Source organism: Pseudoduganella sp. UC29_106 (assembly GCF_044055365.1).
Taxonomy (GTDB): domain Bacteria; phylum Pseudomonadota; class Gammaproteobacteria; order Burkholderiales; family Burkholderiaceae_D; genus Rugamonas.
Map to the genome: position 1 here is coordinate 904442 of NZ_CP171977.1, position 56974 is coordinate 961415.

At 64.4% G+C, this 56974-nt stretch carries 45 protein-coding genes and 8 pseudogenes (2 of these 53 cut by a window edge); 27 read left to right on the plus strand and 26 right to left on the minus strand.

The features are described from left to right. The 6 genes from ACHMW6_RS04855 to ACHMW6_RS04880 form a co-directional block, all read left to right on the plus strand. Positions 1–1105, plus strand: partial view of a CoA-acylating methylmalonate-semialdehyde dehydrogenase gene (locus ACHMW6_RS04855; protein WP_395406028.1) — the 3' portion only. The gene continues 398 nt to the left of window position 1, outside the view; the window shows 1105 of its 1503 coding nt (coding positions 399–1503); the start codon falls outside the window, past its left edge; the stop codon is at positions 1103–1105. A gap of 75 nt (positions 1106–1180) precedes the next feature. Further along, a complete protein-coding gene (locus tag ACHMW6_RS04860; RefSeq protein WP_395406030.1) occupies positions 1181–2545 on the plus strand; it encodes an NAD(P)-dependent oxidoreductase in 1365 nt (454 codons plus the stop codon). Beyond that, entirely contained in the window at positions 2545–3843 is a 1299-nt protein-coding gene (preA, locus tag ACHMW6_RS04865) for an NAD-dependent dihydropyrimidine dehydrogenase subunit PreA (protein WP_395408532.1), read from the plus strand. The genes ACHMW6_RS04860 and preA overlap by 1 nt, the downstream gene beginning before the upstream one ends. Positions 3844–3864: 21 nt before the next feature. Beyond that, positions 3865–5355 carry an NCS1 family nucleobase:cation symporter-1 gene (locus ACHMW6_RS04870; RefSeq protein WP_395406032.1) on the plus strand — a complete coding sequence of 497 codons (1491 nt, stop codon included), beginning with the start codon at positions 3865–3867 and terminating at the stop codon, positions 5353–5355. After that, positions 5352–6746, plus strand: coding sequence for a dihydropyrimidinase (hydA, locus tag ACHMW6_RS04875; RefSeq protein ID WP_395406033.1), 1395 nt, complete (start codon positions 5352–5354; stop codon positions 6744–6746). The genes ACHMW6_RS04870 and hydA overlap by 4 nt, the downstream gene beginning before the upstream one ends. Before the next feature lie 10 nt (positions 6747–6756). Further along, positions 6757–7989: a Zn-dependent hydrolase gene (locus ACHMW6_RS04880; RefSeq protein WP_395406035.1), complete on the plus strand. Its 1233-nt coding sequence runs from the start codon at positions 6757–6759 to the stop codon at positions 7987–7989. Positions 7990–8048: 59 nt separating this feature from the next. Here ACHMW6_RS04880 and ACHMW6_RS04885 read toward each other — a convergent pair whose 3' ends face one another. Beyond that, positions 8049–8951, minus strand: coding sequence for a LysR family transcriptional regulator (locus tag ACHMW6_RS04885; protein WP_395406037.1), 903 nt, complete (start codon positions 8949–8951; stop codon positions 8049–8051). 87 nt (positions 8952–9038) lie between these two features. Here ACHMW6_RS04885 and ACHMW6_RS04890 point away from each other — a divergent pair, with 87 nt between their 5' ends. Continuing rightward, entirely contained in the window at positions 9039–9782 is a 744-nt protein-coding gene (locus ACHMW6_RS04890) for a sulfite exporter TauE/SafE family protein (RefSeq protein ID WP_395406039.1), read from the plus strand. Positions 9783–9850: 68 nt separating this feature from the next. Here the strand turns inward: ACHMW6_RS04890 and ACHMW6_RS04895 are convergent, their stop codons facing one another. Continuing rightward, positions 9851–11605, minus strand: coding sequence for an allantoate amidohydrolase (locus tag ACHMW6_RS04895; protein WP_395406041.1), 1755 nt, complete (start codon positions 11603–11605; stop codon positions 9851–9853). 54 nt (positions 11606–11659) lie between these two features. Then, the gene (locus tag ACHMW6_RS04900; RefSeq protein WP_395406043.1) at positions 11660–12598 is read right to left on the minus strand and encodes a LysR family transcriptional regulator; all 939 of its coding nucleotides are present in this window, start codon (positions 12596–12598) and stop codon (positions 11660–11662) included. 210 nt (positions 12599–12808) lie between these two features. On the opposite strand from ACHMW6_RS04900, the gene ACHMW6_RS04905 reads away from it, so the two are divergent. From ACHMW6_RS04905 to ACHMW6_RS04930, 6 genes and pseudogenes are all read left to right on the plus strand, one after another. Further along, complete coding sequence (locus ACHMW6_RS04905) at positions 12809–14017, plus strand: urate hydroxylase PuuD (protein ID WP_395406045.1); 1209 nt, start codon at positions 12809–12811, stop codon at positions 14015–14017. Beyond that, a pseudogene (locus tag ACHMW6_RS04910) lies at positions 14018–15245 on the plus strand (M20/M25/M40 family metallo-hydrolase). Between the two features lie 19 nt (positions 15246–15264). Further along, positions 15265–15711 carry an acyl-CoA thioesterase gene (locus ACHMW6_RS04915; RefSeq protein WP_395406047.1) on the plus strand — a complete coding sequence of 149 codons (447 nt, stop codon included), beginning with the start codon at positions 15265–15267 and terminating at the stop codon, positions 15709–15711. 153 nt (positions 15712–15864) lie between these two features. Further along, positions 15865–16575, plus strand: coding sequence for a PEP-CTERM sorting domain-containing protein (locus ACHMW6_RS04920; RefSeq protein WP_395406049.1), 711 nt, complete (start codon positions 15865–15867; stop codon positions 16573–16575). 108 nt (positions 16576–16683) lie between these two features. Further along, the gene (locus ACHMW6_RS04925) at positions 16684–17445 is read left to right on the plus strand and encodes an NF038120 family PEP-CTERM protein (protein ID WP_395406051.1); all 762 of its coding nucleotides are present in this window, start codon (positions 16684–16686) and stop codon (positions 17443–17445) included. A gap of 162 nt (positions 17446–17607) precedes the next feature. After that, positions 17608–20612: pseudogene (locus tag ACHMW6_RS04930) on the plus strand (S8 family peptidase). Between the two features lie 443 nt (positions 20613–21055). Here ACHMW6_RS04930 and ACHMW6_RS04935 read toward each other — a convergent pair. The 5 genes from ACHMW6_RS04935 to ACHMW6_RS04955 form a co-directional block, all read right to left on the minus strand. Next, positions 21056–23329: a prolyl oligopeptidase family serine peptidase gene (locus ACHMW6_RS04935; RefSeq protein WP_395406053.1), complete on the minus strand. Its 2274-nt coding sequence runs from the start codon at positions 23327–23329 to the stop codon at positions 21056–21058. Positions 23330–23492: 163 nt separating this feature from the next. After that, entirely contained in the window at positions 23493–25016 is a 1524-nt protein-coding gene (locus tag ACHMW6_RS04940) for a response regulator (protein ID WP_395406055.1), read from the minus strand. Positions 25017–25024: 8 nt separating this feature from the next. Next, entirely contained in the window at positions 25025–26116 is a 1092-nt protein-coding gene (locus ACHMW6_RS04945) for an ATP-binding protein (protein ID WP_395406058.1), read from the minus strand. Positions 26117–26147: 31 nt separating this feature from the next. Beyond that, positions 26148–26771, minus strand: a complete 624-nt coding sequence (locus ACHMW6_RS04950) for an anti-sigma regulatory factor (protein WP_395406059.1) — start codon at positions 26769–26771, stop codon at positions 26148–26150. After that, positions 26768–27181, minus strand: a complete 414-nt coding sequence (locus ACHMW6_RS04955) for a SpoIIE family protein phosphatase (RefSeq protein WP_395408533.1) — start codon at positions 27179–27181, stop codon at positions 26768–26770. The genes ACHMW6_RS04950 and ACHMW6_RS04955 overlap by 4 nt, the downstream gene beginning before the upstream one ends. Between ACHMW6_RS04955 and ACHMW6_RS04960 the strand changes: the two genes are divergently transcribed. Continuing rightward, a complete protein-coding gene (locus tag ACHMW6_RS04960; protein ID WP_395408811.1) occupies positions 27089–27394 on the plus strand; it encodes a hypothetical protein in 306 nt (101 codons plus the stop codon). The genes ACHMW6_RS04955 and ACHMW6_RS04960 overlap by 93 nt on opposite strands. Positions 27395–27456: 62 nt before the next feature. On the opposite strand, the pseudogene ACHMW6_RS04965 reads toward ACHMW6_RS04960, so the two are convergent. Then, positions 27457–27687 (minus strand): annotated as a pseudogene (locus ACHMW6_RS04965) (ATP-binding protein); the annotation flags it as partial. On the opposite strand from ACHMW6_RS04965, the gene ACHMW6_RS04970 reads away from it, so the two are divergent. Then, positions 27613–27780, plus strand: coding sequence for a hypothetical protein (locus ACHMW6_RS04970; RefSeq protein ID WP_395406060.1), 168 nt, complete (start codon positions 27613–27615; stop codon positions 27778–27780). The pseudogene ACHMW6_RS04965 and the gene ACHMW6_RS04970 overlap by 75 nt on opposite strands. Here ACHMW6_RS04970 and ACHMW6_RS04975 read toward each other — a convergent pair. Genes ACHMW6_RS04975 through ACHMW6_RS04990 form a run of 4 tightly spaced genes read right to left on the minus strand, consistent with a single transcriptional unit; the run spans position 27777 to position 31811 of the window. After that, a complete protein-coding gene (locus ACHMW6_RS04975) occupies positions 27777–28160 on the minus strand; it encodes an ATP-binding protein (RefSeq protein WP_395408534.1) in 384 nt (127 codons plus the stop codon). The genes ACHMW6_RS04970 and ACHMW6_RS04975 overlap by 4 nt on opposite strands. A 43-nt stretch (positions 28161–28203) precedes the next feature. After that, positions 28204–28560 carry an STAS domain-containing protein gene (locus ACHMW6_RS04980; RefSeq protein ID WP_395406061.1) on the minus strand — a complete coding sequence of 119 codons (357 nt, stop codon included), beginning with the start codon at positions 28558–28560 and terminating at the stop codon, positions 28204–28206. 7 nt (positions 28561–28567) lie between these two features. Further along, the gene (locus ACHMW6_RS04985; RefSeq protein ID WP_395406062.1) at positions 28568–29431 is read right to left on the minus strand and encodes an STAS domain-containing protein; all 864 of its coding nucleotides are present in this window, start codon (positions 29429–29431) and stop codon (positions 28568–28570) included. 52 nt (positions 29432–29483) lie between these two features. Then, complete coding sequence (locus tag ACHMW6_RS04990) at positions 29484–31811, minus strand: FdhF/YdeP family oxidoreductase (protein ID WP_395406063.1); 2328 nt, start codon at positions 31809–31811, stop codon at positions 29484–29486. 92 nt (positions 31812–31903) lie between these two features. On the opposite strand from ACHMW6_RS04990, the gene ACHMW6_RS04995 reads away from it, so the two are divergent. The 4 genes and pseudogenes from ACHMW6_RS04995 to ACHMW6_RS05010 all read left to right on the plus strand — a co-directional run bounded on the left by ACHMW6_RS04995 (position 31904) and on the right by ACHMW6_RS05010 (position 37130). Then, positions 31904–34216, plus strand: a complete 2313-nt coding sequence (locus ACHMW6_RS04995) for a DNA polymerase II (RefSeq protein ID WP_395406064.1) — start codon at positions 31904–31906, stop codon at positions 34214–34216. Between the two features lie 262 nt (positions 34217–34478). Next, positions 34479–36467, plus strand: a pseudogene (shc, locus tag ACHMW6_RS05000) (squalene--hopene cyclase). Between the two features lie 152 nt (positions 36468–36619). Continuing rightward, positions 36620–36871 (plus strand): annotated as a pseudogene (locus ACHMW6_RS05005) (squalene--hopene cyclase); the annotation flags it as partial. A 79-nt stretch (positions 36872–36950) separates the two neighbouring features. Beyond that, entirely contained in the window at positions 36951–37130 is a 180-nt protein-coding gene (locus ACHMW6_RS05010) for a hypothetical protein (protein WP_395406065.1), read from the plus strand. Here ACHMW6_RS05010 and ACHMW6_RS05015 read toward each other — a convergent pair. Both ACHMW6_RS05015 and ACHMW6_RS05020 read right to left on the minus strand, forming a co-directional pair. Further along, positions 37127–37849 carry a VacJ family lipoprotein gene (locus tag ACHMW6_RS05015; RefSeq protein WP_395406066.1) on the minus strand — a complete coding sequence of 241 codons (723 nt, stop codon included), beginning with the start codon at positions 37847–37849 and terminating at the stop codon, positions 37127–37129. The two genes, ACHMW6_RS05010 and ACHMW6_RS05015, sit on opposite strands and share 4 nt — an antisense overlap. Before the next feature lie 40 nt (positions 37850–37889). Then, positions 37890–40515, minus strand: a pseudogene (locus tag ACHMW6_RS05020) (MMPL family transporter); the annotation flags it as partial. Between the two features lie 135 nt (positions 40516–40650). Here ACHMW6_RS05020 and ACHMW6_RS05025 point away from each other — a divergent pair. Next, entirely contained in the window at positions 40651–41271 is a 621-nt protein-coding gene (locus tag ACHMW6_RS05025) for a phospholipid-binding protein MlaC (protein WP_395406067.1), read from the plus strand. Positions 41272–41273: 2 nt separating this feature from the next. Here the strand turns inward: ACHMW6_RS05025 and ACHMW6_RS05030 are convergent, their stop codons facing one another. The 6 genes and pseudogenes from ACHMW6_RS05030 to ispH form a co-directional block, all read right to left on the minus strand. Then, positions 41274–42257: a lysylphosphatidylglycerol synthase domain-containing protein gene (locus tag ACHMW6_RS05030; protein WP_395406068.1), complete on the minus strand. Its 984-nt coding sequence runs from the start codon at positions 42255–42257 to the stop codon at positions 41274–41276. A gap of 72 nt (positions 42258–42329) precedes the next feature. Continuing rightward, positions 42330–43154: a hopanoid biosynthesis-associated protein HpnK gene (gene hpnK / locus ACHMW6_RS05035; RefSeq protein WP_395408535.1), complete on the minus strand. Its 825-nt coding sequence runs from the start codon at positions 43152–43154 to the stop codon at positions 42330–42332. A 1-nt stretch (position 43155) separates the two neighbouring features. Beyond that, positions 43156–44578 (minus strand): annotated as a pseudogene (gene hpnJ / locus ACHMW6_RS05040) (hopanoid biosynthesis associated radical SAM protein HpnJ). Next, positions 44575–45720: a bacteriohopanetetrol glucosamine biosynthesis glycosyltransferase HpnI gene (gene hpnI, locus ACHMW6_RS05045; RefSeq protein WP_395406069.1), complete on the minus strand. Its 1146-nt coding sequence runs from the start codon at positions 45718–45720 to the stop codon at positions 44575–44577. Before hpnI ends, hpnJ begins: the two are co-directional and overlap by 4 nt. 3 nt (positions 45721–45723) lie before the next feature. Beyond that, on the minus strand, positions 45724–46914 hold the full coding sequence (hpnH, locus tag ACHMW6_RS05050; protein WP_395406070.1) for an adenosyl-hopene transferase HpnH: 1191 nt from the start codon (positions 46912–46914) through the stop codon (positions 45724–45726). A 24-nt stretch (positions 46915–46938) separates the two neighbouring features. Beyond that, positions 46939–47882, minus strand: a pseudogene (gene ispH, locus ACHMW6_RS05055) (4-hydroxy-3-methylbut-2-enyl diphosphate reductase). 132 nt (positions 47883–48014) lie between these two features. On the opposite strand from ispH, the gene hpnA reads away from it, so the two are divergent. After that, entirely contained in the window at positions 48015–49013 is a 999-nt protein-coding gene (gene hpnA, locus ACHMW6_RS05060) for a hopanoid-associated sugar epimerase (protein WP_395406071.1), read from the plus strand. Here hpnA and ACHMW6_RS05065 read toward each other — a convergent pair. The 3 genes from ACHMW6_RS05065 to ACHMW6_RS05075 are packed head-to-tail and all read right to left on the minus strand — an operon-like array spanning position 49005 to position 50848. After that, on the minus strand, positions 49005–49895 hold the full coding sequence (locus tag ACHMW6_RS05065; protein WP_395406072.1) for a ferritin-like domain-containing protein: 891 nt from the start codon (positions 49893–49895) through the stop codon (positions 49005–49007). The genes hpnA and ACHMW6_RS05065 overlap by 9 nt on opposite strands. Before the next feature lie 25 nt (positions 49896–49920). After that, positions 49921–50490: a TetR/AcrR family transcriptional regulator gene (locus tag ACHMW6_RS05070; RefSeq protein WP_395406073.1), complete on the minus strand. Its 570-nt coding sequence runs from the start codon at positions 50488–50490 to the stop codon at positions 49921–49923. A gap of 28 nt (positions 50491–50518) precedes the next feature. After that, positions 50519–50848 (minus strand): CzcE family metal-binding protein, encoded by a 330-nt coding sequence (locus tag ACHMW6_RS05075; protein WP_395406074.1) that lies wholly within the window; start codon positions 50846–50848, stop codon positions 50519–50521. 133 nt (positions 50849–50981) lie between these two features. On the opposite strand from ACHMW6_RS05075, the gene ACHMW6_RS05080 reads away from it, so the two are divergent. The 3 genes from ACHMW6_RS05080 to ACHMW6_RS05090 all read left to right on the plus strand — a co-directional run bounded on the left by ACHMW6_RS05080 (position 50982) and on the right by ACHMW6_RS05090 (position 53093). Next, the gene (locus tag ACHMW6_RS05080) at positions 50982–51428 is read left to right on the plus strand and encodes a MaoC family dehydratase (RefSeq protein WP_395406075.1); all 447 of its coding nucleotides are present in this window, start codon (positions 50982–50984) and stop codon (positions 51426–51428) included. Between the two features lie 12 nt (positions 51429–51440). Next, a complete protein-coding gene (locus tag ACHMW6_RS05085) occupies positions 51441–52163 on the plus strand; it encodes a hypothetical protein (RefSeq protein ID WP_395406076.1) in 723 nt (240 codons plus the stop codon). Positions 52164–52280: 117 nt separating this feature from the next. Further along, positions 52281–53093 carry an oxidoreductase gene (locus ACHMW6_RS05090; RefSeq protein WP_395406077.1) on the plus strand — a complete coding sequence of 271 codons (813 nt, stop codon included), beginning with the start codon at positions 52281–52283 and terminating at the stop codon, positions 53091–53093. Positions 53094–53115: 22 nt separating this feature from the next. On the opposite strand, the gene ACHMW6_RS05095 is transcribed toward ACHMW6_RS05090, so the two are convergent. Continuing rightward, positions 53116–53448 (minus strand): CzcE family metal-binding protein, encoded by a 333-nt coding sequence (locus tag ACHMW6_RS05095; RefSeq protein ID WP_395406078.1) that lies wholly within the window; start codon positions 53446–53448, stop codon positions 53116–53118. Positions 53449–53629: 181 nt separating this feature from the next. On the opposite strand from ACHMW6_RS05095, the gene ACHMW6_RS05100 reads away from it, so the two are divergent. Together ACHMW6_RS05100 and ACHMW6_RS05105 are read left to right on the plus strand one after the other, a co-directional pair. After that, entirely contained in the window at positions 53630–54040 is a 411-nt protein-coding gene (locus ACHMW6_RS05100) for a DUF305 domain-containing protein (RefSeq protein WP_395406079.1), read from the plus strand. Then, on the plus strand, positions 54033–55418 hold the full coding sequence (locus ACHMW6_RS05105) for a hypothetical protein (RefSeq protein ID WP_395408536.1): 1386 nt from the start codon (positions 54033–54035) through the stop codon (positions 55416–55418). Before ACHMW6_RS05100 ends, ACHMW6_RS05105 begins: the two co-directional genes overlap by 8 nt. Positions 55419–55421: 3 nt before the next feature. Here the strand turns inward: ACHMW6_RS05105 and ACHMW6_RS05110 are convergent, their stop codons facing one another. Beyond that, a complete protein-coding gene (locus ACHMW6_RS05110) occupies positions 55422–55697 on the minus strand; it encodes a hypothetical protein (protein ID WP_395406080.1) in 276 nt (91 codons plus the stop codon). Between the two features lie 174 nt (positions 55698–55871). Here ACHMW6_RS05110 and ACHMW6_RS05115 point away from each other — a divergent pair, with 174 nt between their 5' ends. Beyond that, a protein-coding gene (locus ACHMW6_RS05115; RefSeq protein WP_395406081.1) for an alkene reductase crosses the window boundary here: on the plus strand, positions 55872–56974 show its 5' portion. It continues 4 nt past the right edge of the window; the window shows 1103 of its 1107 coding nt (coding positions 1–1103); its start codon is at positions 55872–55874; the stop codon falls past the right edge of the window.

The window sequence follows — 56974 nt, forward strand, 5'->3', positions numbered from 1 at the left end:
CATCGATGCATGGTCGATGCGCCAGCCGCTGGGTGTGGTGGCCGGCATCACGCCGTTCAACTTCCCTGTGATGGTGCCGATGTGGATGTTCCCGGTCGCTATCGCCTGCGGCAACACTTTTGTGCTGAAGCCGTCCGAACGCGACCCTTCGCCCTCGCTACTGCATGCGAAGCTGCTAAAGGAAGCGGGCTTGCCGGATGGTGTGTTCAATGTAGTCCAGGGCGACAAGGCGGCGGTGGATGCGCTGCTCGATCACCCGCTGGTACAGGCCATCAGCTTTGTCGGCTCCACGCCGATCGCCGAATACATCTACACGCGCGGCACAGCGCACGGCAAGCGCGTGCAGGCGCTGGGCGGCGCCAAGAACCACATGGTGGTGATGCCCGATGCGGATATGGACATGGCGGTCGACGCGCTGATGGGCGCGGCCTACGGTTCGGCGGGGGAGCGCTGCATGGCGATCTCCGTTGTCGCCGCTGTCGGCGATGCGGCGGATAAGCTGATGGGCGCACTGAAAGAGCGCACAGCTGCACTGAAAGTGCGCGACGGCATGGCGTCCGACGCGGAAATGGGGCCGGTGGTCACGTCCGCCGCCAAGCAGCGCATCGAGCGCCTGATTGGCGAAGGCGTGGAGCAGGGCGCGACGCTGGTGGTCGATGGCCGCAACTACAGCGTGCCGGACCGCCCCAACGGCTTCTTCATCGGCGGTACGCTGTTCGACCACGTCACGCCGGATATGACGATCTACAAGGAGGAGATCTTCGGCCCGGTGCTGTGCGTGGTGCGCCTGCCCGATATCGCCACCGCTGTGGACCTGATCAACAAGAACGAATACGGCAACGGCGTGGCCGTGTTCACGCGCGATGGTGGCGTGGCGCGCGAATTCGTGCGCCAGATCCACGTCGGCATGGTCGGCGTCAACGTGCCGCTGCCGGTGCCGATGGCCTTCAACAGCTTCGGCGGCTGGAAGCGCAGCCTGTTCGGCGACCATCATGCGTATGGACCCGAAGGTGTCCGCTTCTACACGCGCCACAAAGCCGTGATGCAGCGTTGGCCCAACACCGCCAGCGCTGGCGCGCAATTTGCATTCCCGCAAATGAAATAGATTGAACACGGCTCAGTCGAGACGCGTAGGGCGGATCATTGATCCGCCATTGCATGAACAGTGAGGAAGACAAAAATGATCGAGTCACTAAAATTCATCCCCCAGCCGAAGTCAACGAACGAAGAGCTGGCCACCCACTTCACCGACCTCGCGCCGCCTTTGAATGCAAGGCAGGCGGCGATCGAAAGCGCCCGCTGTCTCTACTGCTACGACGCCCCCTGCACGCGCATCTGCCCCACCGGCATTGACGTGGCAAGCTTCATCCGCAACATCCACGAAAAGAACGTGAACGGCGCCGCCGTCGGCATCCTGCAGCAGAACATCCTAGGCGGCAGCTGTTCGCGCGTCTGTCCCACCGAGATCCTGTGCGAGGACGCCTGCGTGCGCAACCACGACGCCGAAGGCCAGCCCGTGAAAATCGGCCTGCTGCAGCGCTACGCCCTCGACAACTGTAAGCTGGATGGTCACCCCTTCCAGCGCGCTCCCTCCACCGGCAAGAAAATCGCTGTTGTGGGCGCCGGCCCCGCTGGCCTCTCCTGCGCCCACCGCCTGGCGATGCTGGGCAACGACGTCGTCATCTACGAAGCCCACGAGAAATCGGGCGGCCTGAATGAATACGGCATTGCGAAATACAAACTAACCGACAATTTCGCGCAAAAGGAAGTGGACTTCCTGTTAGGCGTGGGCGGCATCGAAATCCGCCACGGTCAGAAACTGGGCACGAACGTCCAGCTGAAAGACCTGCACGCGCAATACGACGCCGTCTTCCTTGGCCTAGGCCTGGGGGCCAGCCGCCAGCTGGGACTGACCGGCGAGGATGCGCCCGGCCTGATGGCCGCCGTCGATTACATCGCCGAACTGCGCCAGGCCAGCGACCTGGCTTCGCTGCCCGTTCCCCGCCGCGCCATCGTCATCGGCGCCGGCAACACGGCCATCGACATGGCGGTGCAAATCCAGCGCCTGGGCGCGGAAGAAGTCACGATGGTCTACCGCCGCGGCTTCGACGATATGAGCGCCACCCATCACGAACAGGACATCGCCAAGGCCAACCAGGTGCGCATGCTGACCTGGGCCCAGCCGCAGCAAGTGCTGCTGGACGAATCCGGCCGCGTGCGCGGCATGCGCTTCGAGCGCACACGCCTCGAAGGTACGCGCCTGGTGGGCACCGGCGAATCCATCGAGATCGCGGCGGACGCCGTGTTCAAAGCGATTGGCCAGGGCATGGACGCGGCGGCACTGGCAGATCCGCTGGCCGTGCTGCTGAAGCGCGACGGCGACAAGATCCAGGTGGACGAACAATTCCGCACTGTCCTGCCGGGCATTTATGCAGGCGGCGACTGCGTGGCGCCGGGCCAGGACCTGACCGTGCAAGCCGTCCAGCATGGCAAGCTCGCCGCGCTGGCAATCCATTCCGATATCCAGGCCAAAGGAGGTGCATGATGGCTGACCTGAGCATTAACTTCTGCGGCATCAAGGCCCCGAACCCGTTCTGGCTCGCGTCCGCGCCGCCGACCGACAAGGCTTATAACGTGATCCGCGCCTTCGAAGCAGGGTGGGGCGGCGTCGTGTGGAAAACGCTGGGCGAAGATCCGCCGGCAGTTAACGTGTCCTCGCGTTATTCGGCCATCTACGGCAAGAACCGCGAAGTCATTGGCTTTAACAACATCGAGCTGATTACCGACCGTCCGCTGCAGATCAACCTGGACGAAATCACGGCCGTGAAAAAGGCGTGGCCGGACCGCGCGATGGTCGTATCCCTGATGCTGCCCTGCGAAGAGCACTATTGGGCGACGATGCTGCCGCTGATCGAAGCCACCGGCGCGGACGGCATCGAGCTGAATTTCGGCTGCCCGCACGGCATGCCGGAGCGCGGCATGGGCTCGGCCGTGGGCCAGGTGCCGGAATACGTGGAGCAGGTCACCGCGTGGTGCAAGAAGCACACGAAGCTGCCCGTGATTGTGAAACTCACGCCGAACATCACCGATATCCGCCGTCCCGCGCGCGCTGCGCAAAAGGGCGGGGCGGACGCTGTCTCCCTGATCAACACCATCAATTCCATCACTTCGATTGACCTCGACCGCATGGTGGCGCTGCCGGCCGTCGGCGCGGCCAGCACGCACGGCGGCTATTGCGGTTCGGCCGTGAAGCCGATCGCGCTGAACATGGTGGCCGAGATCGCGCGCGACATCGAAACGAAAGGCTTGCCTATCTCCGGCATCGGCGGCATTTCCAGCTGGCGCGACGCGGCCGAATTCATTGCGCTGGGCGCGGGCACGGTGCAGGTTTGCACGGCGGCCATGCTGCACGGTTTCCGCATCGTCGAGGAAATGAAGGATGGCCTGTCGCGCTGGATGGATTCGAAGGGCTACAAGACGCTGGAAGACTTCCGCGGCAAGGCGGTGCCCAACACCACCGACTGGAAGTACCTGGACATGAACTTCAAGACCGTGGCCCACATCAGCCAGGACGACTGCATCAAGTGCGGCCGCTGCTACGTGGCCTGCGAGGATACATCCCACCAGTCCATCTTCCAGCTGATCGACGAAGCGAGTGGCACGCGCACCTACAAGGTCAATGAACAGGAATGCGTGGGCTGCAATTTGTGCGAAATCACCTGCCCGGTGCAAGGATGCATTACCATGGTTCCGCAGCAGACCGGTAAGCCATACATGAACTGGACCCAGGACCCGCGCAACCCGCGCGCGGAAACCGCCAAAGAGGTCAGCGCAGCCAGCTGATCTCCCACGAGGAGAGCATCGGTGAGCAACGATAGTCCGCATCTGTGGAATGAAGACCTGGCGCCGACAAGCGCCGCACAGCGCACCTGGCGCTGGTATCACTTTGCTGCACTCTGGGTGGGGATGGTCATGTGCATCCCCGCATATACCTTGTCGGCCAGCCTGATCGAAGGCGGCATGTCCGCCTACCAGGCGGTACTCACCGTCTTCCTGGCCAATACCATTGTGCTGCTGCCGATGCTGGCGATCGGGCACGCGGGCACCAAGTACGGCATACCGTATGCGGTGCTGGCGCGTGCCTCCTTTGGTACCACCGGCGCACGGCTGCCTGCGCTGATGCGCGCCATCGTGGCCTGCGGCTGGTATGCCATCCAGACCTGGTTCGGCGGTTCGATGATCTATACGCTGCTGGGCGTGGCGATGGGGCAGGAAATTGGGGGCTCGAAGCTGCCGGGGCTCGGCATCAACGTGGCGCAGCTGGCGTGCTTCCTTGCGTTCTGGGCCATCCAGTTCTATTACATCGTGCATGGCATGGACGCGATCCGCAAGCTGGAAACCTATACGGCGCCGCTGAAGATCCTGATCTGCTTCGTGCTGCTGTACTGGGTCTACCAGAAGGCCGGCGGTTTCGGCCCGCTGCTGTCGCAACCCTCGCAATTCGTAGAAGGCGGCAAGAAGGCCGGCCAGTTCTGGCCCACGTTCTGGCCTTCGCTGACGGCCATGGTCGGCTTCTGGGCCACGCTGGCGCTGAATATTCCCGACTTCACCCGCTTCGCGCATTCGCAGCGCGACCAGATCCTGGGCCAGTCCGTCGGCCTGCCCGTGCCTATGGGCTTGCTGGCCGCGCTGGCGGTGATCGTCACTTCCGCCACCATCATCCTGTACGGCAAGGCGATCTGGGATCCGGTGGACCTGGCGAGCCGCATGACCGGCGTGGCCGTGCTGGTGGCGCTGATCATCCTGCTGATCGACACGGTCAGCGTGAACCTGGCCGCGAACCTCGTCGGGCCGGCCTACGACTTTTCCGCGCTGGCGCCAAGGATGATCAGCTACCGCACCGGCGGCTACATCACGGCCGGCATCGCGCTGGTGATGATGCCCTGGAAGCTGCTGGAAACCACGCAGGGCTATATCTTCACCTGGCTGATTGGCTATTCCGCGCTGCTGGGGCCTATCGCGGGCGTGCTGATCGTCGACTACTACCTGGTCCGCAAGACGGAGCTGAAAGTCGACCTGCTGTACGCGCATGAGGGCGAATATTCGTACACCAACGGCTGGAACACCGCAGCGCTGCTGGCCTTCGCGCTGGGCGTGGCGCCGAATATTCCGGGCTTCCTGAACGCTGCATTCCCCGAGTCCTTCCCCAATGTGGGCGAGGGCTTCAAACTGATCTACACCTACGCCTGGTTCGTCGGCATCGCCATTTCGGCCCTCGTGTACGGCATTCTGATGAAGGGCAGGGCAGCCGCCGCGCTGGATACTGCTCCCCAATCCCGAGGAGGCGCACTATGACGACCATTATCCGTGGCGGAACCGTTGTGAATGCGGACCGCGCATTCCGTGCCGATGTGCTGTGCGAGGGCGACAAGGTCGTCGCCGTCGGCCCCAATCTCGATGCGCCCGCCGGCGCGCAGGAGATCGATGCGGGCGGCCAGTACGTGATGCCGGGCGGGATCGACCCGCATACGCATATGAACCTGCCGTTCATGGGCACGGTCACGCAGGACGATTTCTTCACCGGCACCGCCGCGGGCCTTTCGGGCGGCAACACCACCATCATCGATTTCGTGATCCCCAACCCGCAGCAGTCGCTGATGGAGGCTTACCACCAGTGGCGCGGCTGGGCTGCGAAGGCGGCTGGCGATTACAGCTTCCACGTCGCCGTCACCTGGTGGTCCGACCAGGTGGATGAAGACATGGGCACGCTGGTGCGCAACCACGGTGTGAACAGCTTCAAGCATTTCATGGCCTACAAGAACGCCATCATGGCCGATGATGAAACGCTGGTGCGCTCCTTCCGCCGCGCGCTGGAGCTGGGTGCGATTCCGACCGTGCACGCCGAGAACGGTGAGCTGGTATTCCAGTTGCAGAAGGAACTGATGGAGAAGGGCATCACCGGACCGCGCGCCCATCCGCTCTCGCGCCCGCCCGCCGTGGAAGCGGAAGCGGCCAACCGCGCCATTGCCATCGCCAATGTGCTCGGCACGCCGCTGTACATTGTTCACGTCTCCTGCAAGGAATCGCTGGACGCCATCACCCGCGCCCGCGCAGCCGGCCAGCGAGTCTATGGCGAAGCGCTGGCAGGGCATCTGATCGTGGACGACAGCGTGTACGAACACCCGGACTTCGACTATGCCGCCGGCCACGTGATGAGTCCCCCCTTCCGCAGCAAGGAGCACCAGAAGGCACTCTGGCAGGGGCTGCAAGGCGGGAACCTGCACACGACGGCGACCGACCACTGCACCTTCTGCGCCGAGCAGAAGGCGGCGGGACGCAATGACTTCACCAAGATTCCGAACGGTTGCGGCGGCGTTGAAGACCGCATGGCCGTGATCTGGGATGCGGGCGTCAACAGCGGCAAGCTGACACCGTCCGAATTCGTGCGCGTAACATCGACCAATGCGGCGCAGATCTTCAATATCTACCCGCGCAAGGGCCTGATCGCGCCGGGATCGGATGCCGATATCGTGGTGTGGGACCCGGAGGGTACGCGCACAATTTCGGCGAAGACCCAGTTCGCAAAAGGCGGCTTCAATGTGTTCGAAGGCCGCACGGTCAAGGGTATCCCAAGCACCACGGTGGCGGCGGGCAAGGTCGTCTTCCATCGCGGTGAATTGATGGCGGTTGAAGGCGCGGGGCGCCACGTCGACCGTCCGGCATTTGCGCCCGTCACGGCGCGCTAAGGAGCAGAATATGAGCGAACTACGCATCAACGGCGGGCGCCTGTGGGACTCGCTGATGGAACTGGCGAAAATCGGCGCGACGCCGAAAGGCGGCGTGAAGCGCCTGACGCTGACGGACCTGGACAAGCAGGGCCGCGATCTCGTCACCGGCTGGGCGCGCGATGCGGGCCTGTCGATCACGGTCGACCAGATCGGCAATGTCTTCATGCGCCGCGACGGCCTGGATAATTCGCTGCCGCCGATCATGACGGGCAGCCATATCGATACGCAGCCCACCGGCGGCAAATTTGATGGCAATTACGGCGTGCTGGCAGGCCTGGAAGTCGTGCGCACGCTGAACGACAAGGGCATCAAGACGCGCGCGCCGATCGAAGTCGCGTTCTGGACCAACGAGGAAGGCTCGCGCTTTGTGCCGGTGATGATGGGCTCCGGCGTATTCTGCGGCGCTTTCACGCTGGAGCATGCCTACGCGGCGAAGGATATCGAGGGCAAGACCGTGCGCGATGAGCTGGCGCGCATCGGCTATATGGGCGATGAAGTGCCCGGCCAGCATCCTATTGGCGCTTATTTCGAGACGCATATCGAGCAGGGGCCGGTGCTGGAGGATGCGGACAAGGTGATCGGCGTAGTGCCGGCGGTGATGGGCCTGTCCTGGTACGACTGCACCGTGACGGGCATGGAGGCGCATGCGGGCCCGACGCCCATGCATTTGCGGAAGGATGCGATGCAGGTGTCCACGCGCATCATCCAGGAAGTGGTTGCCATCGCCAACCGCTATCCGCCGTATGGACGCGGCACGGTGGGCATGATGCAGGTCTTCCCCAATAGCCGCAATGTGATTCCGGGGCAGGTGAAGTTCAGCGTTGACTTGCGCAATGTGAACGATGAGTTGCTGAACAAGATGCACGAGGAGATTTTGTCCTTTGTGGACAAAACCTCGGCCGAAACGGGGCTGGATGTGAAGATCGAGCGGGTGTCGTATTACCCGCCTTGCCCTTTCCATCAGGATTGCGTGGGCGCGGTGCGCCGAGCGACCGAATCTCTTGGCTATTCAACGATGGATGTCGTCTCCGGCGCCGGGCACGATGCGATCTACGCCGCCCGCGTGGCGCCGGCCGGGATGATTTTCGTGCCGTGCAAGGATGGCATCAGCCATAACGAGATCGAGGACGCGAAACCGGAGCACCTCGAAGCCGGGTGCAACGTGTTGTTGCACGCAATGTTGTCCATGGCCGGCCGTTGATCGGAATACGCCGCGGCCCGGCGCGCATCGGATTGACCCGGAACGCGTCGTAGGGCGGATCATTGATCCGCCGTCTGCCTCCCCGCCCGCAACGCGTCCACCAATTCACGGGCGTACCCGGGCAACGCCGCGTAATCGCGCACGCAAACCAGCTGCCGGCGCTTCGCCCACGCATCATTCAACCGCACCGCCTTGAGAACCTTCGCATCGCGCGACCGCGACACGGCCGACTCAGGCAGCACGGCCACGCCATTCCCCATCGCGACCATCCTGCACACCGCATCAAACGTCCTCACCCGCACGCGATACCGGAGCCGCGCCCCAAGCTGCGTCGCCTGCTCACCAAGATAGCGTTGCAGCGCGCTCTCGCTCCCAAGTCCGATAAACTCCTGCTCCAGCACATCGGCAAAGACCAGCGACGAACGGCGCGCAAGCGAATGCCGTGGCGCCACGGCCAGCACCAGCCGATCCTCGCGAAACACTGAAGACTCCAGTCCGCTGCTGTCCACCGCATCGGTGACGATGCCGATATCCGCCAGCTCGTCGCGCAGCGCCTGCACTATCTCGCGGCTGGGACGCTCCTCCAGGTCCACATTCACCTGCGGATGGCGCGCCATGAAGTCGGCCAGCGGGTCCGGCAGCGATTCCGTCAGCGCGGAGGTATTGCACATCAGTCGCACGTGCCCCTTCAGGCCCGTCGCATAAGCCCCCAGGTCCGCGCGCAGGCGCTCCATCTGCTGCGTGATCGTGCGCGCGTGATGCAACAGCGTGCGGCCCGCATCAGTAGGCTCGACGCCGCGGCGGCCACGCAGCAGCAGCGGCACGCCCAGCGCATCCTCCATGCCGCGGATGCGCGCACTGGCGGACGCCAGCGCCATATGCGTCTGTTCGGCGCCGGCTGTGATGCTGCCGGTTTCAGCTACACGGAGGAATAGTTTCAGGTCGGTCAGGTCATATCGCATGTCGTGCTCCAGCCTTCGGATTGGACGAAGGCAGGGAAAGTATATTCCACATTTTCAGCTTGCGCCGGTGCTGGCAGACTGCCCCTCATGGACACGACACACATCATCTACATCGGCGCCGTTTTCGTGCTTGCGGGCATAGTAAAAGGTGTTACGGGCATGGGCCTGCCGACGGTCGCAGTCGGCTTGCTCAGCCTTTTCATCCCGCCGCTGGAGGCGGCGGCGCTGATGATTGTGCCTTCGCTTTTATCGAATGTATGGCAGCTGTCCAGCGGGGCGCCCGTTTATCCGCTGTGGCAGCGCCTGCGGCCCATGCTGGTGGCGATCTGGATCGGAACGCTGGCCTGCGGAGCTGCGTTTGCGGCCATGGGCGAAGCGCTGGGCGGCAGCGGGGCCAACCTCACGCTGGGCGCTGCGCTGGCCGTGTATGGCGTGATGGGATTGCTGTCCGTGCGCTTCAGCGTTCCCGCGGGGTGCGAGCGCTGGCTGTCGCCGGTGATGGGCGTGCTGACCGGGGCGCTCAGTGCGGCCAGCGGCGTGTCCACGCTGCCGTCCGTACCCTATTTGCAGGCGCTTGGATTTAGCCGCGATGAACTGGTGCAGGCGATGGGGCTTGCTTTTACGGCGGCGACGTCGGCGCTGGCGATTTCGCTGGCCATGCACAATGCGCTGCCGGCGAGCGTGGCTGGGGGATCGTTGCTGGCGCAGTTTCCGGCGATGGTTGGGATGTATGTGGGACAGCGCTTGCGCAAGCGGATGGATCCGGTGGTTTTTCGGCGCTGCTTTTTTGTGACGCTGATTGGGCTCGGCGTTCAGTTGCTGCTTGCTTAAAACCCAAGGCAGAGACTAGTGCCTGCCACATCGTGGCAGGCACTTGCGCAGGGGTTCCGGGCCGGAAGTCAGGCGCGGGGCTGGAAGCGGCGGAAGAAGTCGAGGAGCGCGGTGGCGGCGAGGTCGGCGTCGTCGGCGGTCATGGTTTCGAGCGGGTTGTGGCTGATGCCGCCGTTGCCGCAGCGGGTGAAGAGCATGGCGACGTCCGTCAGGGAGGCCATGGCCATGGCGTCGTGACCGGCGCCGGAGAGCAGGTCGAAGCGGGCCAGGCCGGTGCGTTCGACGGCGGCGCCCAACTGGTCCATCAGCCACGGCGCGCATGGCGCGGCGCTGGCTTCGACGATGCGTTCGGCTGACCATTCGATGTGCCGGCGCGCACAGATGGCGGCAATGCCGTCCATCACATCCTTCACGGCGGCGAGGCGCACGGCATCGTCCGCGGCGCGGATGTCGAGAGAAAGCTTGCAGGCGCCCGGAATCACGTTCACCGAGCCGCCGGGCACGGACAACTGGCCGACCGTGCCGACCAGCGATTCAGCCTGCGAGCAGCGCTGCTCGACCAGCAGCACGATTTCGGCGGCGGCAGCGGCAGCGTCCTTGCGCATGGTCATGGGCGTGGTGCCCGCATGGCTGGCGAGGCCCGTCAGCTCAATGAGGAAGCGCGAACTGCCGGCGATGGCGGTGACCACGCCCAGCGGCAAGCCGCGTTCCAGCAGCACCGGGCCCTGTTCGATGTGGACTTCCACATAGGCCGCGACGTCCTCGCGCTTGCGGGCGATGAAGGGAATGGTAGCTGGATCGTGTTCCGCAGCCTGCAGCGCGCTGCGAATGGTCACGCCATCCGCATCCACAGCGTCGAGCAGGGACATATCGAACTGGCCGGTGACGGCATTACTGCCGAGGAAGGTCGAGCGGAAGCGCACGCCTTCCTCTTCCGCGAAGCCGATCACCTCCAGATTGAACGGCAGCTTTTCGCCGCGTTCGTGCAGGTGGCGCACGATGGCGATCGGCAGCAGGATGCCGAGACGGCCGTCGTACTTGCCGCCATTACGCACGGTGTCGTAATGCGAGCCGGTGATCAGCGTTTTCGCGCCGGGTGCGTTGGCCGCGCAGTGGCCGACTACGTTGCCGACTGAATCGATCGTTACCGCCATGCCAGACCCACGCATCCATTCCGCCAGTTGCGCTGCGGTTTGACGATGGGCTTCGGTGAGGTAAGCGCAGGTCAGGCCGTCCGCATCGTCGCTCCACTGCGCGAGATCTTCCGACCATTGCATGATCTGCGGCCCGAATGCCAGCGACACGCCCAGCAGCTCGTTCAGGCGGATCTCGGCGATCCGGTGAATCTGGCGCAGGCATTCCGCGATCTCGTCGTTGCGCTGGTTCTTCAGGCGGCGCGCGAAAGTGGCTATCACGGCTTCGCGCGTGAGGCCTTGCCCCGTCGGGCCCTTCACGGCCAGGATGAAGGGGAAGCCGAATTTGGCGTTGTAGTCTGCGTTCAGTTTATGCAGCGTGGCGAATTCCTCGGGACTGCACAGGTTAAGGCCGGACCTGGCCTGCTCGCTGGTCGATTCGGCCGTCAGCTCGCCGGCGATGGCGGCCTTGCCGGCCAGCTCGGGGTGGGCGCGGATCAGGCCAAGCTGTTCATCGAGGGTGGCGGAAGAAACCACGCCTTGCAAGGCCTGCTTCAGCGCCGTCACCGTAGCGAAGGGACGGGCGAACGCCGCGCGCTCCGGAATCCACGGCGAGTGCTCGTAGAGACCGCGCAGGCGCTCCACAAAGGTGTTGGTATCGCAGGCGTTCAGGTCGGATAGAGTAGTCATCGCAATATCATAGCGCTGCCGGCGCAGGAGCTTATATTGCTGTAAGCATAGCGCTTATTTGCGCGTCAGCGCCTTCGCCGCCGCGGTGACCTGGTCGCGCAGCCACTTGTGCTCCGGCGCCTGGTGCACGCGTTCGTGCCACAACTGGTAGAAGCGCATCGGCGGGAATTTCACCGGCACGTTGAAGATCTTCAGCGGCAGCGCGTTCTCGTAGAAGCGCACGAACTGGCGGCCCGTGGTCAGCACGAGGTCCGATTGCGCCAGCATGTAAGGGATCAGGCCAAAGTAGGCCGACTCCACGGCCACATTGCGGCGCAGGTTCTGGCGTTCGAGGAAGGAGTCGATCACGCCGCCGTAGCCGGGCAGCAGCTGCGATGGCGCCACGTGGGGCAGGGTGAGGTAATCATCCAGCGTCATCGCATCGCTTGCCGTGCGCTTGGCGTAAGGGCTCGCGGCGTGCATCACGCAGATGATCGGGTCTTCGAACAGCTTGGAGATGTGCAGGTGCGGCGGCGGCTCGTCCCAGTTGGCGATGACAAGGTCCATATCGCCGTCGGACAGCATGCGCAGATAGTCGCTGCCCGGCCCCAGGCTGTGGATCACCACGCGGCTGTTGGGCGAGCCGCGGCGTAGCATGCACACCACATTCGGCAGGAATTGCGAGTCCAGGTAATCCGGCGCCGCGATATTGAAGGTACGGGCTTCCTCTTGCGGCACGAAAGGAGTTTTTTTGACGAACAGGCTCTCGGTCTCGTCGAGGATGCGCTTGGCGGGACGCAGCAAGCTTTCGCCATGCTGGGTCGGCACCATGCCACGCGCGCCGCGTACCAGCAACGGATCGCCCGTCAATTCACGCAGCTTACGCAGCGAGGCCGAGATGGAGGGCTGCGGCTGATTCAGCTTGAGCGCCACCCGCGACACGTTCTTCTCCACCAGCAGCAGATAGAGAATGCGGATCAGATGAATATCGAGGTGTTGCGGCAGGCCGGACATGATGCTTCTGTATATTGGATCTAATATGTCGAATATACGCTATTTTTCATGACTGATGTGGTAAAACGATTTATCTTCGGTAAGTTGGCGGTTATTTAACCCAAAGCAAAATGCTCGAAGGTGCGTGCAAAAACCACCGGCATAAAGCTGGTGTCTGCCACGATGTGGCAGACACCAGGGTTACGCCGTTGGTTTCTAAAAAGGAATTACATGGAATACCTGCTCCCATACGGCCTGGAATGGGCGAACCTGCTGGTGCGCTGGCTGCACATCATCACGGGCATCGCCTGGATCGGCGCTTCCTTCTACTTCGTGTGGCTGGACAACTCGATTCGTCCGCCGGCGCCGGACTCGGAGCTGGCGAAGAAGGGCGTGTCCGGCGAGTTGTGGGCCGTGCACGGCGGGGGCTTCTACAATCCGCAAAAGTACCTGGTGGCGCCGGCCGAATTGCCGAAGGAGCTGCACTGGTTCAAATGGGAGGCTTATTCCACCTGGCTGTCCGGCATCGCGCTGTTGACGATCGCCTATTATTTCAATGCGCAGGCCATGATGGTCGACAAGTCCGTGGCGGACCTGAGCAGCCTGCAGGCGGTGGGCGTCGGCATCGCCGCGCTGGTGATCGGCTGGGTCGTGTATGACCTGCTGTGCAAGTCCCCGCTGGGCAAGAGCGACAAGTGGTTCGGCGTGGCGATCTTTGCGTTGCTGGTCGGCGCGGGCTGGGCGCTGACCCATGTGCTGAGCGGCCGCGCGGCCTATATCCACATCGGCGCGATGATCGGCACCATCATGGTCGCCAATGTCGCAATGGTGATCATTCCGGGACAGCGCAAGATGGTGCAGGCGATGTCGGCCGGCAGCCTGCCGGACCCGCAATACGGCATCAAGGCCAAGCAGCGCAGCGTGCATAACAACTATTTCACGCTGCCCGTGCTGTTCATCATGATCAGCAATCACTACGCGATGACTTACCAGCACAAGTTCGCCTGGCTGGTGCTGGCCTTCATCATGGCCGCCGGCGTCTTCATCCGTCACTTCTTCAACCTGCGCCACAAGGGACGCGTCGAGTGGCGTTATCCGGCCATCGGCGTGGCGCTGCTGCTGGCGGTGGCTGTGGCGATTGCGCCTCCCAAGCCCGCGGCGGTTGCCGCAAGCGCCGATCCGGCTGCGCAATTCGCGAAGGTGAAGGCCATCATCGACCAGCGCTGCGTTTCCTGCCATTCGGCACATCCCACGCAGCCGGGCTTTGCGACCGCGCCGGCCGGCGTGATGCTCGATACGTCCGTCCAGATCCATCAGCGCGCAGTGCAGATCCAGAAGCAGGTCGTTGAACTGAAGGCCATGCCGATCGGGAACCTGACCAATATGACGGACGCGGAACGCGCGCAAATCGCTGCCTGGCTGGCGGCAGGAGCCAAGTAAATGAAAGAGCAAATCAACGAGTGGATCGACCAGCACTTCGACGAGGAAGTGGCTTTCCTGCAGAAGGTCCTGCAAACGCCGACCGATACGCCGCCCGGCAATAACGCGCCGCACGCGGAGCTGATCGCCAGCCTGGTGGAAGCCTACGGCTGGCAGGCGGAGAAGCACGCCGTGCCGGAGCAGGTGGTGCGCGATTACGGCATGGAGACGATCACCAACCTGATCGTGCGCCGTCCTTACGCCGCGGGCGGCCCGACCGTTGCGTTGAACGCGCATGGCGATGTGGTGCCGCCGGGCGATGGCTGGACTAAGCCTCCTTACGGCGGCGTGGTCGAAGGCGGTTATATCTACGGCCGCGCGGCGGCGGTGTCGAAGTGCGACTTCGCAACGTATATTTTTGCCGTGCGCGCGCTGGAGGCGCTGGGCGTGCCGCTGAAGGGCGCGCTGGAACTGCACTTCACCTATGACGAGGAATTTGGCGGCTTGCTGGGCCCCGGCTGGCTGCTGGAGCAGAAGCTGACCAATCCTGACTACGTGATCGCCGCCGGCTTCAGCTACAACATCGTCACCGCGCACAACGCCTGCCTGCAGCTGGAGATTACGGTGCATGGCAAGTCCGGCCACGGTGCAATGCCGGAGACGGGCCACGATGCGCTGCAGGCCGCAACCAGGATACTGAACGCGATCTATGGCCAGCTGCCGGAGCTGAAGAAGATCAAGTCCAGAGTGCCGGGCATTGATTCGCCGACCATGCTGGTGGGCCGCATCGACGGCGGTACCAACACCAATGTCGTGCCGGGCAAAGTCGTGATGAAGATGGACCGCCGCATGATCCCCGAAGAAGATCCGGTGCAGGTGGAAGCGCAGGTGCGCGCGCTGATTGAAGACGCCGTACGCGGCGAGCCTGGCATCACGCTGGAAATCCGCCGCCTGCTGCTGTCGCATGCACTGCGCCCGCTGCCGGGTTCGGACAGGATTGTCTCCACCATCCAGAAAAACGCAAAGGACATCCTCGGCGAGGACATCCCGGCCATCGGCACGCCCCTTTATGCGGATGCCCGCCTGTATGGCGAGCATGGCATTCCAGCGGGTACTATACGGCGCCGGGCCGCGCACCGTGCCCGAATCAAATGCCAAGAAGGCGGATGAAAAGCTTCTGCTGGAAGACCTGCGCAAGGCCACGAAGATCGTGGCGCTTACGCTGGCGGACTTCCTCGCAGCGGCTTAATAGCTGAGGAGAGAACCCGATGTTTGAACGACGAATGACCGCCGGCTGGGGCGATATGGATTTCAACAGCCATATGGCAAATACCGCTTACCTGAACAAGGCAGGCGACGTGCGCATGATGTACCTGGCGGAGCACGGCTTCCCGATGGCGGAATTCAAGCGGCTGAATATCGGGCCGGTGGTGATGAAGGATGAAATCGGGTACTTCAAGGAAGTGCTGCTGCTGGACCAGATCACGGTCACGCTGTGCTGCGCGGGACTGTCGCAGGATGGTTCGCGCTGGATGCTGCGCAGCGATATCTACCGCAGCGACGGCAAGCTGGCTGCGCGCATCAACAGCTCGGGTGGTTGGCTGGACCTCACCGCGCGCAAACTGGTCACACCGCCACCGGCCTTGCTGGCTGCGTGGCAGGCGCTGTACCAGACCGATGACTTTGTCGAGTTACCAAGCAGCGTTTCGCGCTGAATCAAATGCGAGTTTGCGCGGCGTCAAAGGTGCGAAAACTAGTGCTGAAAAATTGTGGTTTTTGCACTGTATAGAAATTGTAATCTCAATCGTGCAAGTGTTTTGGCTATGTACTATTGGTCACTCCTACAAACCAAAAATGGAGGAGGGTACATGTACTTGCAACAGAAATTCAAGTGTTCGAATTTGACCCAACGTGCGGGCAACATTGCCGCGGCGGCCGCGCTGCTTGCCTGTGCGGCATTGCCGGCGCAGGCTGAAACGCTGACCATCAACGCTTCCACCCACGGCAGCGTATCCAGCAGCGGCGGCAGCAACGGCGCCGAGAGCTTCAGCAATATGTTCACTGGCAAGCAGAGCGGGAAGGACTTCAACAGCTGGGCATCGTTCTATATTCCGCCCGGCCATTACACCTTCGCCAGCATGACGATCAACCCTGGCACGTGGGGCGATCTGGGTCCGAACAAGATCGGCATTTTTGATGTGTCCACCAACCTGCTGGATTTCGATACCTTCAGTCCCGGCGTGAGCGTGTTCAATGACCTGGGCAGCGGTGCGCAGTATGGCGCGGTTTCCATCACTGATGTGAAGAAGAGCACCAACCTCTCCGGCAACGCGGTGTACGACATCAACGCTGCCGCCGGCGGCTATATCGTATTCGGCTTTACCAACTTCACCACCAGCGCCATGCCGGACCTGGAGGATGGCGGCGCATATCTGGGCTATTTCACCCGCACGCCAGTGCCCCTGCAACTGAACCTCGAACTGGCGCCCGTTCCCGAGCCGGGAACCTGGGCCATGTTCTCCGGCGGGCTTGGCCTGCTTGGCTGCATCGCACGCCGGCGCCGCAAGCAAGCTTCCTGACCTTTTTTCTCCTGTAAGCGCTTCAACATTCGTGGCCGCCCTGGCGCGCCGCGCGGGTCCCTGCACGCCTGCGGTTGCCACAACTTCTTACCAGTAAAGGATAAGTTCATGTATTTGAAGATGAAGAACTTGCGTTTGATGGCCGTTTCGCTCCTGCTTGGCGCTGCTGCAGCGCTGCCGGCGCACGCGGACATTCTCGATTTCGACTCGCTCACGCCGGGACCGGTCGGCTTTGCCGATGTGCTTGAGCATAAGGCCTATCTGATAAGGGGCGACTCCGCCTTCGACGATGCCCTGCCGGGCGACCTGGTCGGCGGCATCCTGAACGGCAGCAAGCCGGCAGAGTGCATGCGCCTGACCTGCCCGACCAATAACAGCACCAATTACTACGCCGGGCTGGATGACGGCGTGATGGTGCTGTCGCGCGCCGATCACAAGGCGTTCTCGCTGCAGTCGCTGGATGTATCGATGATCGGCTCCAATTTCGGCTTTGCCATGCCGCCGGTGGCCGGCATCCTGCGTATCCAGGCATTCCACGCGGACTACACGTACGAGTGGTTCGATATCGAGCTGCACGCGCATTCCAAGGATGTCTTTTTCGAACCTGTCAGCACCGGCGCTTTCGGCAGCCAGCAATTCGTGTCGATGGCCTTCTTTGGATTCAACTGCGATTTCGACGGCAATTGCCTGGCCTTTGAGGATAACCGCGGACAGTTCGCCCTCGACAACCTGAACGTCAACATCTCCGCGGTGCCTGAACCTGCCGGCAGTGCGATGATGGGGGCAGGCTTGCTGGTACTGGGCGCCGTCGCGCGCCGCCGCAAGAACCAGCGCTTTGCTACTGCCGACGAACTGGCCAATCGCGCCTGAATCCACCGAGGAGAGATGATGAAACTACGTCCTGTTACGTGGTCGGTGCTGTTCGCGCTGACCGCGGCTGCGCAAGCCGCTCATGCCGATGCGGCACGCCGCCCTTATATTGTGCAGCTGGCCGATGCCCCTGCCGCTTCCTACAGCGGTGGCGTCAACGGCATGGTTGCCACCCGGCCGGCGGCCGGGCAAAGACTGAACCTGCAATCGCAGCCGGTGCAGCTGTACACCGACTATCTGCGCCAGCGCCAGGCCAGCGTCAAGGCACTGGTCAGCAGCGCGCCGGTGCTGCATGAATACACAGTGGTGCTGAACGGCTTCTCGGCCATGCTGACGGACGATGAAGTGCGCCAGCTGAAGGCCAGCGGCACCGTCGCGGACATCACGGCCGATGAACCGCGCCAGCTGCAAACCAGCTTCACGCCCACCTTCCTCGGCCTGGACAAGCCGGGCGGCCTGTGGAGCCAGCTGGGCGGCGCCGAGAAAGCGGGCGAGGGCATCGTGGTCGGCATCATCGACAGCGGTGTGTGGCCGGAGAATCCCGGCTATGCGGACCGGGTCGATGCCAGCGGCAATCCAACATTTGCCGGCGATGGCAAGCTGGTCTACGATGCGCCGCCTTCCACCTGGCATGGCACCTGCCAGACCGGCGAAGGCTTCACCGTCGGCCATTGCAACAACAAGCTGATTGGCGCGCGCTATTTCGACGAGACTTACCGCGCCTACCTGGATGAATCGGGATCGACCGCGTCCTGGAGCGATTTCCGTTCGCCACGCGATTCGCTGGGTGCCAATACCGGCGCCGGCGGCCATGGCAGCCACACTTCGACTACCGCGGCCGGCAACCACGGCGTCGTGGCGAACGTGGGCGGCGCTTACGTGGGCAGCGTTTCCGGCATGGCGCCGCGTGCGCGGGTGGCGGCCTACAAGGTGTGCTGGAGCTTCATGGGCCGCAACAGCCCGCCGCAGGGCACCATCAGCTGCTGGACCGGGGACAGCGTGTCCGCCATCGAGCAGGCGGTGATCGATGGCGTGAATGTGCTGAACTACTCGATCGGCGGCAGCGGCAGCCTGAGCGACCCGGTCGACCGCGCCTTCCTGCACGCGGCCAACGCGGGCGTGTTCGTGGCCGCGTCGGCGGGCAACGCCGGCCCGGCGAATACCGTGTCCCACAACAGCCCATGGCTGACGACGGTCGCGGCTTCGACGCACAACCGCTTCCAGAAGGCCGATGTCACGCTTGGCAATAAGGCTGTCTACGGCGGCGCTTCGCTGAACATGACGGTACTGCCGGCCGGCACGCCGGTCGTGCGGGCGCAGGACGCCGGCCTGCCGGGCGCCGATCCCGGACACCTGCAATACTGCTATAGCACCGGCAGCAATGAAGGCAAGGCCGTGCTGGACCCGGCCAAGGTCAAGGGCAAGATCGTCACTTGCCTGCGCGGCGAGAACGCGCGCGTGGACAAGAGCCTGGCGGTACAGGAAGCGGGCGGCGCCGGCATGGTCATGATCGATAATGGCCTGGGCCTGGTGTCCGAGGCGCATTCCGTACCGACCGTGCACGTATCGCAGGAGGATGGCGCCGCCATTGCGGCCTATGCGCAAACGGCCAACGCTTCCGCATCGATCGGCAAGTTCGCGAACACCACGATGGGCAAGGCGCCGGTCATGGCCAACTTCTCTTCGCGCGGTCCGGATCCGTTTGATGGCAATATCCTGAAGCCGGACCTGACGGCGCCGGGCGTTTCCATCATTGCCGGCTTCACGCCGGGCCTGAGCCAGGGACAGCACAGCGATATCGTGAACGGCACACTGACGCCTCCGCCGGCGTGGGGCCTGCTGAGCGGCACGTCGATGTCCTCTCCGCACGTTGCCGGCGTGGCGGCACTGGTCAAGCATCGCCATCCGGACTGGTCGCCTTCCTGGATCAAGTCCGCACTGATGACGACCGGCTACGATACGCTTCCCGATGGCCTGGTGGGCATGGACGCGGGCACGCTGCCGTTCGGCCAGGGCGCTGGCCATATCGATCCCACTGCTGCCGCCGATCCTGGCCTGGTGTATGGCCTCACGGCGACCGACTACAAGAAATACCTGTGCGGCGCCGGAGCGCTGGATCAGTGCGGCGAGGGTTCCCTCAAGGGTTACAACCTGAACCTGCCTTCGATCTCGGTGGGTAATGTGATCGACACGACGGTGGTGACGCGCCAGGTGACCAATGTCGGTGGAACGCCGGCCACTTACACCGGCAAGATCGACGTGCACGGCTTCAAGGCTGAACTGCAGCCGGCCGTGCTGACGCTGGCGCCGGGCGAGACAAGTCCTTCAATGTGCTGCTGACCCGCACTTTCGCCTACGAGAATGTGTGGCAGTTCGGTTCGATGGAATGGACCGATGGCAAGCACAAGGTGCGCAGCCCGGTGGTGGCGCGTACCGGACGCCTGGTGACTTCACCCGGCTCGATACGCAGCGAGGAGCAGAGCGGCAGCATCATGACGGTCGTGCAGACGGCTTTCTCCGGCCGCATGGGCGCCGCCGTGGGCGGGCTGAAGGAAGTGCAGCGCACTTCACTGCGCGTGGCGCAGGCGCCGGACAACAGTTCCGGTACCACGGCGCAGATGCAGGCCAGCTGCAGGGCAGGTGGTGCGGGCGTGGTGCTGCAGCCGGTGCACATTCCGGCCGATACCGTGGCCGCCAGCTTTGAGCTGTTCGACCGCGATACCGGCATGCCGGGCGTGGACGACCTGGACATGGCCCTGCTCGATTCCAGCGGCAAGCTGATGTCGGCCAGTGCGGTGGAAGGGTCGAATGAGCAGGTGCTGCTGTCGTCGCCGGCTGCGGGGGATTACAAGCTGTGCGTCATCGGTTATGCCGCTGCCAATAAGGCCAGCATCGATTTCCAGCTTTCTTCGGCCATTGTGACCAAGGCCGATCGCGGTGGTGAGCTGAAGGCGATGACGCCGACCAGGGCGTACAAGGATAAGCTGGCGACTGTGAATGTGAGCTGGTCCGGGCTGGAGAAAGGCAAGCGCTACCTCGGCGGCGTGCAGTGGCTGGACCCTTATGGCAACCTGGGGTCGACTACGCTGGTGCAGGTGGAGACGGATGATCCGGTGCCGCTGGCCCGGCCGGAGCGGCAGCTGCCGGCTGCCGATCCGCGGCTGTAACTGAGCCCACACGGCGGATCAATGATCCGCCCTACAGCCCTGCGGGCCTCACCCGTACAACGCGTCCCGGGGCCGCACGATCGCGGGCGTCACCCCATACGGCGCGTCCCGGGGCGCGGTTCGGGGCCTCACCCGTACAATGCGTCCCGGGGCCGCACGATCGCAGGCGTCACCCATACGGCGCGTCCCGGGGCGCGGTTGCGGGCGTCACCCGTACGACACGTCCCGGGGCCGCACGATCGCGGGCCTTACCCATACAACGCGTCCCGGGTCACCACGGCTGCGGGCTTTACTCCTACGACGCGTCCCAGGGCGCACGATCGCGGGCGTCAACCATACGGCGCGTCCCGGGGCACTACGGCAGGGGGCTTCTTTCGGGGCCCCGCAGGGGCTGTAGGGCGGATCATTGATCCGCCGTGCGTGGGTGGCCAGGGGCGCGTGGATTACTTGAGGGTGCGCTCGAACAGCTGGAAGATGCGGCGGTACTGGTCGTACCAGCTTTCGGGCTGCACGTAGGCGTGGCGCTCCAGCGGGTAGGACGCCAGCTCCCAATGGTCCTTCTTCAGCTCAATGAAGCGCTGGGCCATGCGTACCGAGTCCTGGTAGAACACATTGTCGTCGACCATGCCGTGGGCGATCAGCAGGTGGCCTTTCAGCTTGTCCGCGTACTCGATCGGCGAGGAGACCTTGTAGGCCTCAGGGTCGATATCCGGCGTGTTCAGGATGTTGGACGTATAGCCGTGGTTATACGTGGTCCAGTCGGTAACGGGACGCAGGGCGGCGCCGGCCTTGAACAGGTCCGGCTCGCGCAGCAGGGCCATGAAGGTCATGAAGCCGCCATAGCTGCCGCCGTAGATGCCGACCTTGTCGATGTCGCCCTGGTGGTTGGCGGCCAGCCATTTGGCGCCGTCCACGTAGTCGTCCAGCTCAGGATGGCCCATCTGGCGATAGATGGCCGTGCGCCAGTCGCGGCCATAGCCCTTGGACGCGCGATAGTCCATGTCCAGCACGATGTAGCCCTTCTCGACCAGCAGGTTGTGGAACATCTGCTCGCGAAAGTAGTTCGGGTAGCGGTGGCTCACGTTCTGCAGGTAGCCGGCGCCGTGCACGAACATCACGATCGGGTACTTGCGGCCTGGTTCCAGCGTTGCCGGGCGATACAGCTTGGCCCAGACGGGGGCGCCCGCGTTGTGCGTGGACGGCACGGCCACATACTGCGGCTGAACCCACTCGCGCGCCCTGAATTCAGCGCTGCGGGTATCCGTGAGCTTCGTGGCGGCGCCGCCGGCGGCCGGCACGATTGCCAGCTGGGCCGGCAGATAGGCGTTCGAATAATGCACCAGCAGCTTGCGCTGGTCCGGCGACAGGGAGAACTGTTCCACGCCGCCATCGAGCTGGGTCACTTCGCGCACCGATGCGTCCTTCGGATTCACGGAACAGATTTCATATTCGCCCGGCGTCTTGCGGTTGCAAAGCACATAGGCCAGCGAGCCATCCGCATTCCAGTGCACATTGGTGGCTTCCCACTTGCCGCTGGTGAGGGCGCGCTGCTTGCCGTCCACGCCCAGGGTGTACAGGTGGGCGTAGCCGCTTTCCTCGGACTGGAACCACAGCGTGCCGTTGTCCGGCAGCCAGCCGAAGTCGTTGTAGCTGTTGTTGATCCAGGCCTTGTCGTTCAGGTGGTGCAGGGGCTTCAGCTTTGCGTCCGCCAGGTTGACGGTGGCGATCCAGCGGTCCTTGTTGTCCACGGCGCGCAGCATCAGGGCGACCTGGTTGCCGTTGGCAGTCCAGGCAATGCCGTCGCCTTCATCCTCTTCCAGGCGCACCGGACGGTTGCCCTTCAGCGCGGGCTGCTTCTGCGCTTCGCGCAAGGCGGCCAGCGGGTCTTTCGCGATGTCCTCCAGGTTATCCAGCGGGATATCGCGCATGCTGTGGGTGCTCAGGTCGACCAGCTTCAGCGTCTGTGCCAGCGGATAGTTGCGGCCCACGCGAGGGCGCTGGTCGTCGAATTCTTCGTAGCCCGATTCCGTCACATAGCGCGGCATCTTGCCCACGCGGCCGTTGTCGCCATTCTTCGGCGAGATGGCGACCACCAGCCAGCGGCCGTCCGGCGACAGGGCGCTGGCATCGATAGTGATCTTGTCGCCCAGGTAGAGCGGCGCTGGCGCACGGGTGCCGTCCGCACGGCGTTCGGCTTCGCTGCGTTCGCGCAGCGCGTCGCGGTCATCCTTCTGGCGCTTCAGGGTTGTGATCAGGCGCAGCTGCAGGGCGCGCAGATAGTCTTCATCCGGCGCGGCGGCAGGGTCTTTTTCGGCGCGCGGCAGGGCCACCGGCGACACCAGGCGGTCGGCGCGGTTCCAGCTGAACCACTCGTGGCCGATGCGGAACTGCACGCTGCGGCCGTCGGCCGAATACTGGGGCGCCGCGGCGGCCCTGGTATTGCGACTGATCTGGGTCAGGATGCCGGTCTTCAGCTCACGCTCGAACAGGTCGCCGTTGCGCAGCACGATGGCGCGCGTGCGTTCGCGGTTGTAGATGACGGTGGCGCTATCCTGGTTGGCCAGTTCCGCATCGCCGATCAGGCGCGGCTTGTCGCCGGCCTGGAAAGTGTCGCGCAGGGGCGATCCGGCGCGCTTCTGTTTGTAGAAGACCTGCTTGCCGTCCCAGCTCCACCACGCCGTCTCCACGGGCGTGCCAATCCAGTCCGGGTGGGACATGGCCTGGTCGAGAGTTACAGGGGTATAGGCGAAAGCAGGCGCCGCCAGCAGGCTTGCCAGCAGGGGGAGTGCTAAGATATCGCATGGTGTCTTTTATGTAAGAGGGGAGATTTGCGAACGCGCATTCTAGCAGAGCGGTTCGCAGGCCCCGCCGCTGCAGGGTTTATGTGCTGGCGCGGGGCGCCAGGCTGGCGATGGTGGCGGTCAGGATGTCCAGGGTCACGGGCTTGGTCAGGTGCAGGTCGAAGCCGGCCGCGATGGCGGTGGCGCGGTCCCGGTCCTGCCCATAGCCGCTGAGGGCGACCAGCACGGTGCCGGCCAGCTCGGGCAGGGCGCGGATGCGGGAGGCGGCTTCCTCGCCGCGCATGTCCGGCAGGCCGATATCAAGGAAAATAATATCCGGCCTGAGCGCCTGCGCCGCTTCCACGGCCTCGCCGCCGCTGCTCGCCACATGGGTTTCATGCCCGGCCAGCTGCAGCAGCGAGGCGATGATATGGGCGGAGTCCACATTGTCGTCCACCACCAGGATACGCTGGTTTTGTGGCGCAGCCAGGCCGGCGGCTGCGCTTGCCGCCTTCGCGCCGGCGGCGGCGGCATCCACCGGCAGCCGCACTTCGAAGGTACTGCCCTGGCCTTCGCCGGCGCTGCTGGCCGTTACGCTGCCGCGATGCAGGCGCACCAGGGTCTGTACCAGGGAAAGGCCGATGCCCAGGCCATCCTGCACGCGGTCCGGCGCATGGCCGGCCTGGCTGAACAGGTCGAAGATGCGGCCCGTCTGTTCGGAGGCAATGCCGATGCCGCTGTCCTGCACGCGCACAATGGCGTCCTCGCCTTCGCGCAGCACGCTGACGATGATGCGGCCGCCGGGCAAGGTGAATTTGGCGGCGTTGTTCAGCAGGTTGCCGATCACCTGGGTCAGGCGCACGGCATCGCCATCGAGCCACAGCTCGTCCGGCAAGTGCAGCTCCAGCTGGTGCTGGCGCGCTTCGATATTGGGCATGCTGGTCTCGAGCGCGCCGCTCACTACGGCGCACAGGTCCAGCGGGGCGCGGCGCAGGGCGATCTTGCCGCGCGAAATGCGCGATACATCGAGCAGGTCGTCCACCAGGCGCACCATATGGTCGGTCTGGCGCAGGATGATCTGGCGCGCATGTTCGTGCACCGGCGATGGCGACGGGTCGGACATGCGCAGCAGTTCCACGGCGTTGCGGATCGGACCGAGCGGATTGCGCAGCTCGTGCGCCAGGATGGCCAGGAATTCATCCTTGCGGCGGTCCATGTCGCGCAGCTCGCGTTCAACGCGGCCCAGGCGCAGCAGGGCGCGCACATTGGCCACCAGCTCCTCGGGCTCGATGGGCTCGAACAGGTAGTTGTCCGCGCCGCAGTCGAGGGCGCGCACCTTGTCCGGGGTGGCGACGTAGGAGGCGGAAGTTTGCAGGATCAGGATGTAGGCGGTGGACTTGTTTTCCTTCAGGTGTCGGCACACATCGAAGCCGCTGATATCGGGCAGCTTGGTGTCCAGCAGCACCAGCGCCGGGCTGTCGCCGGCGGCCCTGGCCAGCGCTTCCTCGCCGGTCGCCGCCTCGATCACGCGGAAGCCGGCGCGGGTCAGGATACGCGTCTTGGCATAACGTGCCGCGTCGGTGTCGTCGACGTTCAGGATCAGGTCTTCAGTGGGGCTGGACATGTATGGCCTCACGATAAATGGCACGCGGCCTTGAGCTGGGCGAGCAGTTCCTCGCGCAGTATCGGTTTGTTGAAATAGGCGTCCGCACCCAGGGAGAAGGCTTTTTGCCGGTCCGAGATTTCGGACACGATCAGCACCGGTACGTGCTTGCGCTGCTCGCTGCCCTTAGCCTGGCTAAGCCAGCGCCAGCTGTCCTCGCCCTGCAGGCAAAGGTCAAGTATCACGGCCACGGGTTTTTCGCCGGCCCAGGCCTGCTCCGCTTCCCACAGGCTGCGCGCGCATACCGCGCGGAATGGCGTATTGCGCAGGAAGCTGCGGTAGAGCATCAGCGTGGAGCGGTCGTCCTCGACGATCAGCACCGGGAGGCCGTCGCCATCGGCCGCTTCCGGCTCCAGATCCGGCGCCTCGCCGTGCCGCTGTTCGCATTGCAGCGGCAGCGTGACGCTGAAGGTCGATCCCTGGCCCGGCGCGCTGCGCAAGGACACGCTGCCGCCCAGCAGGGCTGCCAGCTTGCGGCACAACGGCAAGCCGAGCCCCGTGCCTTTCACGCGTTGCTGAAGGCGGTTCTCCACCTGGCTGAATTCCTCGAAAATCTCCTGCTGGTACGCCTCGTCGATGCCGATGCCGGTGTCCTCGACAGCGAAGCGCACCAGGTTTCCCTGCAGGGTGGCGGACACGCGCACATGGCCTGCCTCAGTGAACTTCAAGGCATTGGAAATGAAGTTGCGCAGGATCTGGGACAATTTGGCTTCGTCCGAGTACATATGCAGCGGCACGGCCGGTTCGTCGAAGATCAGTTCGACGCGCGCGCCCGCCAGCAGGGGACGCAGCATGCCGCGCAGGGCGCTGAACAATTCCGCCACATCGAATTTGATGGGACGGATGTCGACCTTGCCCGCCTCGATCTTGGCCAGGTCCAGCAGATCGTCCACCAGTTCGGCCAGCCCTTCGGCGCTTTTCAGGATGAACAGCACCTGCTTTTCCTGTTCCGATGTGAGCTCGCCATCGGCCCGTTCAACCAGCAGCCGGGCCAGGGCGCGGATGGAGGAGAGCGGCGTACGGAACTCATGGCTCATATTGGAGAGGAAGCGCGATTTCATTTCGTCGGCGCGGCGCAGGTGGTCGGCCTTTTCATCGAGCTCCGCGTAGAGCGCCGCCCACGCCGCGGTTGGTGTCTTCCAGCTCGCGCGTCATCTGCAGCAATTCTTCCTGGCGCGTGTTCAGCTCCGCCAGCGTGGCCAGCAACTCCTTGTTCTGCTGCTGCATTTCGGACAGCGTGACGTCGGCCGGCAGCGCTGTGAGCTGGGCGCCCATGGCGCCCACCAGTTCCGGCGTGAGCAGGCTCGCCTCGTAAGGCAGCAGCTTTTTCAGGGTGACGGTGGTGCCTGCGCCGAGCGCGGTCTGGATGTCGAACTGGTCCATCAGGCGCCGGGCGCCCACGATGCCCAGGCCCATGCCGGTCGACGACTGGTAGCGGCCGGACAGCACCACGTCCAGATGTGGAATGCCCGGGCCCTGGTCGGCGATGGTAATGACCAGCAACTGCGGCGCAGTCTCGCCTTCCACCGAAAAATCGACACGCCCGGCGCGCGCATAGTTATAGACGTTGCGCGTCAGTTCCGAAACGGCGGTGGCGATGCGCACCTGGTCCTGGCCGCCGAAGCCGCACAGGGCCGCGATCTGGCGTGCGCGCTGGCGCGAGGCCACCACGTCCAGTTCCGCATGCACGCCGAGGCTGAGGATGCGCAGGCTCATGGTTGCCACCCCTGGCGGTCGCGCAGCACCAGCACGCTTACGTCGTCGCGGCCGCGCCGGAAATCGCGGTACAGCACACTGGCCAGCAGGGCCGGGTGGCAGTGCAGCAGGCCAGGATAATCGTCCAGGTCCCAGCGCGAGGCCAACCCGTCCGAATGCAGCACGAGGGTGGCGCTGCTGTCCCAGACCGCCGGGAATTCCTGCACCTTGCGCATATTGCTGCCGACAATGCCGTTATGCGACGCCAGCTGGCGGCTCTGGCTGCCCTGTACCAGGTGGGCGGCGATATTGCCGATTCCCGCAAACTGCAGCTGTTCGTGCAGCATGTCGAAGCAAACCACGGCGACCGCCGCGCCGCGGGTATGGTGCAGGGCGGCGTGGATATCCTGCAGCAGTACGGCGGCGGGCAGCTCGGCGTATGCATGGCCACCGTGGCTGCCATTTCCGATGCCCTGGCCGCTTCCGGGCCATGCCCCAGCCCGTCCGCCAGCAGCACGGTGGCCGTGGTGGCCGAGCAGGCCAGCGACCAGCTGTCGCCGCAAGTGGATTCGCCGGCCAGCGGCAGGCAGACCACGCCGTACAGCAGGCTGCCATCGGAGCGGGGCGCTCCGCGCGGCCAGTAGGCCATCAGGATGGCCGTGCCTTTGCCGGGAGCGCTGTACACGTCGAATAGCGTGGCAAGGCGGCGCATGGCGCCCAGGCCCACGCCGTAGCTGCCCGCCGTCGTCGTGCCATCGGCTGAGCTGGCGCCGAAATTGCGGATGCCTGGCCCCCGGTCCAGCGCCACGATCTCGATGCCGCCATCCTGCGAAGCGCGCAGCAGGATCTCGCCGCGTCCCGCATGCTTGAGAATATTGGTGGCGGCCTCGGTGACCAGCAGCGCCACTTCGCCCACACTGAATTCGTCGAATCCCAGGCCTGCACACAGGGTACTGGCGGCGCGGCGCGCGGAGGCCACCTGGCTCGTATCGGCCAGTCCGTGACAGGTCTGGCGGCCAGCAGCGCCTAGAATGGTTTCCATTTGGTGATCTTCACAGTTGTGCCCTGGCCGGGTGTGGAGGCAATATCGAATTCGTCGGATAGGCGCCGGGCGCCGGAAAGGCCGAGGCCCATGCCGCCGCCGGTGGTATAGCCGTCCGTCAGCGCCTGCGCGATGTCCGGAATGCCGGGGCCGTGGTCGATAAAGGCCACGTGCAGCCCGCGCCGGCTGCCGCCAACCTTCAGCAGGTGCGCTTCGCCGCCGCCACCGTAGCGCAGCGTGTTGCGCGCCAGCTCGCTGGCGGCAGTGATCATCTTGGTCTGGTCGATCAGGGTGAATCCGATGGCGATCATTTGCTCACGCACCGCCTGGCGCAGGCGGACGACATCCTCGTCGGAGCGGATCTGCATTACCAGTGCATCGACGTCGTTGTGGCTCACGGCGTGGCCTCGCTCAGCTGAGGTGGCGCTGTAGTAGCTGGACGCCTTTTTCGACGTTCAGCGCGGTCTCCACGCCATGCAGCGTAAGGCCCAGTTCCACCAGTGTGATCGCCACGGCGGGCTGCATGCCGACCAGCACCGTGCGCGCATCGAGCACGCGCGCCATGGCGGCAGTATTGCTGATCATGCGGCCGATGAAGGAATCGACAATGTCCAGCGCGGAAATATCGATCAGCACACCGCGTGCGTGTTCCTTCACGATGCGGGCCGTCAGGTCATCCTGCAGCGTCATTGCCAGGCGGTCGTGCATGTCTACCTGGATCGTGACCAGCAGCAGGTTGCCCATCTTGAGAATGGGAATGCGTTCCATGCCGGCCTCACACGGCGTTCTGATAGGTGACGGAGGCGCCGACGCGCTTCAGCGCCACCATGAAGGCATCGGCAAGAGACGCTTTGGTAATCACGTCCTCAAGGTTGACGCCCAGGTGCACGATGGTTTGCGCGATCTGCGGACGGATGCCGCTGATGATGCAGTCGGCGCCCATCAGGCGCGCAGCCGCCACGGTTTTCAGCAGGTGCTGGGCGACCAGGGTGTCCACGGTCGGTACGCCGGTGATATCGATGATGGCAATCGAGGCGCCGGTATCGATAATTTTCTGCAGCAGGCTCTCCATCACCACCTGCGTGCGCGCGCTGTCCAGGGTGCCGATCAGCGGCAAGGCCAGCACGTCCTTCCATAACTGGACCACCGGGGTCGAGAGCTCGAGCAACTCATGCTGCTGCAGCTGAATGATGGACTCGCGGCCCTTCTGGTATTCCTCGACGGTGAACAGGCCAAGCTGGTCGAACAGGGCGCCGGTTTCCACCAGTTCGGTGGCCAGGGCCGAGCTATTGCCCTCCAGCGTCTGACGCAGCAGCGCGAACAAGGGTTCCTTGAGGGAGAAAATGAAGGTCGCCGTTTCCGTTGGCGTGAAGCCGTGGCGCGCGCGCGCGGCGGAAATGTCGCTAAGCAGGTGGCGCACTTCGGCCCAGGAAGCCTGGTCGATGTCGTAGCTTTGGCCCTTGTCCAGGGCCCTCGCTACCAGGGGGATAAAGCGCGCCGCCTGCTGGCGGATCTCGGCCTCGGCCGCCTTGTCGCGGCGCACCAGGCGGGACAGCATGCTATTCAGCCAGCCGTCCAGCAGGGCATCCTGATGGTCGACGAAAATCTTGGCCAGATGGCCGGTGGTTGCCTGACTCATGACCGCGATCCCCCTAGTTGTTTTCTTATAACGAAGGAGGCCAGTCTAGCATTTATTTCTTTACTTTATTGCACGATTGAAGCGGTTTAACCAATAGTACAGGAACCTCTTTGAATGCCGGTGTATTCGATCCGCGCGCGACGAGTTCGGGGGAAATCAGGGGCGTTAGCTCGGGGAAATAGCCGATCACGTCGCCATCCGGCAGTGGCCGCTCGACCAGGCGGTAGCCGCTGAGTTCTCGGGTGATGCCGTCCGGCGCCGCGGCGCGCACGGTGACGCTGTCGCCATCCTGCAGCCCGAGCCGCTGCAGGGTCGAAGGACCGATGAACAGCACCTTGCGCGTGCCGTGCACACCGCGGTAGCGGTCCACTTCACCTTGCGGATCGCGGTAGATGGTGGTGTTGTACTGGCGGTGGGCGCGCACGGTGGCGAGGCAGAGCACCTTGTCGCCGTAGGCGGCGCGGGCGCGGGACATGATGGTGTCCTGCGGCAGGGCATGCGCGCTGAAGCGCGCCTTGCCGCTGGCCGTGTGCCAGATCCGCGCGCCGGCCGAATTGGGCAGGCGAAAGCCGAGGCGTTCGCGGATCCTGCGGTTGTAGTGGCCGAAGCCTTCGACGGCGTGGGCGGCCACGCGTTCGATGCAGTCGCGCGTGATGTCGTAATCGCGGCCCATGCCGCGCCAGTCGATGGGCGAGTCCGGCAGCGTGTGACGCGCCAGTTCGGTGACGATGAAGGGCTCGGAGCGCAGTTGCGTGCTGGCTGGCGTGTTGCGGCCCGCGGAGGCGTGGACCACGCTGGCCGTGTCTTCCACGCTGACGAATTGGGCGCCGCCGGCTTGCTGGTCCAGTTCCGTACGGCCCAGGCAGGGCAGCAGCAGGCCAAGGTGGCCGGGATGCAGGTGGGTGCGATTCAGCTTGGTCGCGATGTGGACCGTGAGCGCCGTGCGTGACAATGCCTGCAGCACGCGCGGGCTGTCCGGCCCTGCGACCGCAAAGTTGCCGCCCAGGCTGAGGAAGGCGTGCACTTCACCGTCCAGCAGGCCCTTGATGGCGCCGATCGCGTCGAGGCCGTAGGCTTGCGGCGGCTCGAAGCCGAACACGGCGCGCAGGCCGTCCAGCCATTCCTGCTTCGGGCGGTTGGTCACGCCAACGGTGCGATCGCCCTGCACATTGGAGTGGCCGCGCACCGGCATTAGACCCGCACCGCGGCGCCCCACATTGCCGCGCAGGAGCATCAGGCTGACCAGCGTCTGCAGGGTTTCGATCGCATGCTCGTGCTGGGTGAGGCCCATGCACCAGGTGGCGATCGTTGCGTTCGACGCGGCGTAGATCGCGGCGGCTTCCTCCATTTGCGCGCGGGTCAGGCCGCTGGCCGCTTCCAGCGCCGGCCATTCGTGGGCGGCGACGGCGGCGGCAAACTGACCGAAGCCGTCCGTGTGTTCATCGATGAAGGTGCGATCGAGCACGCCGCCGCGGCGGGCCTCGGCCGCCAGGATGGCCTTGACCATGCCCATCAGCGCCGCGAAATCGCCGCCGAGGCGCACCTGGTAATAGGCATCGGCCAGCGGCGTGCCGCGTCCGGTCAGGGTTTCGGCTGCCGACTGCGGATCGGCAAATGCCTGCAGGCCGCGCTCCAGCATCGTGTTGAAGACCACGATCTTGCAGCCGCGCTTTTTCGCCTCGCGCAGGTCGCCCAGCATGCGCGGGTGGTTGGTGGCGGGGTTCTGGCCGAAGACGAAGATGGCGTCCGCATGCTCGAAGTCTTCGCGCGTGATGGTGGCCTTGCCCACGCCCAGCGACAGGCGCAGCGCGTCGCCCGAGGATTCGTGGCAGTAGTTCGAGGAGTCCGGCATATTGTTGGTGCCGAAGGCGCGCGCGAACAGCTGGTAGGGGAAGGCGGCTTCATTGCTGCTGCGTCCCGACGCGTAGAAGACGGCGCGGTCCGGGTGCTCCAGCGCGCGCAGGGCGCCGCCGGCGAGGACGAAGGCTTCTTCCCAGCTGATTTCCAGGTAGGTGTCCGTGGCGGCGTCGTAACGCATCGGCGCGGTCAGGCGGCCGAAGCTTTCCAGTTCCCATTCTTCACGTTCGCGCAGTGCCGCAAGTGTGTTCGCGGCGAAGAATGCCGGCGTGGCGCGGCGCCTGGTCGCTTCGTGGGCGACGGCCCAGGCGCCCTGTTCGCAGAAGTCGACTGTCTTGCCGCCGGGCGTGTCCGGCCAGGCGCAGCCGGGACAGTCGATGCCCTGCGGCTGGTTCAGGCGGGTGAGCGTGGCAAGCGCCGGGAATGCGCCGTGTTCCTGCAAGGCCTTCGCCGTGCCGTGCAGCGAACCCAGTCCGCCGGCAGGCTTGTCGTAAGGTCGGATCGGGAACACTCGGTCATTCATGGGCAGGCACCGGAAGTAAAAGAGGCGCGACTATATCACGGCCCCTGCAGCCGGGATCTGCGGACTGTATGTACGTACAGTATAATTTTGGCATGCAAGGTTTTATACTTACCCGCCACTGGCGCGACACGCGCGACGGCACCGAAATCGAGTTCTGGCTGGCCACGGATGACGGTCCGCGCAAGATCACGCTGACGTCCCAGCCTTCGGTCGCCTTTGCCGAAGCCAGCCTGCGCTCCACCATCGAGCCGCTGCTGGAGGACATGCGTGGCATCGACGTGCGTGAACTGCCGCTGAAGACCTTCCAGCACGAGCCGGTGGTCGGCGTGTATGCCACGCATTACAAGCAGCTGCTGGCGCTGGAGAAGAAATTGCGCGAGCGCGGCATTCCCCTGCTGGAGGCCGATATCCGTCCGCCCGAGCGCTTCCTGATGGAGCGCTTCATCACGGCCGGCGTGGAGGTGGACGGCGACAAGATGCGGCCAGCGCCGGAATACCGGCCGAAGCTGAAGCTGGTGTCGCTGGATATCGAAACCAGCGCCTTCGAGGACCTGTACTCGATCGCGCTGGAAGGCTGCGGCCAGCGCCAGGTGTATATGCTGGGCGAAGCGCCCGCCGATGCTCCGGCGCTGGACTTCGCCCTCGAATACTGCGCCACGCCGCGCCAGCTGATCGAAAAGCTCAATGCCTGGTTCCGCGAGCACGATCCGGACGTGATCATTGGCTGGAGCGTGGTGCAGTTCGACCTGCGCGTGCTGCAGAAGAATGCGGAGAAGCACAAGGTCCCGTTGCAGCTGGGACGCGAAGGCCGCGCAATCGACTGGCGCACACATGGCATGCGCGAAGGCTATGTATTCGCCTCGGTTCCCGGCCGCATCGTTATCGACGGCATCGAGGCGCTGCGCGCCGCATCGTGGTCGTTCTCGTCCTTCAGCCTGGAAAATGTGTCGCAGGTGATGCTGGGCGAGGGCAAGGATATCGGCGACGCCTATGACAAGATGGCCGAGATCGAACGCCGCTTCCACGAAGACAAGCCGGCGCTGGCCTACTACAACCTGAAGGACTGCGAACTCGTCACGCGCATCTTCGAGAAGGCAAAGCTGATGGCCTTCATCCTCGAACGCGCCCATGTAACGGGGCTGGAACCGGACCGCATGGGTGGCTCGATTGCCGCCTTCAACTTCCACTACCTGCCGCGCATGCACCGCGAAGGCTTCGTGGCGCCAAATGTGGGCGAGGTGGAACCGCAGCCGTCGCCGGGCGGCTTCGTGCTGGATTCCAAGCCGGGCCTGTACGATTCCGTGCTAGTGCTGGACTATAAGAGCCTGTACCCCTCCATCATCCGCACCTTCCTGGTGGACCCGGTCGGCATGGTGGTCGGCATGGCGGCGCAGGACGCGTCCACCACGGTGCCGGGCATGCGCGGCGCCGTTTTCTCGCGCGAGCGCCACTGCCTGCCGACCATCACCACCCAGCTGTGGCAGGGCCGCGATGCTGCCAAGCGGGAGAAGAACGAGGCACTGTCGCAGGCGCTCAAGCTGCTGATGAATTCCTTCGTTGGCGTGCTGGGCTCGACCGATTGCCGTTTCTACCATCCGAAGCTGATTTCCTCGGTCACCTTGCGCGGCCACGCAATGATCAAGCGCACGGTGGAGCTGGTGGAGGAGGAGGGCTACGACGCGATCTACGGCGACACCGATTCCATCTTCATCTGGCTCAAGCGGCCCCATGGCAACGACGAAGCGCTGGCCGTGGCGCGCCGCCTGGTCGACAAGATCAACAGCTGGTGGCGCACCTGGCTGCGCGAAGAGCTGGGCCTGGAGAGCCATCTCGAAATCGAGTTCGACACCAACTACCAGCGCTTCTTCATGCCCACCATCCGCGGCACCGATATGGGCAGCAAGAAGCGCTATGCGGGCCTGACCGGCGAAGGCGAGATGATCTACCGTGGCCTGGAAGTGGCGCGCAGCGACTGGACAGCACTGGCGCAGCAATTCCAGCAAGGCTTGTTCAAGCTGGTGTTCAATGCGGAGCCCTACGAAGACTATGTACGCGAATACGCGCGCAAGACGCTGGCCGGCCAGATGGACGAACTGCTGGTCTACCGCAAGCGCCTGCGCCAGCGGCTGGATGAATATCAGGTCAATGTGCCGCCCCAGGTGCGCGCCGCCCGCATTGCGGACGAATTCAACGCCTCGATGAAGCGCCCCTTGCGTTACCAGAACGGCGGCTGGATCAGCTACGTGATGACGCGGAACGGCCCAGAACCGCTGGAAGCGCTGCACTCCGCCATCGACTACGAACATTACCTGACGAAGCAGCTGGAACCCATCGCCGACTCCATCCTGCTCCCGCTGAATGACAGCTTCGCCAACCTGACCACGGCCCAGGGCAATCTGTTCTAGACCCGATTAACGCTGGCTTAACGAGGCAGAGACTATATTTTATTAAGCTGGCGTCGTCACGTCTTGCGGCGGGGCGTGTGCAGGGGCAGGCGTGGCACTCTTCTGCAAGGAAGAGCAAGCCGTGAGAATATAGGTGTCCTCGCCAGAGGGATTGCTCGCAGAATGTTGCGACGATCAGCCAGATTGCTATAATTTGCCGAGTTGCTAAAGCTTCCCGGCATCGTTATTGGCCCCATCGTATCAATCAGTGATTCAGGTGAATATGGCCCAGCTACGACAAGCAAAACCCCAACCGGCGCCGCGCGATGCGGAGATGGCACTTGAGCGGGCACTCGATGCCGTCCTGTCCCGTCAGCGTGAAGACGGCCACTGGTTATATGAGTTGGAAGCGGATTCCACGATCTCCGCGGAATATGTCCTCCTCGTGCACTACATGGGGGAAGCCCCGAACATCCAACTGGAAGAGCGCATTGCCCGCTATCTGCGCCGCGTGCAGAACCCGGATGGCGGCTGGCCCCTGTTCGCGCACGGCGAAGCGGATATCAGCGCGAGCGTGAAAGCCTATTTCGCGCTGAAGATGATGGGCGATTCGCCCGAGGCCGAACATATGCAGCGGGCGCGCCGGCGCATCCTCGAACTGGGCGGCGCGGCCGCCAGCAATGTATTCACCCGGACCTTGCTCGCATTGTATGGAATATTGCCGTGGCGCAGCGTTCCGATGATGCCGGTGGAGCTGATGCTGATGCCGCTGTGGGCGCCTTTCCATGTGTCGAAAGTGTCCTACTGGTCGCGCACGGTGATGGTGCCGCTGCTGGTGCTGAATAGCCTGCGGCCGCGCGCCCGCAATCCGCGCGGCGTGACGATCGATGAACTGTTCCGCAACCCGCCGCGCAAAGTCGGCCTGCCGCCCTGCGCACCGCACCAGCACAAGCTGTGGTACATGGTGTTCCGCACCGCGGACGCGGTGGCGCGACTGGGCGAGGCGCTGATTCCGCGCTGGGTACGCCAGCGCGCCCTGAACCAGGCGGAGCGCTTCGTGCGCGAGCGCGTGAACGGCGAGCATGGCCTGGGCGCGATCTTCCCGGCCATGGTGAACGCCGTGCTGATGTTCGACGCGCTGGGCGTGCCGCGCACGGATCCGCAGGCGGCCCAGGCGCGCGCCGCCATCGACCGCCTGCTGGTGGTGCGCGAGCAGGAAGCCTATTGCCAGCCCTGCCTGTCGCCGATATGGATACCTCCCTGGCCTGTCACGCCTTGCTGGAAGTGGCGCAACCGCGCGCCACCGCGGCAGCGGCGCGCGGCCTGCAATGGCTGCGCCGGCTGCAGGTGCTGGACCATGAGGGTGACTGGACCGTGCGCCGTCCCGGCCTGCGCCCCGGCGGCTGGGCTTTCCAGTACGAGAATCCCCACTATCCGGACGTGGACGATACGGCCGTGGTGGCGATGGCCTTGCACCGTTTCGATGTGACCCTGGGCGAGCATGTGCCCAGCACTGGAACGGACCTGGTGCCGACCAGCGAAGCGATTGCCCGCGCCCGCGAATGGGTGGTCGGCATGCAGAGCACCAATGGCGGCTGGGGCGCGTTCGAGCCGGAAAACACCCACACATACCTGAACAATATTCCCTTCGCCGACCATGGCGCGCTGCTCGACCCGCCGACGGCGGACGTGTCGGCGCGCTGCCTGTCGATGCTGGCGCAAATGGATGGCGGGGTATCCGCTCCCGCAGCGCGGCTGGCGCTGAAATACCTGCTGGACGAGCAGGAGGCGAATGGCAGCTGGTTCGGGCGCTGGGGCACGAACTATATCTACGGCACCTGGAGCGCGCTGTGCGCCCTGAACGCGGCGGGACTGGATGCGGAACACCCGTCGATACGGCGCGCGGCCGCCTGGCTGCGCAGCATCCAGAATGCGGATGGCGGCTGGGGGCGAGGCGGGCGACAGCTACCGCATGGATTACAAGGGCCATGAACCGGCGCCCAGCACACCGTCGCAGACGGCGTGGGCCCTGCTCGGCCTGATGGCGGCGGGCGAGGCGGACAGCGAGGAGGTGGCGCGCGGCATCGCCTACCTCGTCGCCAGCCAGGAAGACGATGGCACCTGGCACGAAGAGCACTTCACCGCCGTCGGCTTCCCGCGCGTGTTCTATCTGCGCTACCACGGCTATGCGCAATACTTCCTGCTGTGGGCCCTGGCCCGCTACAGCAACCTGCGCCGCGAAGGAGTATCGGGCGTCCGGTGGGGGATGTGACCACCGCGCCTATCGTCGTGTTGACCGGCATGGCGCTGGAGGCGCAGATTGCCGCCCCGGCGGAAGTGCTCTTTGGCCTGCGCGGCGAGGCGCTGGCCAATGCCCTGGCCGAGCGGCTGCGCCGGCCCTGCGCCGGCGTGATCAGTTTCGGCATGGCCGGCGGGCTGGCGCGCGAACTGCCGGCCGGCGCACTGATCGTCCCTGTCGGCATCGTCACCCATACCGGCGTGCTGCCCTGCGATGCGGCATGGACCGCGGCGCTGCAGGAACTCTTGCCGCGGGCCGTCGGCGGCGTGCTGGCCGGTGTGGACGCGCCGCTGGTCACCGTGGCGGAGAAGCAGATCCTGCAAAGCGCTTCCGGCGCCGTGGCGCTGGACATGGAGTCGCATATCGGCGCGCGCGTGGCGCGGCATGCGGGCGTGCCGTTTGCGGCCTGCCGCGCGATTGTCGATCCGGCCGGAAGGGAAGTGCCCCAGTGCCGCCTTGGCGGGCTTTGGCGACGATGGCAGCACGGCGCTGGGGCCCTTGCTGCGCGAGCTGTTGCGCTATCCGGGGCAGTTGCCGGCCATGCTGCGGCTGGCCGGCGATGCGGCGCGCGCCCGCAGCGCACTGCGCGATGCGCGCCGCGTGCTGGGCGAGCGCTTCGGCGCGCTGCAGTCCTAGGGTTTCTTCTCTTCCGGTTCCTCGTACTTGGGCAGCTCGCGTTCCTTGCCTTCGTCGATCTTGTTCTGGCGCTGCTGGGTCCACGCGTCGCGCACGAAGGTGTACTTGTCGAGGGCCGCTTCCTCCAGCAGGGTGCTGGCGTTCAGCAGGTTGGCGCGCGTGTTGACGATATTGAGCACGCGCAGCGGCGTGCGCGTATCGGAATCGACATAGGTGAGCGGATCAAGCTGATAATCGACCCACATGGCCGGCGCGTCGCGGAAGGTGCTCGGGCCGAAGAGGGGCAGCACCAGGTAGGATCCGGACGGCACGCCCCAGTTGCCGAGGGTGAGGCCGAAGTCCTGCGAATGCTCGGGAATGCCGGCGGGCGTGGCGACATCGAGCACGCCGGCCAGGCCGAACACCGTGTTCATCGCCACCCGCATCAGGCTTTCCATGCCATCCTGCAGCTTGCCCTGCAGGAGATTGTTGATGGTATTGCCCACGTCCCCCAGGTTGCTGAAGAAGTTCGTGACGCCGGTGCGGATGGGCGAAGGCGTGATGGCCTGGTAGCCCTGGGCCAGCGGTTTGGCCACGTACTGATCCAGCTTGTCGTTGAACTTGAACATGGTGCGGTTGAACGGCTCCAGCGGGTCGCCCGGGGTGGCGGTTGGTCCGGTGGCGCAGCCGGCCAGCGCGGCGCACAGCAACAGCGAGGGGCAGAGGGACGATCGCTTCATGACGCTTAGCTCCTGACGCGTTTGCGCGGGACTTTCCGCGTTCGATTCCCTGCGGCTCGGCGGCGTCCTGGCGTGGGCGGCCGAGCAGGATGGGCTGGAAGAAGACCGCACCAACCAGCGTGCAGGCCAGCGCCAGGGCCAGCAACTGGCCCATGCTGGCCGTGCCGGGGTGGTGCGAGAAACTCAGGCTGCCGAAAGCGGCGGCCGTGGTGGCGGCGCTGAACAGCACCGCATGCGTCAGGCTCGATTGCAGCAGGTGGCGCTGGCCGGAGCGCCAGGCCATCACATAGTAAATCTTGAAGGCCACGCCTACGCCCAGCAGCAGCGGCAGCGCGATCACATCGGCAAAGTTCATCGGCAGGTCGATCAGCACGCAGCATTCCAGCGTGACCAGGGTGGAGACCAGCAGCGGCACCAGGGTGCGCAGCACGTCGGCAAAACTGCGCAGCGTGATCCATAGCAGGATGGTGATGGACAGGACCGCCCAGCCGGCGGCTTCGGCGAAGGCGCGCATGATGGTGTTGGCCGATCCGCGCACCGAGATCGGACCGCCGGCGGCGCGCGGTTCGGCGGCCAGTACGGCATTGATGAAGCGTTCCAGCGCGGCGGGGCGCTCGGCGCTGTCCGGCGGCGGCAGGCGCGGGGTGACGGCGACGAGCGCGCGCCCGTCCAGCGTGATCCAGTCGCGCACCAGCGCTTCCGGCACATCCTTGATGCTTACAGCTTCGGCCTGCAGGGCGATCTGCAGGCGTTTCAGCGCCAGTTGCAGGGGCAGGGCGATGGCCACTTCGGCGCGGTCGCGCAGCGCGGCGTCGCCGGTGGCCAGCTTGCGCACTGCCTTTGCCAGCCTTTCCGCTGGCGCAGCGCCTGTGCCGGGATGGTCTTCCGCCGCCTGTTCCAGCTGGGCGGCCAGGCGGCGCAGGGCGGCGCTGCGCAGGCTGTCACTGGCGGCTGGGGTGGAGGGCTGGGCAAGTACCGGCATCAGCACGAAAGAGGCTGCCGCGATAAGTGGCAGCTCGGTCCCCTGGTCGTCCGGCACCAGGCTGTCCAGCGTCAGCGTGCGCGCCACAGCGGGGAGTTTGGCAAGGCGCTGAGAAAGCTGGGCGGCTTCGGCCTGGGAGGCCGTCAATATGTTGACATCTTCGGTGCCGGCCTCCGGCGCATCGGCCAGCGCGCGTAAGGTTGCCATCGATTCCGAATGCGGGTCCTTCAGGTTCAGCGGATCGAAATCGAAACGCAGCTTGGGCAGCAGGGGCACGCCGGCCAGTATGACCACACAGGTGGCGATCAGCACGGTATTGCGGTGACGTTCGAAGAATTCATCGGCCGGCGCCAGCCAGCGTGCCGATGGCATATGCGGTTCACCGCCCGGCCGCAGCACGCAGATCAGGGCGGGCAGCATGGTCAGCGTGGTGGCGAAGGCCACCAGCATGCCGACGCCCGCGATCAGTCCCAGTTCCGCCACGCCTCGGTAATCGGTGGGCAGGAAGCAGAAGAAGGCGACGGCCGTGGCGGCAGCGGCCAGCGCGAGGGGGCCGCCGGCAATGGCCGCGCTGCGTTCCAGCGCGCGGTGCATGGAAGGATCATCGTGTCGCTCGGCGCGGTAGCGCACGCCGAACTGGATGCCGAGTCGCCGCCCAGGCCGATGAAGAGGACGGCGAAGGCCACCGAGATCATGTTCAGCGAACCCACCATGGCCAGGCCGAGGGCGGCCGTCACGATCAGGCCCGCGATAAGGCTGATCAGCACCGCAATAATCAGCTTGGCCGAGCGCAGGGCCAGCCACAGGATGAAGATGACCAGCAGCAGCGTGAGCACGCCGTTCAGCACCGCGCCTTCGGCCACGGATTCGAATTCCTCGTCGGCCAGCGGCTGCGGGCCGGTCAGGCGCACGGCGGCGTTGTAACGCCTGGCCAGTTCGAGCTTGTCCGCGGTTGCGCGGATCAGGACGTGGCGTCGCCGCCGGCGGCCAGGCTGGCATAGTCCAGCACGGGCGTGACGGCGACGAAGCTGCTGACAAGCGCTGGTTTGGCGGGCGCGCCGGACGCTGGGTCTTCCATATCCATCCAGGAAAGCGCGGCAGGCTTGCCGGCCAGTGTGGCTTCCAGCGCGGCGGCGCTGCGGTTCAGCAGGCCGGCCATATCCTCCAGCTTCACCTGGCCGGTTTGCAGGGGCAGGGCGAGCGTGGTGGACAAAGTATCCGCCAGTCCGCGCAAGGTCGGGTCGCGCTGCAGCGTGATGAGCAGGGGCCTGGCCTGCTGCAGTTTGGAGGAGATGTCCGCCACTTCGTTCGCCGGCAGGAACAGCAGCCCTGAGCGCGCGAAGTATTCGCCGCCCCCCGGCTGGGCCACGGTGCGGAAGCGCTGGGGCTGGGCCTGCAGGGCCTTAGCCAGTTCGTCCGCTGCCGCGTCGGCCAGTTCGCGCGCCGGGGCTTGCACCACGGCCAGGATCAGCTGGCGCTTTTGCGGGAAGGCGACCGTGATGGCGGCGTCGCGCCGGGCCCAGGGTTCGTCCGATTCGAGCAAACGGTCGATGTCGGTGTCGATGGCAAAATGTGTGGCGGCGTAGAACGCTGCGATTACGGTGAGCACTGTAGCCACGGCGATGGTGGTCCAGGCGCGGTGCGCGGCAAAGTGGACCAGGCGTGTGAGCAGGGCTGTCAGCATGGGCGGATCGCAGCTGCCTCGTGGCGGATTTGGGTGCGGCCAGTATAGCAGCAGGCGTGGCGACGGCGCTTGCGCCGGCAGGATATACCTGGCAGCGCCCGCCGCGCCCAGCGGCACGATAGGGAGTTGCAGCCGATGAAAATCTATGGATACGCAGCCTTGATCCCGCTTGCGGCTGTGCTGGCCGCCGCGCCGGCCGTGGCGCAGACTCAGTCGACGCCGGATGCGCTGGTGCGCGCCGCTGTCGAGAATGTGGTGACCACCATCCAGTCCGACCCCGGCACGCGCAGCGGCGACATGGCCAGGATCACTGCTGTGGTGGAGAAGCAGTTCCTGCCTTATACGGATTTCCGCTACACCACCAAACTTGCTGTTGGCAAGGCATGGACCGACGCCACGCCTGAGCAGCAGCAGCAACTGTTCCAGCAATTCCAGGCGCTGCTGGTGCGCACGTATGCGCTGTCGCTGTCCCAGTTGCGGGAGCAGAACGTGAAGTTTTCGTACAAGCCGATGGGCAAGGGCAGCGCCAACGATATGGTGGTGCAGACCAAGGTGTTCGCCAACGGCGAGGATATGCTGATCGATTACCGCCTGACCCGTTCGACCAATGGCTGGCGGATCTACGACATCAATATGATGGGCGCCTGGCTGATCGAAGTGTACCGCCGCCAGTTCAACGATATCGTGGCGCGCGACGGTGTCGCCGGCTTGATCAAGTACCTGGAACGCCATAACGCGCGCGCCGCGGCAGCCTGATTTCATTGCCGCCTCCAGCGGTGCACTTCCAGCCACTGCCAGGAGAGCAGGGCAGGCACGCCGAACAGCAATTCCCTGGCCCGCTTGACCAGGGCCAGGGAGAGGGAAATGTCCGGGCCGATGCCCAGTATTTCACCCAGCATCAGCACCACGGCTTCCTGTACGCCGAGGCCTGCGGGGACGAAGAAGGCCATCTGCCTTGCCGCCTGGGTCAGGGCTTCGATGAAGAGCGCCTGCCACAGGTCCACCGGGTGGCCCAGCAACATGAGCGCCAGCCACACTTCGGCTGTGCCGATGACCAGTCCCGATACCTGCCAGCCCATGGCGCGCAGCAGTACGCCCGGCCTGCGGACGAGGGCGCGGATATGCTCGTCCAGTTTCGCGCCGTCGGCCGCGCTGCCGATCTGGGTTTCGCCGAAGATGTGGCGGATCACACCGCCGAGGCGCGCAAACAGGGCGCCGTGGTGCAGGGCGAGCGCGAACAGGATGGGCCCGGCCAGCGACAGCAGCAGTCCGCCAATGATCGCCCAGCCGTGCTTCGTGGCTTCCATTGCCGACAGCAGGGCCAGTACGCCCATGACCGTGAACACGTAGTAGGAAAACATCGCGACCATCACCTCGGTGACGATGCTGGCGGCGATGGCGGAGGTGTCGTTCAGTCTTAGTCGTGCGAGTCTTATGCCGACCAATTCTCCGCCGACGCTGGCGGTGGGCAGCAGGCGGTTCACGGCTTCGCGTACCGAGGCGACCCACCAGAGGAAGGACAACGGCGGCGTGCTTTGCGTTTTCGGCAGCGCGGCGTGCAGCAAGGTGCGCCAGCCCTGGGCGTCCAGCAGCAGGGGCAGGGCGTGAAGGGGCAGGAGCAGCAGCAGCGGCCAGCCGGCCTGGGCCAGCACCCGTGCCACGTCGGCTGCGCCCTGGTGGGCCACCAGGGCGATCAGGCCGAGCAGGCCGATGAGGGCGAATAAATATGCGAGCCGCTTCATCGCTTTTCAAACCCACGGCGTGAACCTGGTGTCTGCCACATCGTGGCAGACACCTGCTCCTTGCCTTGGGTTTTAAAAGATATCGGCATATCCGCCGTGAGGGAGCGCGAGGGCTTCCACCGCGGCGCGCACGCGGGGGGAGAGCAGGGCGGCGAGTTCGTCGGCGTGGCGGTAGGTGGACATCGTCGGCGCGAGTGGAGTAGCGGTGGCCACGGCGGGGTGCGAGTAGATTTCGGTCACGCCATCGCGCAGCCCGGACAGCGCGGCCAGCAGCGCCTCCTCGTCCATGGCCCCGCTGGCGCCGATGCCGACCACCTGGTCATTGTGCGCCATGCCCGCCGCATCCAGCCGGCGCCGCAGCAGGGCAAGCCATGGACGCAGCCAGAACGGCGCACCCGCTTCCAGCGGCAACCGCACCGCGCGCATTCCATACTCGCGTCCAATCGACAGGATCAGCGACAGCACCGTTGGATGCAGATGGAAGTGCTTATGGCAGTTCACATGGTCCAGCGGCAGTCCGGTGCAGGCAAAGGTATGAAACTGCGCGCGAATCTCGGTCGCCAGCTGGCGCTGCACATCGCGCGAAAAATAGAAGCGCACGCCCTTGCCGACCATGGACGCGCTGAAGCGTCCGTCGGCGCCGACCAGGCCGGGAATGGCCGCAGGCGGCAAGGTGGGCGCGCCATCGGCCAACACCAGGTGCAGGCCCACGCGCAAGCCGGGCAAGCGGTGCGCGCGCTCCACGGCGTCGCGCGCGGCCGGGGCGCTGACCATCAGGCTGGCGGCATTCAGCACGCCATCGCGATAAGCCAGCTCCACGCCTTCGTTGACGGCCGGATGCAGGCCGAAATCGTCGGCGGTGATGATCAGGCCGCGCGGGACAGACGGAGCAGCCAGGTCAAGCCTCGTGCGATCGCAGGAAGTGGAAGAATTCCACGCCCTCGCGCAGGCGGCGCTTGGTCATCTCCCAGCTGCCCAGCATCTCGCGCACGATCTCCCAGATCTTGCTCGGCCTGAAGTAGAAGCGCTTATAGAACACTTCCACGCTGTGGTAGATCTCTTCGCGCGACAGATGCGGATAGCTCAGCGCCGACAGCTGCACGCCATCTTCGTTGACCAGGCTGATGACCTTGCGGTCCTTCATCCAGCCGTTGTCGAGCGCCTGCTGGTACAGCACCGTGCCGGGATAGGGCGCGGCAAGGGATACCTGGATCGTGTGCGGGTTGATGTCCTGTGCGTAGCGGATGGTCTTCTCGATCGTGTCCTGGGTTTCGCCCGGCAGGCCGAGGATGAAGGTGCCGTGGATGGTTATGCCAAGCTCGCGGCAGTCGGCGGTAAAGCGGCGCGCGATATCGGTGCGCAGGCCTTTCTTGATGTTCAGCAGGATCTGGTCGTCGCCCGATTCATAGCCCACCAGCAGCAGGCGCAGGCCATTCTCCTTCATGATCTTCAGCGTGCTGTACGGGACGTTGGCCTTGGCATTGCAGGACCACATCATTCCCAGCTTGCCCATGCCCCGCGCAATTTCCTCGGCGCGCGGACGGAAGTCGGTAAAGGTATCGTCGTCGAACATGATCTCCTTCACCTCGGGCATGTTCTCCTTGATCCACTTGACCTCGGCCAGCACGTTTTCCGGCGAGCGCACGCGGTAGCGGTGTCCACCCACGGTCTGCGGCCACAGGCAGAAGGTGCAGCGCGAGCGGCAGCCGCGGCCCGTGTAGATGGATACGTATGGATGCTTCAGGTAGCCGATGAAGTAATTCTCCACCTTCAGGTCGCGCTTGTAGACCGGCGCAACGAAAGGCAGTTCATCCATGTTCTCGATCATCGGCCGCGCATCGTTATGCCTGATCGTGCCATCCGGCAGCTTGTAGCTCAGGCCCAGGATATCAGGCAGCGGATTGCCGGCGGCGACTTCCTGGCAGGTGTAGTCGAACTCCTCGCGGCAGATGAAATCGATGGCGGGGCTGCCGCCCAGCGTGGCGTCCGGCTCCACGGCGGCCTTGGCGCCGACCAGGCCAATCATCAGCGCCGGCTCGCGCGCTTTCAGCGCTTCGGCGAACTTGATATCGGTGGGGAAGGACGGAGTGCTGGTGTGGATGATCACCAGCTCGTAATCGGATGCGATATTCAGCGTTTCCTCGACGCCGATGCCGTCGGCCGGAGCGTCCAGCAGCCGGCTGCCCGGGCACCATGGCGGCGGGCTGGGCGAGCCAGGTGGGATACCAGAAGGATTTGATCTCACGCTTGGCCTGGTAGCGCGAACCGGCGCCGCCGTCGAAGCCATCGAAGGATGGAGCTTGGAGGAACAGGGTTTTCATGGCGTCCTTTCGGGCAGAAGCGGTTGTGCGTCATGCACGGACAGGGTTTGCTGGCGCCAGCGCACGCGCGAACCGGTGAGGGCGGCGGCCCATTCGGCCAGCAGAAGGGCATCGCGCAAGGGGGCGCGCAGGATGGCGCCGGGACCGGCTGCCGTTGCAGCCTGCAGGCTGCGCGCGATGGCGCCTGCGGCGAACAGCATCCAGCCCAGCGGGGCATGGTTCAGGATCAGGCCAAGCAGCAGCATGGGCCAGCTGAAGGTGATGAAGGTGAATGCGAATCCGGCGGTGTTGAGCGAGCGGATGGTGCGCATCCAGCGCAGTTCGTGGCGCCACAGGTCTTTCAGCGTGCGCTCGGTGACGTCGGTCGTGACGACGACGTCCGACAGGACCGTTTGCAGCTTCAGGCGGCGCGTGAGCTCGCCCAGCCAGTAGTCGTCGGCCAGTCGGTCTTCGAGCGCTTCGAAGCCGCCAACGGCTTGCAGCGCGTCGCGGCGCAGGGCGATGGTGGCGCCGAAGGCGAAGCTGCGCGAGCCGCCGGCGTGGGCGATCCTTACCGATGGCGCGAACCAGTCGTCGATGAACTGGGCGCCCAGCTGGGGCCAGCCTTTGGCCACCGCGCGGCCGCGGTACAGGCAGGTGACGACGCCCGTCGTGGCGTCGCCGAGCGGCGCGGTGACGCGTGCCAGGTAGTCGGGCGGGACCGCGATGTCGCTGTCGGCCAGCACTAGCCGGTCGTGGCGGGCGTGGGGCAGCATGTTGATCAGGTTACTGACCTTGGGATTGCTGCCGTGGGTGTTTTTGTCGATCGCCAGCGCGATGTCGCATTTCGGGTAGTCGGCCTGCAGCTGGCGCACTACCGCGACGGCGGGATCGTTCGCGTCGCGCACGCCGAAGACTAGCTGGTAGCTCGGATGCTGCTGGCGGCAGAATGTGGCGAGATTGTCGTACAGGAGAGGCTCGGCGCCGCACAGGGGCTTCAACACGGTCGCGCCGGCGGACGCAGCGCGCGCGTCCTGCGACGCGACGGGCAGGGCGGCGGCTCGGCGGGCGCGCAAGGTGGCGATGGCGGCGAGCAGAGCGTATGACGCCGCAACAGCGGACAGTGCGCCGCCGGTGAGCGCGGGCCAGTCCAGCGTGATCATGTGTCAGCGGCCTCCGGCTTCGGCGCCGGCCGAGGCGTTCGCCCGGGGCGCCGGGGCGGCAGCGTGCGATTGGCCGGCCTTGCGATGCCCGATCTGGTCAAGCCTGATCGATACCTCGCGATTGAACGTGTACTCGGCTGGACGCTGCTTGTCCAAAGCGATATCCGGCGCCATCGCTCCGGAAGTCTGCACGCCGCGCAGGCTGACAGCCAGCGCCTTCAGCGGATGCTTGAAGGTGTCGGCGACCGCTGTCGCCTCATACCCGCTGTGCACCATGCAATTCGCGCACTTCTCGTAATTGCCGGTGCCATAGGAGTCCCAGTCGGTTTCCTCCATCAGCTCGCGGAATGAGGCGGCATAGCCTTCGCCGAGCAGATAGCAGGGACGCTGCCAGCCGAACACGGTGCGGCAGGGATTGCCCCAGGGCGTGCAATGGTAAGTCTGGTTCCCGGCCAGGAAGGACAGGAACAGCGAAGACTGGCTGAAGTCCCAGTTGCGGCCACCGCGGCCGCGCGCGAAGATGGCGCGGAACAGCTCGCGCGTCTTGTTACGGGTGAGGAAGTGCTGCTGGTCCGGCGCCCGTTCGTAGGCATAGCCCGGCGACACGGTGATGCCGTCCACGCCGATGTCCTTCAGCGAATCGAAGAAGTTCGCCACCTGGTCGGGAATCGCGTCATTGAACAGCGTGCAGTTGATATTGACGCGGAAGCCGCGCGCTTTCGCAGCGCGGATTGCCGCCACTGCGCGCTCGTACACGCCTTCCTGGCAGACCGAATGGTCATGCATCTTCTGGTCGCCGTCCAGGTGAACGGACCATACGAAATAAGGGCTGGGCTGGTACTGGTCCAGCTTTTTCTCCAGCAGCAGCGCATTGGTGCAAAGGTAGACGAAGCGCTTGCGGGCAATGATGCCCTTCACGATCTCCGGCATTTCCTTGTGCAGCAGCGGTTCGCCGCCGGCGATGGAAACCACCGGCGCGCCGGATTCGTCCACCGCTTGCAGGCATTCCGCCAGCGACAGGCGCAGGTCCAGGATGGGATCGGGATAATCGATCTTGCCGCAACCCGCGCAGGCGAGGTTACAGCGGAACAGGGGCTCGAGCATCAGCGCGAGCGGATAACGTTTGCGGCCCGCCAGATGCTGGCGAACGATGTAGCTGCCCACGCGGGCAGCCTGCAAAAACGGTATGGCCAAATCAGCCTCCTGCGGATAAGTCCTTCAGACGGTCACCGGCTGCACATCCGCCAACTCGGCGGGCAACCTGAACTCGGCGTGTTCTTCCTTGCCATCCATGGTGGTGACGTCGACCGGCCCCAGTTTGCGCAGGGCGGCCAGCACATCTTCGACCATGGCTTCCGGCGCCGAGGCGCCGGCCGTAATGCCTACCACTCCAGCGTCACGCACCCAGGCGGGATCGAGCTCGCTGCCGTCTGCGATCAGGTAGCTCGGCACGCCGCTTTCGGTGCCGATCTCGCGCAGGCGGTTGGAATTCGAACTGTTCGTGGCGCCGATCACCAGAATAACATCAACCAGGCGGGCCAGCTGACGGACGGCACTTTGCCGGTTCTGCGTGGCGTAGCAGATGTCCTTGGTGTCCGGACCCACGATATTCGTAAAGCGCTTTTCGAGGGCCGCAATAATGTTTCGCGTATCGTCCACGCTCAGCGTGGTCTGGGGTGACGTAGGCCACCGGCGTATCGGTCGCCAGGGTCATGCGCGCCACATCGGCTTCGGTTTCGATCAGGATCACTTCGCCGGGAATCTGGCCCATGGTGCCGATGACTTCCGGGTGGCCGGCGTGGCCGATGAGGATCACCGTGCGGCCGCTGGCGGCATACTCGGCGGCCCTGGTTGTGGATCTTGATGACGAGCGGGCAGGTGGCGTCGATGGGACGCAGCCGGCGCTGCTCGGCTTCACGCTCGACCGCGGCGGGAACGCCGTGGGCGCTGAACACCGTGACCGCATCGGCCGGCACTGTTTCAAGGGAATCGACGAAGATCGCCCCCTTGCGCCGCAGTCCTTCGACCACATGCTTGTTATGCACAATCTCGTGACGGACAAATACCGGAGCACCATACTTGATCAGCGCACGGTCCACTATCTCGACCGCTCGCACGACGCCAGCACAGAAGCCGCGTGGTTGGGCAAGTATCACCTGCATAACAGAGACTCCCTTCGGACCCTGGTTTTAGTGAATTGCAACACATTCAGCGCAACAGGACTTACTATATACCGGTATCGGCATGTGTGCACTTTTCACAACCGACTTTTTATTTTGGAATGGGCCAATGCGATGGAGGAAGACGACATTCTGGTGACCGGCGCCTCCGGATTTGTCGGCTCGGCGGTCGTGCGGCAGGCGCTCGAACGCGGCATGCGCGTGCGCGTGCTGATGCGGCCCTCGAGTCCACGCCGGAATGTGCAAGGGTTGCCCGTACGGGTAGTAGCGGGCGATATGCGCGACAAGGCGGTCATGCACGAGGCGATGTCCGGCGTGCGTTATCTCTGCCATGTAGCGGCCGATTACCGCCTGTGGGCGCCCGACAGCGAGGAGATCGTGCGCGCCAATACCGAAGGCACCCGGGCCGTGATGGATGCGGCACTGGCCTGCGGCGTGGAGCGCATTGTCTATACCAGCAGCGTAGCCACCCTGCGCGTCGCCGGCGCTACCGTACCTGTGGCCGAAGATGCGGCGCTGAACCCGGAAGAAGCCATCGGCGCCTACAAGCGCAGCAAGGTGCTGGCCGAGCGGCTGGTGGAGCAGATGGTGGCCGAGCAGGGACTTCCTGCAGTAATCGTGAACCCGTCCACGCCCATCGGGCCGCGCGATGTGCGTCCCACGCCGACCGGCCGCATCATTCTCGAAGCGGCAGCAGGAAAAATGCCGGCCTTTGTCGATACCGGCTTGAATCTTGTTCATGTTGACGACGTGGCCGAGGGCCATTTCCTGGCGCTGGAACGGGGCCGCATTGGCGAGCGCTACATCCTCGGCGGCCAGGACGCGAGCCTGCGCGAACTGCTACGCGAAATTGCTGTGCTGAGCGGACGCAAGCCGCCATCGGTCGAGTTGCCGCGCTGGCCGCTGTATCCGCTGGCGCATCTGGCCGAAGGCATGGCGCGGCTGACGGGGCGCGAGCCTTTCCTGACTGTCGATGGCCTGAAGATGTCGCGCTACCGCATGTTCTTCACTTCCGCAAAAGCCGGGCAGGAGCTCGGTTACGCGCCGCGCCCGTATGCACAAGGCTTGAGCGATGCGCTGGGCTGGTTCCGCAATGCGGGATATCTACAGTAGCTTCGCCGCCAGCCGCGCCAGCCGCGGCACCGTGTTGGGACGCAGCAGGCGCGCGTCGTAGCCGGCCATGCGGCGCTCGTTTTCGCTCAGGCAGAGTTCAATCAGCGCTTTCGGCGACAGCGGCTCGGCCACGGCGGCGGAACCGGTCATTGTGAAGTTAGCGTCGTTTGCCGTGCCATCGGTATCGATGCCGCGCGCGATGCCGATGCGCTCCCAGATCAGGAAAGCCCATACGCGCAATACCTTGAGCGTGTAGACGGGGCGGCGCCACCATGGCAGCTGGCGCTTGTACCAGGCGGCCCAGTTGACGAAGAAAAGAATGTGGCGGCCTTCTTCCTGGATCACCGGTTCGAAAGTTTCCACCAGCTCGGAGGGGAAGAAGCCGGAGCGCTTCGCGGCGGCAAAGAGGCCAAAGGCGAAGAAGCTGTCGATGCATTCGCTGTAGCCGGTGACGAGCCAGCCCCATTCCGGATCATCGGGCGGCGGATAGTCCGGTTCGGGCGCGAGCTCGATGCCGTAGGCTTCCACCAGCTTCGAGAGCACGGTCTTGTGGCGCGCTTCCTCGTCCGCATCCATTTCCAGCGCGCGGCGCAGCAGCGGGTCTTGCACGGTGGCGGCAAAGGTCTTGACGCGGATCGAGGCGCGGCCTTCGGTCTGCACGGCGATGTCCCAGATCGGCAGCGAGGTCACGCGGTGCAGGGCTTCGGGTTCGAGCTTCGGCCAGTCGATGACGGCGGGCTTGTAGGGATTGTGGGTCTGGAGCAGCAGTTCGCAGAACATGCGCAGATGGCGCTCGGAGCCGGGCTTGACGGGATCGGGCGACGGGTCCGCCCAGTTGCGCATCGCGTGATCGGCCTGCAAGGCTTGCGTGTGATCGACCATCAGACTGCCTCCTGTGTGGATTGGCTTACTGTCGGATGGATTGTACAGCGGCTTTCAGGAATTTTTTTCCCGCGTCGAGCACTTCCTGTTGCGCGGCTTCCGTCGGCATGGCGCGCGCCATCAGCACGGTGCCGACCAGCTGGCTGACGAAGGCCCAGGCCAGGGCTTCGCTGCCCAGCCTTGCAGACAGCATTTCCACGCATTTGCGGCTCTCGCGTTCGAAGATGGCCTTGATGTCCTCGCCGGCGCGGCCGATTTCGGCGCCAATGGCGGGGACCATGCAGCCCGTGGCGGGACGCTGCACGTGGCTGCGGCTTAGATAGCGGTCCAGTTCGAAATCGAGCCAGGCGCCGGGTTCGTTGTGCGGATTTTTTTCCCAGATGCCGCGCAAGCCGGTCATTTCGCTTTCGACCAGCGCCTTCAACAGTTCATTCTTCGAGGAAAAATTACTGTAGAAAGCGCCGCTGGTCACGCCGGACGCAGCCATCAGCGCGTCGACGCCCGTTGCGGAAAAACCATTGTTTTTGATGACCTCACCGCTAGTCTTGAGTAATTCCTTGCGCCGTTCTTCCTTGTATCCGGCTGGGTATCGCATGTCTCCTCCACTCCTGTCAGTGAAGATTTTACTGGTACAGCGGATTTTCCTGGACGTAGACGCGCACTCCCTGTGCATTCAGGCCCGGTGCGATTGTCGAAAGGTCCACAACGGTCGCGCCAGGGTAGGTGTTGAAGTGCCAGGTCACGGAATCGGAGCCGTTGCTGAATTCGATGGTTTCGCCATCGGCGACATTCACATAGCGGGTCCCGCTGCTGAGGTCGATCTTGCGGCTGGCGGTGCCGGCCGCGGCGATGTTGCCATAGTCGCCCGCAGTGGCGTACGGGGCGCTGGCCAGCGCAGTGCCGGCGGTAGCGGCAATAAGCAGGGCGGCAGCAGTCAGTTTCAGGGTTTTCATGATGTTTCTCCTTTCTCGTGGATTGAGAATCGTTGTGTGTGTTTCGAAGGAGTCAACACGGGAATTAGAGTGGTCCGCGTCGACAACGCAGGCATGATAGCATAACGATCGTTATCTAATCGGTGGAGGCTTTATGAGCACGCTGTACCTGGAAGACCTGGCACCCGGCCAGAAATACCAATCCGGCAAGTTGACGGTGGATACGGACCAGATCAAGACCTTCGCCGGGCAATACGATCCGCAGCCCTTCCACCTGGACGAGGCGGCCGCGCAGGAGACGATCTTCCGCGGCCTGGCGGCGAGCGGCTGGCATACGGCGGCGCTGACCATGCGCCTGATGGTGCAGGGCGAGTTCCGTCTGGCTGGCGGCATCGTCGGTGCGGGCTTCGAGGAAATGCGCTGGCCGCAACCGGTGCGGCCGGGCGACGAGCTGCGGGTGGAGAACGAGGTGCTCGAAGTGCGTGCTTCGAAATCGCGGCCGGAGCAGGGCGTGATCAAGGTGCGCTGCACGACTTTCAACCAGCGCAATGAACCGGTGCAGGTCTTTGTCGGCAACCTGATCGTGCAACGCCGACAGTAACAGGAGTCTTCGATGAATGAATTTGTAAAAGCGGTGCTTGCTGCACATGGTGGCCTGGAGCGATTCAGGCAGTTCAATACGGTTAGTGTGGAAGTGGTCAGCGGCGGCGGCCTGTGGCCCCTGAAGGGCCTGATGATGGATTCAATGCCGCGCAGGCAGACAGTGTCGCTGCACGAGGAATTCGCTTCGGTAACGCCCTTCGGCCAGCCGAACTGGCGCACGAATTTCCGTCCGGAGCGCGTTGCAATCGAAACCACGGATGGCGAAATCGTCAAGGAACTCGCCGATCCGCGCACGGCCTTCGCTGGGCACACGATGAACACGCCGTGGAACCCGCTGCACCGTGCTTACTTCAACGGCTATGCGATGTGGACGTATCTGACTTCGCCGTTCCTGCTGGCGATGCCGGGCTTTGAAGTGGAAGAGAGTGCGTCCATCGAGGAGGACGGCGAGCAGTGGCGCGGCCTGCGAGTGCGCTTCCCGCAGCACATCGCCAGCCACAGCGAGTACCAGGACTTCTACTTTGGTCCCGACCTGCTGCTGCGCCGGCATGATTACCACGTCGACGTCGCCGGCTCCTTCCCCGCAGCGCAGTACATCGACGGCCATATTGAAGTGCAGGGCCTGATGATGCCGACCCGCCGCCGCGCTTATGTGCGCGGGCCGGACATGAAGGCGGTGCGCGACCTGCTGATGGTATCCATCGACTTCAACGGCTACGAATTCAGGGATTGACCAGGGTTCTTACCGGGTCCACGCGGTCCACGCACGCCCGGCGATGCCATACTGCGCAAATTCCGCCGCTGCTGCGGTGCGGTTTTTCGACGGGTTTCTTCTGCAATGGAGGAATTAATGGAAAAGCAAGTGGTGCTGGTAACAGGGGCGTCGTCCGGCATGGGCAGGGATTTTGCGCTGCGCCTTCTCGCCGAGGGATACGTGGTCTATGGGGCGGCGCGCCGTGCAGGGCGCATGCAGGAAATCCGCGACGCGGGCGGCTTCGTGCTGAGCATGGACGTGACCGATGAGGCGTCGATGGCGGCTGGCGTGGATGACATCATCCGCCGCCATGGGCGCATTGATGTGCTGATCAACAGCGCTGGCTATGGCCAGTATGGCGCGCTGGAAGATGTGCCTCTGGACGAAGCGCGGCGGCAGATGGAGATCAATCTCTTCGGGCTGGCGCGCCTTACCCAGATTTGCCTGCCGCATATGCGCTCACGGAAATTCGGCAAGATCTTCAACATTTCCTCCATCGCCGGCAGGTTCGCCGCGCCCCTGGGCGGCTGGTATCACGCTTCGAAGTTCGCGCTGGAAGCCTATTCCGACACGCTGCGGCTTGAGACTGCGCCTTTCGGCATTGACGTGGTGGTGATCCAGCCCGGCGGCATCCAAAGCGAATGGGCGGACATCGCGGCCGAAGAGGCGCAGCGCCTGTCCGGGCGCGGTGTCTATGCTGGGCTGGTCGCGAAGTTGTTCAAGCTGCAGGCCAGCCAGTCGAAAGGATCGGCCCCGCGCGTGATTTCGGATCTCATCGTGAAGGCGCTAAAGGCGAGGAAACCGAAGACGCGCTATCACGCTGGCTTCATGGCTTCCCCCGTATTATTCCTGCGCTCCCTTTTGTCGGACCGCATGTTCGACCGCATGCTGATGCTGGCGCTGAAATGATGCGGCCGGCGACTGCGAACGATCAGCCCTGGTAGAGCGGGTTGTCCTGCACGTACACGCGCACGCCCTGGGCGTTCAATTGCGGCGCGATGGATTGCAGGTCGACGCCGGTCTGGCCGGGGAAGGTGTCGAAGTGCCAGATCACGGAATCGGAGCCGTTGCTGAATTCAATCGTTTCGCCGTTGGTCACGTTGACGGAGTGGACGCCGGACTGCAAATCGACCTTGCGGGTTGCGGCGCCGGCGGTGACGGCGTTGCCGTAATCGGCGGGATTGCCCTGCGGGCCCTGGGCAAAGGCGCTGCCGGCGGTGGTGGCGATGAGCAGGGCGGCGGCGGTCAGTTTGATGCTTTTCATGATGTTTCTCCTTGAGTGTGTGTTGAGTGCTGCGATGGAGACCATCTTAGAAAACCGGCGCTGACCAAGTCATGACTGGACTATTACGAACTGATGACAATTCATTTGTAATGCCGTCGTAATCAGTTTGTTGGTACCGTTTCTCTACACTGGGGCCACCCACACAACAGGGAGACAATTCATGAACAAATACATCGCCGGCCTGGCGCTCTGCCTTGCGGCAGCGGCGGCATCCGCGCAGGAGGCTCACCATCATCACGGCGCGGCAAGCCAGTCCGCCACGCCGGTCTTCACGGCCACCACGGCCAAACCCTTTGCAGCCCTGATGGATGACGCCATGGCCGTCATGGACGATGGCATGACGCGCGCGCCCATGAATGGCCAAAGCGAGCACGATTTCATGAGCATGATGATTCCGCACCACCAGGGCGCGATCGACATGGCCAAGGCCGTGCTCCTCTACAGCAAGGACCCTGAGGTACGCAATCTGGCACTGGGAATCATCGCCGAGCAGCAGAACGAGATCAGGCAGATGCAAGCCTGGCTTGCCCGTCACAATCCAAAACCAGAGGACTCGCATGAACATCACTAAGTACACGCTGATTGCCGCCGTCACCGCGCTTGCCCTGCCTGCCGCATTTGCCGCACCGTCGCCGCAGGACCGCGTCTATACGGCGGACCAGAACAGCAATACCGTTTCCGTCTTCAACCCGGCCAGCAATACGCTGGTGGGGCAGATCCGCCTCGGCAATCCGCGGCCGGATGTGCTGTCGCCGCTGTACAAGGGTGAGATCAATGTGCATGGCCTGGGCTTTTCGCCGGACCACAAGACGCTGGTCGTGATCTCCACCGGTTCCAACTCGGCGACCTTCATCGATACGGCGACCAACAAGGTCAAAGGCAAGACTTATGTGGGCCGTTCGCCGCACGAGGGCTTCTTCACCGCGGACGGCAAGGAAGTGTGGGTCGTGGTGCGCGGCGAGGATTACATCTCGGTGATCGATCCGCAGACGTTCAAGGAAACGGGCCGCATCAAGACCGAAGTGGGGCCGGGCATGGTGCAGTTCCATCCGGATGGCAAGCTGGCCTTGGTTGTGTCCAGCTTCACGCCGACTGTCGATATCATCGATGTGAAGACGAAGCAGATCGTGAAGCGGATTTCGGTGACGAGCCCCTTTTCACCCTTCCTGCAATTCACGCCCGACTTCCGCGAGATCTGGATGACGCACAAGGACGTGGGCAAGGTCACGCGCATTGATACGCGCACACTGGAAGTCACGGGCGTGATCGATACGGGCTTCATCACCAACCATCTGGCTTTCGCCAGGGTGAATGGCCGCACGCTGGCCTATGTGACGATCGGCGGCGAAAACGCGGTGAAGGTCTACACGACGGACAAGGATGGGAAGCTGCAAGCGGCCATTCCCACCGGCGCCCTGCCGCACGGCATCTGGAGTTCGGATGACTTCAGCCGCGTCTACACAGGCATGGAGAATGGCGATGGCGTGCAGGTGATCGACCCGGCCGTCAACAAAATCATCGCGACGATACCGGGCGGGCAGGCGCCGCAGGCGCTGGTATATGTGTCCCACGCCGTGCCGCAAGGGGAGGGCAAGGAGAATCTCGTGCCGCGCACGAACAAGGATTCAGTGAATATCAGCCTGCACGCGACGCAGGGCGAAGCGCGCGGCTTTATCGTGTCGCGCAACCTGGGCCTGGTGGACGCGCTGGAGGTCTCATTGTTCAAGCTGAAGCCGGATACGGAATACAGCGTCTACCTGAATGGGGTATCAACGCCGGTAGGCAGCTTCAAGACGAACGACAAGGGCATGGCGAACGGCACGATGATCGGCCCCGTGCGCGAACTTGCCAGGGAGGGCGCGGCGGCTGCGCACGGCGGTGAAGTGCTCGTCATGGAAGGCAGCAGTGCACCCGATGCCGCGAAGGCCGTGCTGACGGCGGTCCGCTAGCGGCTATGATCCGGCGAACGGCGTTCCGAACAGGCCCACGGCGAGTTCCAGCCAGACCAGCACCAGGACCGCCGTCACGCCCAGGCCCACGGCGAGGCGGCGGGACGGCAGCTGCCTCGCCACGAATACATAGGCCAGCGCAGCGCCGACCAGCAGGATGCCGCCGACGACGAAGTCCGCCAGCGTCCACGCCACTTCGTCCGTGAACTGCATGGCGATCAGCGGTACAAGCAATATGGAAGCCGCTCCCATCACAATCATCTTTTCCTTGCCGCGCATAGCGCCTCCTGAGGATGTCGATGAGATAACTATAGGACGGAATCATGAAGCCTTCATGCGTTTTGTGTGAAGCATTCGATTAACCTCGCTTTACCACGATTAACCTCCGCTCCGGTACCGAAAGACTATTCTGCTCTGCGGGCTATCCCGCAACGTCTTTAAGGAGCTGACTGAATGTCAACCAATACCGAAGCCAGATTGTTTTCTCCAACCACCATTGGCGCGATCGGCGTCGTCAACCGTGTCGCCATGGCGCCGCTGACCCGTTCGCGCGCCGACATGGAAGGCGTGCATTCCGAACTCGCCATCGAGTACTACCGCCAGCGCGCGACCGCCTGGCTGATTATCAGCGAAGCCACGAATATCTCGCGTGAAGGACGCGGCTATGCTTTCACGCCCGGCATTTATACCGACGAACACGTGGCGTCCTGGCGCCGTATCACCGATGCGGTGCATGAAGCTGGCGGGAAGATTGTCTGCCAGCTGTGGCATGTGGGACGCATGTCGCACGTGAGCCTGCAGGAAAATGGCGCGGCGCCGGTAGCGCCGTCCGCGATCCAGGCAGACGAGCAGGTATTCCTGGAAAGCCAGACCGTGGAGCGTCCGTCGATGCCGCGCGCATTGGAAACGGCGGAGATCCAGCGCCTGGTGGAGGATTACCGGAATGCCGCGCGCCGTGCCATGGAAGCCGGCTTCGACGGCGTAGAAGTGCATGCGGCCAACTGCTATCTGCTGGAACAGTTCATCCGCGACAGCACCAACAAGCGTACCGACCAATATGGCGGCCCGGTCGAGAACCGTACGCGCCTGCCGATCGAGGTGATCACCGCCGTGGCCGAAGTGTGGGGCGCCGATCGTGTCGGCGTACGCCTGTCGCCGATTACCCGCGCCGTGGGCGATACGCCGCTGGACAGCGATCCGGAAGGCACATACTTCTATCTCGCCGGGCAGCTGGGCAAGCTTGGCCTGGCCTATCTGCACTGCGTGGAAGGACAGACCCGCGGCGACAACGGCGCCGGCGATTTCGACTTCAAGCGCCTGCACGCAAAGTTCGGCGGCAAGTACATTGCCAATAACAGCTACGACCGCCAGATGGCTATCGATGCTGCGGAATCGGGACACGCGGACATGGTCGCATTCGGCCGTCCGTTCATCTCCAACCCGGACCTCGTTGCACGCCTGCGCCTTGATGCGCCGCTGGCGGAAGCCAACCGCGATACTTTCTACGGTGGCGGCGCCGGTGGCTACACCGACTATCTACCGCTGGCTGACGCGGC

Bases quoted from the DNA above. Each gene is read 5' to 3' on its own strand.
- ACHMW6_RS05110 (WP_395406080.1), bottom strand. From the start codon at position 55,697: ATGCGCGGCAAGGAAAAGATGATTGTGATGGGAGCGGCTTCCATATTG.
- ACHMW6_RS05090 (WP_395406077.1), top strand. From the start codon at position 52,281: ATGGAAAAGCAAGTGGTGCTGGTAACAGGGGCGTCGTCCGGCATGGGC.
- ACHMW6_RS05075 (WP_395406074.1), bottom strand. From the start codon at position 50,848: ATGAAAACCCTGAAACTGACTGCTGCCGCCCTGCTTATTGCCGCTACC.
- ACHMW6_RS04880 (WP_395406035.1), top strand. From the start codon at position 6,757: ATGAGCGAACTACGCATCAACGGCGGGCGCCTGTGGGACTCGCTGATG.
- ACHMW6_RS04900 (WP_395406043.1), bottom strand. From the start codon at position 12,598: ATGTCCGGCCTGCCGCAACACCTCGATATTCATCTGATCCGCATTCTC.
- hpnA (WP_395406071.1), top strand. From the start codon at position 48,015: ATGGAGGAAGACGACATTCTGGTGACCGGCGCCTCCGGATTTGTCGGC.
- hpnI (WP_395406069.1), bottom strand. From the start codon at position 45,720: ATGATCACGCTGGACTGGCCCGCGCTCACCGGCGGCGCACTGTCCGCT.
- ACHMW6_RS04975 (WP_395408534.1), bottom strand. From the start codon at position 28,160: ATGCAGATCCGCTCCGACGAGGATGTCGTCCGCCTGCGCCAGGCGGTG.
- ACHMW6_RS04940 (WP_395406055.1), bottom strand. From the start codon at position 25,016: ATGTCCAGCCCCACTGAAGACCTGATCCTGAACGTCGACGACACCGAC.
- ACHMW6_RS05015 (WP_395406066.1), bottom strand. From the start codon at position 37,849: ATGAAGCGATCGTCCCTCTGCCCCTCGCTGTTGCTGTGCGCCGCGCTG.
- ACHMW6_RS04925 (WP_395406051.1), top strand. From the start codon at position 16,684: ATGTATTTGAAGATGAAGAACTTGCGTTTGATGGCCGTTTCGCTCCTG.
- ACHMW6_RS05085 (WP_395406076.1), top strand. From the start codon at position 51,441: ATGAATGAATTTGTAAAAGCGGTGCTTGCTGCACATGGTGGCCTGGAG.
- ACHMW6_RS05070 (WP_395406073.1), bottom strand. From the start codon at position 50,490: ATGCGATACCCAGCCGGATACAAGGAAGAACGGCGCAAGGAATTACTC.
- ACHMW6_RS05025 (WP_395406067.1), top strand. From the start codon at position 40,651: ATGAAAATCTATGGATACGCAGCCTTGATCCCGCTTGCGGCTGTGCTG.
- ACHMW6_RS05065 (WP_395406072.1), bottom strand. From the start codon at position 49,895: ATGGTCGATCACACGCAAGCCTTGCAGGCCGATCACGCGATGCGCAAC.
- preA (WP_395408532.1), top strand. From the start codon at position 2,545: ATGGCTGACCTGAGCATTAACTTCTGCGGCATCAAGGCCCCGAACCCG.
- ACHMW6_RS04915 (WP_395406047.1), top strand. From the start codon at position 15,265: ATGTTTGAACGACGAATGACCGCCGGCTGGGGCGATATGGATTTCAAC.
- ACHMW6_RS04895 (WP_395406041.1), bottom strand. From the start codon at position 11,605: ATGACTACTCTATCCGACCTGAACGCCTGCGATACCAACACCTTTGTG.
- ACHMW6_RS04970 (WP_395406060.1), top strand. From the start codon at position 27,613: ATGCTTGAGAATATTGGTGGCGGCCTCGGTGACCAGCAGCGCCACTTC.
- hydA (WP_395406033.1), top strand. From the start codon at position 5,352: ATGACGACCATTATCCGTGGCGGAACCGTTGTGAATGCGGACCGCGCA.
- ACHMW6_RS04935 (WP_395406053.1), bottom strand. From the start codon at position 23,329: ATGTCCCACCCGGACTGGATTGGCACGCCCGTGGAGACGGCGTGGTGG.
- ACHMW6_RS05100 (WP_395406079.1), top strand. From the start codon at position 53,630: ATGAACAAATACATCGCCGGCCTGGCGCTCTGCCTTGCGGCAGCGGCG.
- ACHMW6_RS04945 (WP_395406058.1), bottom strand. From the start codon at position 26,116: ATGAAATCGCGCTTCCTCTCCAATATGAGCCATGAGTTCCGTACGCCG.
- ACHMW6_RS04985 (WP_395406062.1), bottom strand. From the start codon at position 29,431: ATGAGTCAGGCAACCACCGGCCATCTGGCCAAGATTTTCGTCGACCAT.
- ACHMW6_RS05080 (WP_395406075.1), top strand. From the start codon at position 50,982: ATGAGCACGCTGTACCTGGAAGACCTGGCACCCGGCCAGAAATACCAA.
- ACHMW6_RS04885 (WP_395406037.1), bottom strand. From the start codon at position 8,951: ATGCGATATGACCTGACCGACCTGAAACTATTCCTCCGTGTAGCTGAA.
- ACHMW6_RS04980 (WP_395406061.1), bottom strand. From the start codon at position 28,560: ATGGAACGCATTCCCATTCTCAAGATGGGCAACCTGCTGCTGGTCACG.
- ACHMW6_RS04990 (WP_395406063.1), bottom strand. From the start codon at position 31,811: ATGAATGACCGAGTGTTCCCGATCCGACCTTACGACAAGCCTGCCGGC.
- ACHMW6_RS04920 (WP_395406049.1), top strand. From the start codon at position 15,865: ATGTACTTGCAACAGAAATTCAAGTGTTCGAATTTGACCCAACGTGCG.
- ACHMW6_RS04950 (WP_395406059.1), bottom strand. From the start codon at position 26,771: ATGAGCCTGCGCATCCTCAGCCTCGGCGTGCATGCGGAACTGGACGTG.
- ACHMW6_RS04995 (WP_395406064.1), top strand. From the start codon at position 31,904: ATGCAAGGTTTTATACTTACCCGCCACTGGCGCGACACGCGCGACGGC.
- ACHMW6_RS04905 (WP_395406045.1), top strand. From the start codon at position 12,809: ATGGAATACCTGCTCCCATACGGCCTGGAATGGGCGAACCTGCTGGTG.
- ACHMW6_RS04890 (WP_395406039.1), top strand. From the start codon at position 9,039: ATGGACACGACACACATCATCTACATCGGCGCCGTTTTCGTGCTTGCG.
- ACHMW6_RS05030 (WP_395406068.1), bottom strand. From the start codon at position 42,257: ATGAAGCGGCTCGCATATTTATTCGCCCTCATCGGCCTGCTCGGCCTG.
- ACHMW6_RS05095 (WP_395406078.1), bottom strand. From the start codon at position 53,448: ATGAAAAGCATCAAACTGACCGCCGCCGCCCTGCTCATCGCCACCACC.
- ACHMW6_RS04860 (WP_395406030.1), top strand. From the start codon at position 1,181: ATGATCGAGTCACTAAAATTCATCCCCCAGCCGAAGTCAACGAACGAA.